The 45,551-nt window shown below is 64.9% G+C and carries 41 protein-coding genes and 2 pseudogenes; 25 read left to right on the forward strand and 18 right to left on the reverse strand.

Annotated features, from left to right (window positions below; translation table 11 throughout):
• Positions 1-981, forward strand: a 981-nt coding sequence (locus AC1DKD_RS10205) for an MBL fold metallo-hydrolase (protein WP_477143240.1), incomplete at its 5' end; no start/stop codon positions are given.
• Between the two features lie 159 nt (positions 982-1,140).
• On the opposite strand, the gene AC1DKD_RS10210 is transcribed toward AC1DKD_RS10205, so the two are convergent.
• The 9 genes from AC1DKD_RS10210 to AC1DKD_RS10250 all read right to left on the reverse strand — a co-directional run bounded on the left by AC1DKD_RS10210 (position 1,141) and on the right by AC1DKD_RS10250 (position 14,713).
• Positions 1,141-2,379 (reverse strand): MFS transporter, encoded by a 1,239-nt coding sequence (locus AC1DKD_RS10210; protein ID WP_441632441.1) that lies wholly within the window; start codon positions 2,377-2,379, stop codon positions 1,141-1,143.
• A 104-nt stretch (positions 2,380-2,483) separates the two neighbouring features.
• Positions 2,484-3,275, reverse strand: coding sequence for a 2,3-dihydro-2,3-dihydroxybenzoate dehydrogenase (locus tag AC1DKD_RS10215; protein WP_441632443.1), 792 nt, complete (start codon positions 3,273-3,275; stop codon positions 2,484-2,486).
• Between the two features lie 55 nt (positions 3,276-3,330).
• Positions 3,331-7,206, reverse strand: a complete 3,876-nt coding sequence (locus tag AC1DKD_RS10220; RefSeq protein ID WP_477143241.1) for an amino acid adenylation domain-containing protein — start codon at positions 7,204-7,206, stop codon at positions 3,331-3,333.
• Between the two features lie 54 nt (positions 7,207-7,260).
• A complete protein-coding gene (locus AC1DKD_RS10225; protein WP_477143242.1) occupies positions 7,261-7,545 on the reverse strand; it encodes a DUF2218 domain-containing protein in 285 nt (94 codons plus the stop codon).
• Between the two features lie 53 nt (positions 7,546-7,598).
• Positions 7,599-8,540, reverse strand: a complete 942-nt coding sequence (locus AC1DKD_RS10230; protein WP_441632449.1) for an isochorismatase — start codon at positions 8,538-8,540, stop codon at positions 7,599-7,601.
• 6 nt (positions 8,541-8,546) lie between these two features.
• Complete coding sequence (locus tag AC1DKD_RS10235; protein WP_441632451.1) at positions 8,547-10,178, reverse strand: (2,3-dihydroxybenzoyl)adenylate synthase; 1,632 nt, start codon at positions 10,176-10,178, stop codon at positions 8,547-8,549.
• Positions 10,175-11,440 carry an isochorismate synthase gene (locus tag AC1DKD_RS10240; protein WP_441632453.1) on the reverse strand — a complete coding sequence of 422 codons (1,266 nt, stop codon included), beginning with the start codon at positions 11,438-11,440 and terminating at the stop codon, positions 10,175-10,177. The genes AC1DKD_RS10235 and AC1DKD_RS10240 overlap by 4 nt, the downstream gene beginning before the upstream one ends.
• A 137-nt stretch (positions 11,441-11,577) precedes the next feature.
• A complete protein-coding gene (locus AC1DKD_RS10245; protein WP_477143243.1) occupies positions 11,578-13,686 on the reverse strand; it encodes a TonB-dependent receptor domain-containing protein in 2,109 nt (702 codons plus the stop codon).
• A 100-nt stretch (positions 13,687-13,786) separates the two neighbouring features.
• Positions 13,787-14,713 carry a helix-turn-helix transcriptional regulator gene (locus AC1DKD_RS10250; RefSeq protein ID WP_477111956.1) on the reverse strand — a complete coding sequence of 309 codons (927 nt, stop codon included), beginning with the start codon at positions 14,711-14,713 and terminating at the stop codon, positions 13,787-13,789.
• Here AC1DKD_RS10250 and AC1DKD_RS10255 point away from each other — a divergent pair, their 5' ends adjacent.
• The 7 genes from AC1DKD_RS10255 to AC1DKD_RS10285 all read left to right on the forward strand — a co-directional run bounded on the left by AC1DKD_RS10255 (position 14,714) and on the right by AC1DKD_RS10285 (position 21,168).
• Complete coding sequence (locus AC1DKD_RS10255; protein ID WP_477143244.1) at positions 14,714-15,106, forward strand: hypothetical protein; 393 nt, start codon at positions 14,714-14,716, stop codon at positions 15,104-15,106. It begins immediately after the preceding gene.
• A gap of 37 nt (positions 15,107-15,143) precedes the next feature.
• Positions 15,144-16,052, forward strand: coding sequence for an alpha/beta hydrolase (locus AC1DKD_RS10260; RefSeq protein WP_477143245.1), 909 nt, complete (start codon positions 15,144-15,146; stop codon positions 16,050-16,052).
• Positions 16,053-16,296: 244 nt separating this feature from the next.
• Positions 16,297-16,956, forward strand: a complete 660-nt coding sequence (locus AC1DKD_RS10265; RefSeq protein WP_441632462.1) for a 4'-phosphopantetheinyl transferase family protein — start codon at positions 16,297-16,299, stop codon at positions 16,954-16,956.
• A gap of 213 nt (positions 16,957-17,169) precedes the next feature.
• On the forward strand, positions 17,170-18,213 hold the full coding sequence (locus AC1DKD_RS10270) for a sigma-54 interaction domain-containing protein (protein ID WP_441632464.1): 1,044 nt from the start codon (positions 17,170-17,172) through the stop codon (positions 18,211-18,213).
• A 173-nt stretch (positions 18,214-18,386) separates the two neighbouring features.
• Positions 18,387-19,748, forward strand: coding sequence for an acyclic terpene utilization AtuA family protein (locus tag AC1DKD_RS10275; protein ID WP_477143246.1), 1,362 nt, complete (start codon positions 18,387-18,389; stop codon positions 19,746-19,748).
• Between the two features lie 14 nt (positions 19,749-19,762).
• Positions 19,763-20,101, forward strand: coding sequence for a DUF4387 domain-containing protein (locus tag AC1DKD_RS10280; protein WP_441632468.1), 339 nt, complete (start codon positions 19,763-19,765; stop codon positions 20,099-20,101).
• A 152-nt stretch (positions 20,102-20,253) separates the two neighbouring features.
• Complete coding sequence (locus AC1DKD_RS10285) at positions 20,254-21,168, forward strand: tripartite tricarboxylate transporter substrate binding protein (protein ID WP_441632470.1); 915 nt, start codon at positions 20,254-20,256, stop codon at positions 21,166-21,168.
• Between the two features lie 16 nt (positions 21,169-21,184).
• Here AC1DKD_RS10285 and AC1DKD_RS10290 read toward each other — a convergent pair whose 3' ends face one another.
• Positions 21,185-21,586 (reverse strand): hypothetical protein, encoded by a 402-nt coding sequence (locus tag AC1DKD_RS10290; RefSeq protein ID WP_477104206.1) that lies wholly within the window; start codon positions 21,584-21,586, stop codon positions 21,185-21,187.
• Between the two features lie 174 nt (positions 21,587-21,760).
• On the opposite strand from AC1DKD_RS10290, the gene AC1DKD_RS10295 reads away from it, so the two are divergent.
• Positions 21,761-22,675 carry a sensor histidine kinase gene (locus tag AC1DKD_RS10295; protein WP_477143247.1) on the forward strand — a complete coding sequence of 305 codons (915 nt, stop codon included), beginning with the start codon at positions 21,761-21,763 and terminating at the stop codon, positions 22,673-22,675.
• Positions 22,676-22,688: 13 nt separating this feature from the next.
• Positions 22,689-23,450: a LytR/AlgR family response regulator transcription factor gene (locus AC1DKD_RS10300; RefSeq protein WP_441632476.1), complete on the forward strand. Its 762-nt coding sequence runs from the start codon at positions 22,689-22,691 to the stop codon at positions 23,448-23,450.
• Positions 23,451-23,477: 27 nt separating this feature from the next.
• Here AC1DKD_RS10300 and AC1DKD_RS10305 read toward each other — a convergent pair whose 3' ends face one another.
• Complete coding sequence (locus tag AC1DKD_RS10305; protein ID WP_441632478.1) at positions 23,478-23,816, reverse strand: 2TM domain-containing protein; 339 nt, start codon at positions 23,814-23,816, stop codon at positions 23,478-23,480.
• Positions 23,817-24,152: 336 nt separating this feature from the next.
• Here AC1DKD_RS10305 and AC1DKD_RS10310 point away from each other — a divergent pair, with 336 nt between their 5' ends.
• The gene (locus tag AC1DKD_RS10310; protein WP_477143248.1) at positions 24,153-24,659 is read left to right on the forward strand and encodes a DUF1993 domain-containing protein; all 507 of its coding nucleotides are present in this window, start codon (positions 24,153-24,155) and stop codon (positions 24,657-24,659) included.
• Positions 24,660-24,761: 102 nt separating this feature from the next.
• On the opposite strand, the gene AC1DKD_RS10315 is transcribed toward AC1DKD_RS10310, so the two are convergent.
• Positions 24,762-25,964, reverse strand: a complete 1,203-nt coding sequence (locus AC1DKD_RS10315; RefSeq protein WP_441632482.1) for an MFS transporter — start codon at positions 25,962-25,964, stop codon at positions 24,762-24,764.
• Positions 25,965-26,070: 106 nt separating this feature from the next.
• Here AC1DKD_RS10315 and AC1DKD_RS10320 point away from each other — a divergent pair, with 106 nt between their 5' ends.
• The 6 genes from AC1DKD_RS10320 to AC1DKD_RS10345 all read left to right on the forward strand — a co-directional run bounded on the left by AC1DKD_RS10320 (position 26,071) and on the right by AC1DKD_RS10345 (position 31,968).
• Positions 26,071-26,976 carry a LysR substrate-binding domain-containing protein gene (locus tag AC1DKD_RS10320; protein ID WP_477143249.1) on the forward strand — a complete coding sequence of 302 codons (906 nt, stop codon included), beginning with the start codon at positions 26,071-26,073 and terminating at the stop codon, positions 26,974-26,976.
• Positions 26,977-27,299: 323 nt separating this feature from the next.
• Positions 27,300-27,947, forward strand: coding sequence for a 7-carboxy-7-deazaguanine synthase (queE, locus tag AC1DKD_RS10325; RefSeq protein ID WP_276290641.1), 648 nt, complete (start codon positions 27,300-27,302; stop codon positions 27,945-27,947).
• A 46-nt stretch (positions 27,948-27,993) separates the two neighbouring features.
• Positions 27,994-28,470, forward strand: a complete 477-nt coding sequence (queD, locus tag AC1DKD_RS10330) for a 6-carboxytetrahydropterin synthase QueD (protein ID WP_045238451.1) — start codon at positions 27,994-27,996, stop codon at positions 28,468-28,470.
• A 29-nt stretch (positions 28,471-28,499) separates the two neighbouring features.
• Entirely contained in the window at positions 28,500-29,168 is a 669-nt protein-coding gene (gene tadA / locus AC1DKD_RS10335; protein ID WP_441632499.1) for a tRNA adenosine(34) deaminase TadA, read from the forward strand.
• Positions 29,165-30,139, forward strand: coding sequence for a muramoyltetrapeptide carboxypeptidase (gene ldcA / locus AC1DKD_RS10340; RefSeq protein ID WP_477104212.1), 975 nt, complete (start codon positions 29,165-29,167; stop codon positions 30,137-30,139). The genes tadA and ldcA overlap by 4 nt, the downstream gene beginning before the upstream one ends.
• 218 nt (positions 30,140-30,357) lie before the next feature.
• Complete coding sequence (locus AC1DKD_RS10345; protein ID WP_477143250.1) at positions 30,358-31,968, forward strand: ABC-F family ATPase; 1,611 nt, start codon at positions 30,358-30,360, stop codon at positions 31,966-31,968.
• Positions 31,969-32,076: 108 nt separating this feature from the next.
• On the opposite strand, the gene AC1DKD_RS10350 is transcribed toward AC1DKD_RS10345, so the two are convergent.
• A complete protein-coding gene (locus AC1DKD_RS10350) occupies positions 32,077-32,709 on the reverse strand; it encodes a hypothetical protein (protein ID WP_441632490.1) in 633 nt (210 codons plus the stop codon).
• Positions 32,710-32,907: 198 nt separating this feature from the next.
• Here AC1DKD_RS10350 and AC1DKD_RS10355 point away from each other — a divergent pair, with 198 nt between their 5' ends.
• The 4 genes and pseudogenes from AC1DKD_RS10355 to AC1DKD_RS10370 all read left to right on the forward strand — a co-directional run bounded on the left by AC1DKD_RS10355 (position 32,908) and on the right by AC1DKD_RS10370 (position 38,696).
• The gene (locus AC1DKD_RS10355) at positions 32,908-34,341 is read left to right on the forward strand and encodes an aldehyde dehydrogenase family protein (protein WP_441632491.1); all 1,434 of its coding nucleotides are present in this window, start codon (positions 32,908-32,910) and stop codon (positions 34,339-34,341) included.
• A gap of 247 nt (positions 34,342-34,588) precedes the next feature.
• Positions 34,589-37,054: a penicillin acylase family protein gene (locus AC1DKD_RS10360; RefSeq protein ID WP_441632493.1), complete on the forward strand. Its 2,466-nt coding sequence runs from the start codon at positions 34,589-34,591 to the stop codon at positions 37,052-37,054.
• Positions 37,055-37,225: 171 nt separating this feature from the next.
• Positions 37,226-37,945 carry a glutamine amidotransferase gene (locus AC1DKD_RS10365; RefSeq protein ID WP_441632495.1) on the forward strand — a complete coding sequence of 240 codons (720 nt, stop codon included), beginning with the start codon at positions 37,226-37,228 and terminating at the stop codon, positions 37,943-37,945.
• Positions 37,946-37,989: 44 nt separating this feature from the next.
• Positions 37,990-38,696, forward strand: a pseudogene (locus AC1DKD_RS10370) (MOSC domain-containing protein).
• A 36-nt stretch (positions 38,697-38,732) separates the two neighbouring features.
• Here AC1DKD_RS10370 and AC1DKD_RS10375 read toward each other — a convergent pair.
• Positions 38,733-38,918: a DUF1289 domain-containing protein gene (locus AC1DKD_RS10375; RefSeq protein ID WP_045238471.1), complete on the reverse strand. Its 186-nt coding sequence runs from the start codon at positions 38,916-38,918 to the stop codon at positions 38,733-38,735.
• A gap of 286 nt (positions 38,919-39,204) precedes the next feature.
• Between AC1DKD_RS10375 and AC1DKD_RS10380 the strand changes: the two genes are divergently transcribed.
• The 3 genes from AC1DKD_RS10380 to AC1DKD_RS10390 are packed head-to-tail and all read left to right on the forward strand — an operon-like array spanning position 39,205 to position 40,346.
• Entirely contained in the window at positions 39,205-39,681 is a 477-nt protein-coding gene (locus AC1DKD_RS10380) for a PaaI family thioesterase (protein WP_441632501.1), read from the forward strand.
• A 48-nt stretch (positions 39,682-39,729) separates the two neighbouring features.
• Positions 39,730-40,116: a PaaI family thioesterase gene (locus AC1DKD_RS10385; RefSeq protein WP_441632503.1), complete on the forward strand. Its 387-nt coding sequence runs from the start codon at positions 39,730-39,732 to the stop codon at positions 40,114-40,116.
• A 41-nt stretch (positions 40,117-40,157) separates the two neighbouring features.
• A complete protein-coding gene (locus AC1DKD_RS10390) occupies positions 40,158-40,346 on the forward strand; it encodes a hotdog family protein (protein ID WP_477143251.1) in 189 nt (62 codons plus the stop codon).
• A 245-nt stretch (positions 40,347-40,591) separates the two neighbouring features.
• On the opposite strand, the pseudogene AC1DKD_RS10395 reads toward AC1DKD_RS10390, so the two are convergent.
• The 4 genes and pseudogenes from AC1DKD_RS10395 to AC1DKD_RS10410 all read right to left on the reverse strand — a co-directional run bounded on the left by AC1DKD_RS10395 (position 40,592) and on the right by AC1DKD_RS10410 (position 43,276).
• A pseudogene (locus AC1DKD_RS10395) lies at positions 40,592-41,451 on the reverse strand (asparaginase).
• Between the two features lie 104 nt (positions 41,452-41,555).
• Positions 41,556-41,831, reverse strand: a complete 276-nt coding sequence (locus AC1DKD_RS10400; RefSeq protein ID WP_441637421.1) for an ElaB/YgaM/YqjD family protein — start codon at positions 41,829-41,831, stop codon at positions 41,556-41,558.
• Positions 41,832-41,955: 124 nt separating this feature from the next.
• Entirely contained in the window at positions 41,956-42,132 is a 177-nt protein-coding gene (locus AC1DKD_RS10405; RefSeq protein WP_441637423.1) for a hypothetical protein, read from the reverse strand.
• 241 nt (positions 42,133-42,373) lie between these two features.
• Positions 42,374-43,276: a MurR/RpiR family transcriptional regulator gene (locus tag AC1DKD_RS10410; RefSeq protein WP_477112181.1), complete on the reverse strand. Its 903-nt coding sequence runs from the start codon at positions 43,274-43,276 to the stop codon at positions 42,374-42,376.
• A 307-nt stretch (positions 43,277-43,583) separates the two neighbouring features.
• Here AC1DKD_RS10410 and pdxR point away from each other — a divergent pair, with 307 nt between their 5' ends.
• Positions 43,584-45,086 carry a MocR-like pyridoxine biosynthesis transcription factor PdxR gene (gene pdxR / locus AC1DKD_RS10415; RefSeq protein WP_441637426.1) on the forward strand — a complete coding sequence of 501 codons (1,503 nt, stop codon included), beginning with the start codon at positions 43,584-43,586 and terminating at the stop codon, positions 45,084-45,086.
• Positions 45,087-45,551: the final 465 nt, after the last annotated feature.

A 45,551-nucleotide genomic window follows, 5' to 3' on the forward strand; every position in this document is an offset into this window, starting at 1 on the left:
GCATATCGGAAAACGCGAATAACCCTGCCGGCATACAGCCCGGAAATAGAAGCAAACCAATGCGTAGTGGTTTTGGCATGGCAGAAACCGAATCAATTATGTCCAATCTCGCCATTCTCAACGGGTTTCCGCGTCGAGACAATAAGGTTTCTTCCCGGAGGCTTCGTCATGAAAATTCACCACCTTCGCAACGCGACCATCATTGTGGAGTTCGGGCCGAATCGAATCCTGATCGACCCGATGTTTGCCCCTAAAAATGCGCTTCCGCCTTTGCGGGTATTCGGCGCAAGGCAACGTAACCCATTGGTCGATTTACCCGAATCGGCTGCGACAGCGCTTGAGTCGGTCACCCATTGCCTGATAACGCATTGCCAGAAAGGTCATTTCGATCATCTGGACCGCGCGGCAAAAAGTTGGCTGTGCGATCGGCAGCTTCCGATCATCTGCACACCGCACGATGGGCGCCATCTGGCCGAACGCGGATTGAATGTCCAGCCGTTGCCGGAAGCGCACGGGCAGCCCAACCCCTTCATGGGCGGTCGGATTCGCACGGTTCGCTGCACGCACGGCCGTGGCTTGGTCGGCAAGCTGATGGAGCATGGGGTCGGCTATCTGATCGAGGTGCCGGATGAGCCCAGCCTCTACCTGAGCGGCGATACGGTACTCACGCCAACGGTCCGGGAGTTCGTTGCGCACCATCGCCCGCAAGTCTGCGTCGTACCCGCCGGAGGTGCGCGATTCGATATGGGTAGCGACATCATCATGGGCATCGACGAGGTCGTCGAATTCACCCGCCTGGCGCCTGGCACGGTGGTTGCGAATCATCTGGAAGCGCTCAGCCACTGTCCGGTGACGCGGTCCGCGCTAGCGCTCGCCGCAAGGCAGGCAGGTGTCGAAGCGCGGTTGCGCATTCCAAGAGACGGCGAGGTGTTGCATATGGCGGCCCCGGTCGGGGCGCGAAAGCAGTGCTCTCTGCCATAGGCACGGCGCGTGCAGCTCACGGGCCGTGCAACCCGGAGYAGCCAACTGATCCCCGCGCAGGTGGAACTCAAGGCTGCGCAGGCGGCCTTCCAGCTGGTGGCTCTTCGGTACCGTGAAGGTGGCACGAGTTACCGGGAAATGAACCAGGATGCCACACCGTCATGCTGCGACATGTCCCCTTGTGCCTCGCCAGGTCGCGCCGAACAGCACCAGCAACAGGATGCTGATCAATGCAAAGGTTGCGGGCGGCAGCAGGTCATAGAGCGCCGTGCCGAGCAGCGGCGCCACCACCATGCTTAGCCCTTGCGCGGCGGACATCGCGCCGGCGCTAGCGCCTTGCTCGGAAGCGGAGACAGCATTGCTGGCAAGCGCGGCAACTGCCGGGAACGCCGCGCCCATGCCCAGGGCGGCCACGGAATAGCTCAGGCACACGGCCATCGGCTGCGTTGGTCCGACCAGCAAGACGGATGCAAAGCCCGCGGCACCTGCCAATGCACCCCATCGCAGCCATTGCCGGGGCGCGACATGCGGCAGCCTGCTAACGATCGTTTGCATCAGGATCAAGCCGAGCCCGGCGCTGCCCAGGGCATAGCCTACAACGGCGGCCGCTTGGTGGGCCGCTACGTCCAAGCGGTCGATGACATAAAAGCCTAGCGAGCTGTTGGCCATCATGACGACGCTGAACAGCGTAAAGGAACTCAGCCACGGCAGGCGRATGCGGATGTCGGTGATCTTCAGGCGTTGCGGGGCGCGCGGAGCTTGTGGTTTGCGCGTGTCATGCAGACGCCCCAGCCATGGTAGTCCGACGAGCGGCAGCAGCGCAAAGACGAGCAGCGCGACGGATAGGTCGTATTGACCAAGCCAACCCGCCACGGGCGGAGCGAATACCATGCCAATGGCGCCAGCCGCGCCAAATCGTGCCAGGGCGGCAGCCCGTGACTGGGCCTCGGTGTGGTCGGCAATCCAGGCGGTGGCCGCCACGGGCAGGCCGGCAAAGAAGCCACCCATCGCCGCGCGCGTGAGCAGTAGCGCTGCGATATTCAAGCCCATGGCAGGGACGTGATGCGTACCACCTTGCAGCGCCCACCAGACGTAGCACGCCAACAGTACGTAGGAGACGGTGAAGCCGACGATCGCCATGCGGAGCACTGGCACACGGCCCCGGGCATCCACGGCTCGCCCCCAGACGCGGGCGGTTACGATCCAAACCAGCCCGACCATTCCGATGATGGCGCCGACATGCCAGGCCTGCAGATGCATCAGGCGGGCCATCGGCCCCGCCACGGCGATAAAGGCGTAGCTGCCTCCCATGGTCGTGAGATTGGCGATCAATAGCGGCATCAGCTCGGCGACGGGTAGCGTGACTGCAGACGTTGTCTGGATGGACTTGGTGGACATGGCGGTCCTGAAGGCAGAGGTACTGGTGGGTGGGCGATAGCAAGCGAAGGCAGTCGGTACGTTTTTGATTGAGTGACCGGGGCGCTGACGAAATTCGGCTGGATTCACACGCCCAGCGTGGCGCCGCCGTCTACGCACAAGCTGTGCAGCGTGACGTGCCGAGACGCGTTCGACAGCAGGAACAGCACGGCTGATGCGATGTCTTCGGGATCTGCAATGCGGCCCAACGGGATGCCCGTGCGATATGCGGGCAACGAACCCGCAATGACGCCTTTCTTGGTTCTCCTATTCGTCCATAGTTGGCGCTGCATCCGGGTGTCGGTCGAACCGGGGGCGACGATGTTGCAGCGGATGCCGTGCTCGGCGAGCTCCAGGCCGAGGCATTTGGTGAATTGATGCGCAGCCGCCTTGGATGCCGCATAGGCCGCCATCTGCATGCGTGGCACGAACGCCGCGTTCGAGCCAACCGTGACGATGCTGCCTCCTCGGCGCGGCATCATCCGTTGCGCCACTGCACGCGACAAGTGGAACACGCCGTGCATGTTGACGGCAAAGCTGCGGTCCCAGTCTTCGTCGCGCAGGGCATCGACGCTCGCGACGCGCAAAATGCCCGCGACGTTGGCCAGCATGCCGATCGGGCCGATCTGCGTGTCGATGCGATCCACTACGGCGCGCACGGCGGCGCCATCGGCGATATCTACCGTTACAGGATGAATCCGGTACCCGGCTGCCGCACCGTCGGTCGCCAGTTGTTCCAGCCCTTCCGCCTGGATGTCGAGCGCGGCGACGGCCACGCCGCGCGCGCAGAGCGCGCGAACCACGGCCGCGCCTATGCCTTGGGCCGCGCCGCTCACCACGGCAATGGATTCCGGAAAATCGGTAATGGTGCTGTCCATGCGATAAGACTCCTGTAAAAGAAGGGGATGCGGCGGCTGTTGCCGGCCGGCCCGGCTATGCCAGTCGCGCAGCCAGCGTTGCGCCGATGACAGCAATGGGCGCTGGGTCGGACATGCTGTCGTGCGAGCAGTCGAGCATGCTGCATTGCAAGCGGCCTGGCCGCAGATGCGGCCTCCAGCTATCGAGGCCAGGTAAGTGGCCGGGCTTGCGCGAGGCCCGGAAGAGCAGCAGTTCGCCGTCATACGACGGCGTCTGGCTCGCGCGGAACAACTGCATCTGGCGCAGCGTTTGCCGCGCGAACGCGTCGAGCCCGGACCGGCCCAGCGCGGCGAACGGGCTATTCGTGCGCAACAGCCGCTGACGCAGCGCTTCGTCCGCCAGTCCGGCCGTATCGAAATCGCCGTTGACGGTCAGCAGTATCTGCAACGCGTCGCGCAGGATGGGCTGCGGGTGCGCCACCCAGGCCGAGACAGGATAGCTGTCCATTAGCGCCAGCAAGCCAATCGCGTGGCCCTGCAGCGCTAGCCTTGCGGCGACGGCATGGGCCAGCGCGCCGCCCAGAGACCATCCCAGCAGGTGGTACGGCCCGTCAGACTGCAACGCACGCACGCGCTGCACGTAGCCCTCGACTAACGCGTCGAAGTCTTGCGCCGCCAGCGTTTGCTCCACCGACATCTGCAGGCCGTGCACGGTCATATCGGGCAGATGGCGTGCCAAACGCAGATAGCTCCAGGCGAGCCCGTCGGCCGGGTGCAGGCAGAAGAGCGCCGGGGCGCCGGACGAGCCAGTCTGGATGGGAAGCAACGGCGCAAAGGCATCGTGCAAGGCCTGTGGCCGGTAGGCCAGCGGCGCCGCCAGCGCATGGGCAAGCGCCTGCACCGTGCCGTGGCGGAAGAGCATGGACACAGGCACGTCCCGGCCCAATTCCAGCGCGAGCTGACTGGCCGTCTGCATCGCCTGCAAGGATTTTCCGCCTAGATCGAAGAAGTTCGATGTCGTCGTCAACGGCACGTCGCCCAGCACCTGGCGCCAGATCCGCATCACCTGCCGCTCGAGCGCACCTGCACCGTCCACATTGAGATCCGCGGCCGCGATCCGGCTCGCGGCATGTGCCAGCAGGGCCTTGCGATCCGTCTTGCCGTTGGGGCTGCGCGGCAATTGCTCGAGCACATGCCAGGCATCCGGAACAGCGGGCGCGGGCAATGACTGAGCCAGCATCGCCCGCAGCGCCTGCACGTCCCCCGTGCCCGCCACGAACGCGGCCAACGCGCAGATGCCAGGCCCGCGCTGCACCGGAACCACGGCCGCTTCGCGCACAGCGGGTGCGCCGAGCAGCAGGTTTTCGATTTCCAGCGGATCGATGCGCAGCCCGCTGATCTTGATCTGATGATCGATGCGTCCGAGAAAGCGCAGCTGCCCGCCTTGCAGTTGTGCCAGATCGCCGGTGCGATAGGCGCGCTGGCCGGAATCGGGCAAGCGGACAAAGCGCGCGGCCGTGAGCTGTGGGTCGTGCAGATAATGCAGCGCCAGTGCGTCGCCGCTCAACACTAGCTCGCCCGCGACGCCTGCCGCGACGGGATACAGGCGATCGTCCACGATGCGCGCTTCGATGCCGGGACGAGGCAAACCGATAGRCACGGCGTCGCCGGCCTCCCATGCGGCTCTCGGACCGCACAGCCGCGCGGTGGTCGCGATGATGGTGCTTTCGGTCGGGCCGTAGGTGTTCAGCAACACCTGTCCGGGCAACAGCTCTCGCCAGCGTGCTACCCGCTCGGGGAGGGCGGCTTCGCCGCCAATGATGGTCAGGCGCAGGCGATCAAGCTTGCGTGCGGTGTCCGGATCCAGGGCATGTGCGAGCACATGCCAGTAAGCGGTGGGCAGGTCGAGCACGGTGATGCCGAGGCGCTTCACCGACGTGGCGAACACCGTCGCCGAATCGAGCATCGCATCGTCGCGCACGACGAGCGTAGCGCCGTGGCAAAGCGTGATGAAGATCTCTTCCAGACTGGTATCGAAATGCAGCGGAGCGAACTGCAACACCCGGTCCGCCGGCTCGATGCCGTACGCCGCACGAGTGCTGGCCACAAAATGCGCGAGCGCCCCACGCCCGACCAGCACGCCGTTGGGCTCGCCGGTGGAGCCCGCCGTGTACAGCAGATACGCCGGGTGTTGCGGCTGCGGCGAACAGCAACGCGCGGGGCCCTCGATCATGGCGCCGGGCTGATCCAGATCCAGCACGGGCAGCGATCCGGCCAGCCCTCGCCACGGCATGCGCGTCAGCACCAAGTCGGGAGCCGCGTCGGTCAAGATGCTCGCGGTGCGCCGCGCGGGCCCCTCGGGATCCAACGGCACGAATACCGCCCCCACCCACAGGACGGCCAGCGTCGCGACGATGGCAGCCGGCGAGCGCGATGCCAGTACCGCGATCCGGCTGTGCTCGTTCATGCCGCGCCGCGCCAACGCGGCAGCCAAGGCCTCGACCTGTTTCAGGAGGCTTTGATAGTCCAGGCGAGCGCCGTTCGACTCGATGGCGATGTGGTCGGGGTAGCGCGCCGCCATCCGCCGCAGCAACGCGATCACGTCGAGTGCCGGTTCGTCCAGCGGCTTGCTCCGGCAGATCGACAGCGACGGCATATCGCCCAGCAACGGCGCCAGGGGCGCAGCGGGCGCATGGCCGGCCAGCGCGAAGAGCCACTTGGACAGACTGCCGGCCAGCGCCGTCAGCCGCGTCACGTCATAGGCGTTGGGATTGGCTTCCAGTGTCAAGTGCCATGCGCCGTTGCGTACGGCCAGCGTCAAGTTCAAGTCCTTGACGGGCCCGCCGCTCGCGGGGCGCGTTTCGCTGGACAGATGAGCGAAAGCCACCTGCCGATCGAATGGCATCAGGTTGACGGCCTGGTTGAACAGAAACTTGTTGCTCTCCAGCAGTCCCAGGTCGCCCCGTATCCAGCCGTAGCGATAGTACAGATGGGGCTTGATCGCGCGCAGCCTGCCGACAGTTTCGGCCACCAACGCCTGCAGTGACGCATCGGCGCGCACATGCGCGCTCAGCGGCACGATGTTCATCGCCATGCATGGCACACTGAGCGCAGGCGTGCCTAGCCGGTTCAGTACCGGCAGACCGAACGTCAGCTGCCGCTGGCCTGCCTGCTTGCCGAGCCACAAGCCGATGGCCGTGAGTATCCATGCGGCCCAATCCGCCCGAGCGGCTTCGGCGGCGGCGCGCAAGACCCTGACGTGCGCCGGATCCAGCAACAACGTATGGCGGATCGCCGTGTTGCCGAAGTCTTGCTCTGGTGCCAATCGTGCGGCAGAGGGCACCTCACGCAGGTGTTCACGCCAAAATGCCCGGTCGATGTCGAACTTGCCTGTTTGCCTGTAATGGGCTTCCGCGGCCACGACGTTGTCCAGCTTCCAATCGGGCAACGGCGGCAGGGGCGCGTGCGCCACGCGGGCGTTGTAGCGGGCGGCCACGGCCTGCTGGATCAGGCTGTAGCCGAAACCGTCGAGCGCAATGTGATGCACCTGCAAATACCACCAATGACATTGCGCCGAGAGCCTGAACAGCGCCGTGCGATACAAGGCGTCCGACGTCACGTCGCAACAGATGGACAGGGAGGTCTGCATCCAGTCCTGTGCAGCCCGCACCGGATCGGCCTGCGCGCCGAAATCCACCAGCGGCACTTGCGTGCAGGCCGGCTGGCGGCGTTGCCACAGGATGTCGTCATCCCACTCGAAACGCATGTGCAGCGCATCGCAGTGGTCAAGGACCTCTTGCACGCTGGCCATGAACGCAGCCATGTCCAGGGCGCCGCCGAGTTCGATCGTTTCCGCCGTTAGATACCCAGGATCGTGGGTATCGACTTGTTGTGCTACCCAGATGCCGTATTGCGCGGAGGTAGTGTGCATGCGTTGAGTTGTTTGCGGCATGAGGTGGCGTCCCACGGGAGGAATGCATAGACGGAGAAGAGAGCGGGCAGGGGATCAAGCCCGCTGCCAGTCGATCACGAGTTCCTTGTTGCGTGCCATGAGCGCCAGATGTTCGTCCATGACGTACTGAATTTTCTCCAGCTTTTCCGCTGACTCGGCTTCGCAACGCATGCGCAGTACGTCATCCGTGCGCGTGATCTGGCATCTGCCATATGGAAAATCGATGGCTGCAGTCTCCGCGTCAAACACGACTCTCACCTTGACGGCATAGTGCTTGCACATCTTGAACAGGATTCTGTCTGCTTGCGCCAAGGCGACTGCGGCGGTACTGACAAGCATGGCATTCTCGTTCGCTCGTGAGATCGGGCGTTGCATGCGCAGGAACGCCCCATTCATGCGCGCGTGTTGGCGGCGCCCTGCAGCAATCGCCACCATGCGGCGAGCGTCGGCTCTTGCGCCAATTGCACGAAGCTGACGTCCGCGCCGGCCTGGCGCAGTTCCTCGACCCAGGCCATGATGCGCACCGAGTCCAGTCCCCAGTCCATCAGGTTGTGGTGCGACTGCAAATCCGTTTCCACTATCTGCAGGCTGCGCGCGACCTGCGCCGTCAGCGCGGAGAGCGACCGCGGCCTGACGAAGCCGCGCGCGGCAATTCCGGCGGCCAGTTCTTCCGTGCACACGACCTTGCCGCAGCGCTGCGCCACGTAATCGAGCGCCATGCTGTGCGCCTCCCGGGAAAAATCGGCCAGTGCATCGGCCACGAAGAATGGCTGGATGTCTCTCATGAACGCCTCGCACGCTGTCATCAGGCAGCCGATGTGCGCGTAGATGCCGCAAATGGCAAGCTGGTCCCTTTGTTGCTGGCGCAGCATGGTTTCGAGTTCTGAGCGCTGAAACGCGCTGTAGCGCCATTTGTCGAGAATATGATCGCCAGGCGAGGGGGACAGGCTCGCGCAAATGGCGCCGCGCGTTGGCTGCGCCGTCAATCCGGGGCCCCACATGTCCGTCAGCAGGCCTCGTTCGGTCGCTGTCTGCCGAGGTAGTTGCGCGGTGTAATACACCGGCATGCCGGTAGCGTGCGCGATATCGATCAGGCGCCGCGTATGTGCCAGCAGATCAGGAATGGGAGCTGCCCGACGGTCATAGAAATCCAGGAAATAGTCCTGCATGTCGTGCACCAGCAAAGCCCCGCGACTGACATCGAAACACCATGCCACCCGATTGGCAGGCAAGTCCGCGGGCATGGTGTAAGAGGTGATCTTTTGGATTGCCATATCAACGATACGAATATTCAGTGGATGTGATGGATGACGCGGGGCGGGCTGTTCATTCACCGTGATTTATCCGGCGGCCGCCTCGGCGGCTGCCAGCCGATTCGCGATGTCCCTGCGCAATGCCAGCTTGTTGGTCTTGCCGACGGCCGTCTTCGGGAGTACGTCGACGAACTCGACGCGGTCAGGAATCTTGTAGGCGGCAATGCCTTGCGTGCGCAGAAAGCGCAAAAGGCCTACCGCGTGCAGCGCCGGATTGCCGCGGATCACATAGGCGCAGATTTTCTCGCCCAGATAGGCGTCGGGCATCGGCACTAGCGCCGCATCGACGACCTCGGGATGCGCCATCAGCAAGTGCTCCACTTCTTCAGCCGAGACCTTCTCGCCGCCGCGATTGATCTGATCCTTCGCACGGCCTTCCACCACCAGATTGCCCGCTTCCGTCATGCGCACACGGTCGCCGGTGCGGTAGAAGCCATCCGGCGTGAAAGCGCGCGCGTTATGCGCATCGGCCTTGTAATAGCCGCGAATGGTGTAGGGGCCGCGGGTCAGCAGATGGCCCACCTCGCCCGGCGCGACGGGCTGATCCTCGTCATCCACGATGCGGATCTCATCGTCCGGCGAGAGCGGGCGGCCTTGCGAGCGCACCACCACGTCGACAGGGTCGTCGAGCCGCGTATAGTTGACGAGTCCCTCAGCCATCCCGAACACCTGCTGCAGTTTCGCGCCCAAACCGATCTCCAGCCGCTGCGCCAGCCTGTCGCCGAACCGGGCGCCCCCGACCTGCACCACCTGCAAACTGGCCAACGCATCCCGCCGCTCCCGGGCGGCGGAAAGCCAGACCTGTACGAGCGGCGGCACCAGCGCGGTGATGGTCACCCGTTCCCGCGCAATCAACGGAAAGGCCGCATCAGGGTTGCCGCTGTCGCTCAACACGACGGTCCCGCCCGCATGCAGCGTGCCCAGCGTGCCGGGCGAACTCATTGCGTAGTTGTGCGCGACGGGCAAAACGCACAGGTAGACGCTGTCCTCGGTCAGGCCGCAGATGCGCGCGCTTTCGCGAATGCTGTAGAGATAGTCGTCATGCGTGCGGGGGATCAGCTTCGGCGTGCCGGTGCTGCCGCCGGACAACTGCAGAAGCGCGACGTCGCTGGCGGCGGGAGCCGCGGGCAATTCGGCCACGCCTGCAGGCAAGCTGTCCAGCGCGATGTGACCTCCCGCATCGCCGGCTATCAGTACATGCTTGAGCGTCGGCGCTTCCGCTTGCACGCTCTTCGCCAATTCGCGGTAGTCGAATCCGGCATGACGGTCCACCGCGATATAGGCCACCGCTTCGGCATGCCGGCAAAAATGGCCGATCTCCTGCTTGCGGTGGGCCGGCAGTGCGAAGACCGGCAGCGCACCGATTCTGAACAGCGCGAAGACAACGATGAAGAATGCGGCGCAATTCGGCAACTGCAGCACAACGCGATCGCGCGGGAGAATCCCCAGTTCGACGAAGCCGCTGGCCAGACGCTGTGCCTCATCCGCGAGCTGGCGGTATGTCCATCGCGTTTCGCCCTGCACCAACGCGATACGCCTGCCATATTGCTCGGCCAGTCGAGCCAACCACTGTGGAAAGGACTGACCCTGCCAATATCCCTTCCCGCGATAGTCGTTGGCGACCGCATCCGGCCAGGGCGTGCAATGGGCCTGTATCATGCCGCCACCTCCGGCGCCGCACCGCTCGCGGCATCATGAGCCACGCCCATTGCGTCGAGCATCGTGCGGAACTTGGCCGTCGTTTCCGCCAGCTCCCCATCCGGCTGCGAATCCCTCACCACGCCCGCTCCGGCAAACAGGCGCAAGGTATTGGCGGCGATTTCCGCGCAGCGGATGGCGACAATCCACTCGCCGTCGCCGCGCGCGTCCACCCAGCCCAGCATGCCGGTGTAAAAGCCGCGATCGAACGGTTCGGTCTGCAGAATCAGTTCCCTCGCGACACTGCGCGGATAGCCGCACACCGCGGGTGTGGGATGCAAGGCCARTGCCAGCGTCAATGCATCGGCCCGCGTCGTGCCACTGATTTCAGTCGACAGATGCCACATCGTCTCTGTGTGCATCAGCGCGGGCCGTCTGGGCACATTCAGCATCTTGCACAGCGGAGCCAGGCTCTCTTTCACGGCATCGACAACCACGCGGTGCTCTTCCAGATCTTTTGCGGACTCCATCAGCGCTTCAGCGCGGCGACGGTCCTCAAGCGGGTTGCTGCTGCGGGGGGCCGATCCAGCCAGCGGATTGGCCCGCACTACGCCCTGGTAGCGGCTGACCAGCAATTCGGGGCTGGCTCCGAGCAGCGTGCGTCCTTCGCCCACCTCCACCGAGAAGGTGTAGCCGCGGGGATTGCGCGCCGCGAGACGGGTGAGCAGCGCGCGCGCATCTACCGGGTGCCTGCCGGCCAATTCCAGCACTCGCGCCAGCACGACCTTGTCCAGATAGCCGGCGTGAATGTTCGCTATGGCCTGCGCTACCCCGGCCGCATAATTTTCACCAGAGGGAACTGCACGCGTCGCGTAGCGTTCGGCGGCAGGCAGCGGCGGTGGCGAAACGGTCAGGGGCCCGGCACGCAGCAACGCGCGGACGACACCAAGCGCCGCGCGCTGGCCAACGTCGAACGGGATCGCGCCGGCCGCCACCGCGTTCGGATGCCCCTTGGCGCTGGCTTGGTTCAGCGCAAGCTGTACACGCTGGCCTAGCGGGTCGTCGGAATGAGGCACTTCGTCGATGACATCCTGCGCCAGCAACGTATGACTGGGGCTGGAGAGAAAGAGCCGTGAATCTGCTCGGTACAGGTCCAGGAGGAGATGTGCCGTGAGTGAAGATTCCGCACGAGGAATAGCATTCATTCTTTTTGCCCCCAACTTAGGTTGACGTGAAAGGATTCGCATACCGGTCCCACGTTTCTTCTCACCTGCAACGGTCATGCGTCATTGCTTGCTTTTCATTGCACTGGCCATGGCCGAGCAGTAACGAACGAGTCAATCGGCATGTGAACAATCCGAATGGATAGCATCACTAATAAATACATGGGACGTCGGGTCGTGAGTGCGATTGAAGATCTTTACATCTGAGCTGTCAGGCTCAGCGCGAAGCGGCGGCCTTGGTCCACCATCCAGTTGCCGCTCAAGCCGTTGGCGCGACTACGGTCGTCCACGGGCACCATCTTGTTGGTCAGGTTCAGCACGGCAAAATTGATCGCGAGATTCTTGGATATGCGATACATGCCGCCCAGATCGAACGTGGTGGTGGAGGGTCTTTCGCGTACGCCCTGGGCGCCATTCCGGAATGCTGCCCATTGCTCGCTGCCGATGTAGTTGATGTCGGTGTAGAGATTCAACTGGGGCAGGGGTGTCCAATCCACCTGCATATTGAGCTTGTGTTTTGGTGTCTTATCCAATGGGTAACCGTTCAGCGAGCTGCCATTGAATGCTCTTTCCGATTTGCCCTCGCGTCGCGATTGGGTCATCGTGTACGACCCGGAGATCTTCCATTGCGTGGCCAGATGTGTGCCGACGCCAAGTTCGAGGCCGTACAGTTTGACCTTGTCGATGTTGTTGTACGCATAGATATTGCGGCCAGGGGAGTTGGGGTCGGCGACCCCCGTGTCGTAGCTGGATACCTTGTTTTTGAGCAGGTTGTTGAATAGGGTGAGGCTGACTTGACTCTTGCCCTGGTCGTAACGCACGCCCAGTTCCTGCGTGAGGCTGGTTTCGGGCTTGAGGTTCGCGTTCCCGCACAAGGTACCGGGGACGGCGCCCGCCACGCCGCCGGTTGTCATGCAATATCCAGCGGTGCTCTGACGCAGAGTAGGGGGTTTGAAGCCGGAGGACACGCCGCCGCGCATCGTCCATGTCGGGCTGAGTTTGTATACGCCGTAAACGCGCGGGCTGACATGGCTGCCATACCGATCGTCATGGTCGAGCCRCACGCCTGTGGTCAGCGTGAATCTGCTGTTGACGAAATAGTCGTTCTCGCCGAACAGGGCCCAGGCATCGCGCTTGATGCTGTCCGAATTCGGGGCATGGCCCTTCGGCACCGCATCCTGCCTTCCCACGCCGGACAGCTGGGCCCAGATATGCTGACCACCCGCGGTCAGGATATTGCGCTCTCCCGCCCATGGCACCTCCAGTTTCCCTTCGAGCACCGTGTCGGTAATCGCCGGCTTGATCGGAGTCCGGTCCGATGCCGTCCACTGGTCCTGCGTGCCACGCTCTCCATAGAGGGACAAGGTGGAGTTGCCGAAGTCCCATCGTCCACTGTGCGTGACGCCCCAGTACTCGCGCGCATGGCGAGTCTCGACGATGGTCGTTGGCACATTGCGTGGGGTCGGGACCGCGATACTCTGTCCGGGCGTGCTGAGATAGGTCAGTTGCTCTCGTCCCGCATTCAGGCTGAAATCCTGATTGCGCGCCGGCTTGACCGCCAGCTTGACGTCAAAGCTGAGGTCGCGTTGACCGTTTGCGCCGCTGGTGCCATTGAGCGGGTAATAGATATTGTCTTCGCCGCGATGCAACGCCTTGCCCGACACCTGCAAGCCGACCACATCTTTCTTGATCGGGCCGCCGACCCAGAAATCGACGCTTTGGGTGTCGCCCTGGTTTTTCTCCTGCTGCAGCACGCCGCCGACGGTGACCGTGCCGCCCCATTTCTCGGGAACCTTGCGCGTGATGACGTTGATCACGCCGCCCATCGCATCCGCGCCGTACAACGACGACATCGGGCCCCGCACCACCTCGATGCGCTCGATCGCGCTCAACGGAGGTAGCAGATTGGCTTGAACGCCAGCCGTGCTTCGATTCATCGTCTCCCTGGTGTTCTGACGTTTGCCGTCCACCAGCATCAGCGTGTATTCGCCCGGCATTCCGCGGATCGAGATGTCTTGGTCGTTAGGGCCGGCGCCGACCACGCTGACACCTTCCACGGAACGCATGATGTCGGCCAGCGAGTTGTATGGTCTGGCCTCGATATCCTTGCGAGTGATCACGGAAATGCTGGCCGGGGCCTCCTTGATGGCCTGCTCGCGCTGACTGGCAGTCACAACCACGGTCCCCAGCGTTGCCTCGCCATCTGGTGGCTGCCCCGGTTGTATCTGCGCCAAGGCACCGGATGCCCCCAGGACACCGGCAGCCACTGCGGACTTGAGGGCAAAACAGGGTAAGGAATGTGACATGATTTCAACTTAGTTAATGAGAGGCATTCGCGTTTCATTATCTAGGTTGAAAGCATGCGAAGTGTTTGCGCAAGAAACGAACTTGTTTGCGCGACTGTCTTCAGCGCTGGCCGCTGCGTCGGGCAAGCTTCGGTGTCACCCCGAAACGCCGTTTGTAGGCAGTTGCGAAATTTGCAGGGCTGGTATAGCCGGCTAGTGCCGCCGCTTGCTTGATGCTGAGGGCATCGTGCTCCAGCGCCAGCCGGGCTCGCTGAAGCGAGCTCTCGCGCAAAAAATCGAATATGGTCGTGCCGTAGGCGCTCCGGAATTGCCGCTGCATGGTGTTGGCGTTCATGCCCATTTGGCGCGCCATATCCTCGAGCGAAAGCTGGTTGGCTGCCGCACCGCTAAGGAATGCCCGCAGCTCCGCCATGCGGCAATACCCTCTTGCGCTAAGGCCCGTCGCACTTGGCTGCGCGAAATTGTGGATGATGCTCTGGCTGCCCCGGGGTGGCGCCAATGCCTCCGCCAGCAGGTCCAGCATGCGGCTTTCCAGGTAAATGGCCTGCAAGATCGGTTCATAGGCAGGCGGTCGGACGATCTGCTCGGCCAGGGCTATCGCGCGTGGCGTAGGCTGCCAGGGCTGCGTTAGCAGGTGAGAGGACAGCAGAGAACGCAAGCGCGCCGGCATCTCCGCGCAACTGGCCTCCTGGAGGTGCTGCAGCCATTGGTCGGAGATGACGAAGCTAAGTCGTCGCGCATAGTTTCCTTTGCTGATTCGACGGCTGAAGGCTTCGGGCTCGATGGCATTCATCAGGAATGACTGAGCGCAGCCCGGTCGCCCATGGGAAAGCTCGCGTGCGCTGCGTGGGCAGGCAGTCGTCAGTACCACGCGCCGGTTGCCATACGACAGGTCCAGCTTTCCCTCGAGCAGCAGCACCAGGTGCAGGCCGGGGGCGCAGCGTCCGAAGACGGTGCCATTGAATTCGTCCGTCGCGTCATCGGCGTGCACTTGCAGGCCCGGTCGCACTTCACGGATCTTGGCCATGTGTTCAGCCAATCCTGGCTTGCTGGGATCAAGAAGAYGGTCTTCGAGCGCATCCATGCTGCCTGCCCCTCTGAGCTTGGCGGTGCCGACCGCTTATCCGGCGGGGCGGCGCAAACCATTTCGTTGCTTCGCCAAACAAACGGCGCTACAACGCACATCCCTTTCAGGATAAAATTAAATGAGAATCATTATCATCACCGGATCGACGTGAGAAAGACAAGTAAATTTTTGTTGCGGCTCTGCGCGCAGGTGCTGTGTTGCACGGTGAGCGCAGCGCAGGCACAGGAGACCGTTATCGAGCTGGCGGGCTGCAGCGCCCGCATTCCCGCCAACACCGCGCGCATCCAGCCGGTCGCGCTGCAGGGCGAATGCTGGACGAGCCTCGGGCCTTGACATGCCGGTATCCGCATCCATCACACGCCGCACGCTGTTGTTGGCGAGCCTGGGGGGCGCGCTCTCCGGCTGCGTCACGTCCATGAGATCCGGCTTGCCGAGCCTTGCCGCTTCGGCGCCCGTTCAGGTCCCTGCGAGCCGGCAGATCGACGTGACGATCGCCGGGCAACGCCGGCGCATTTTCGTCGCATTGCCGCCCGAGCCCGCGCCGCAGCAGGGATATCCCGTCTTGTACGCGCTGGACGGTAACGCGTTGTTTCCCCTGATCGCGCAGTTGGCGCGCAACCGCGCGGCGCGCCCCGATGGAGCGCGGGCCAGTACGCCGGTAGTGGTCGGGCTGGGATATGCCACGGATGCCCCTTACGACATGCAGAGGCGCACCGACGACTACACTTTGGCCGCGATACCGGGCTCAACACCCGAAGCGAGCCGCAACGGTGCAGATCGCTTCCTGGCCTTTCTCGAGCATGACGTGCAGCCGTGGCTGGCGCGGCAGCTACCCATCGATCCACAGCGGCAGATCCTGTTCGGCCATTCCTATGGCGGATTGCTGACCTTGTACGCCTTGTTCACCCGCAGCCGCATGTTTCAGAACTACATCGCGGCCAGCCCCTCGATCTGGTGGGGCGATCGCGCCATCCTGCGATTCCGGGACCAGTTCGTGCGGCAGGCGTCGCTGCTTCAGCCGCCCATCGGCTTGCTGATCACGGCAGGCAGCCTTGAAGAAGGCGTGCCGAACGCGGATCCGGAACGCGCGCGCCGCCAGCAGGCGCGCAAGCAGGTCGGCTCTGCCCGCGCTCTCACGCAGAGCCTGCAGGGCGTGCAGGGATTGCGGGCCGAGTTCCGTCTGCTGGAGGGCGAGGACCACGGCAGCCTGGTTCTCCCCAGCGCTGCCTTGGCCGTCAGCATAGCCTGCGCCCCGCCGTCAACCGGAGCTCCGGCATGAGCACCTCAAACTGCAGCAAGGCTTTCACACGCTGTTCGGCAACAGTGTCCAGGCTATTCGAACGTCAACCATTTCAGCGCCGCCTTTCGCAAGGAGTTCGGCGTACTTCCCAGCGAATTCCGACGACGTGTCAATAAGCCCGGTGCCGCTCGTTTACCGCCTGAGGCTGCTCGGGGTCCTTGTGGAATGCGCCTGCTGGTCGGGCTTGCATGATGACGCGGCGCGCGATGCCGAGGATTGGCTCTTGCTGGACAGCGACGAACGTATGCGCTGGGTGGCGTTTCCCCGTGAGAGAGAGCGGCGGCGCTTTCTGCGCAGCCACGCAGGCTTGCGGCGGCGGCTTGGCTTGTGGCTTGGGGCGGCGCCGCAGTCGCTGCACTTCGAGATTGCGGCTGGCGGCAAGCCCTGGCTACCGGCTTGGCCGGACGTTGACTTCAGCCTGAGCCATAGCGCCGAGTGGTCGGCCTTGGCACTCGTCCGGTCGAGCACGGTACGCGTGGGCAATGACATCGAGGCCGTTCGGCAACTTGACGCCCCCCCGGCATTGGTGCGCCACGCCCTGCGCCGCGAATCAACGGCACTGGCCGCACTGCCGCCCGCCTGCCAGGCCCAAGGCGTGCTGCGGGCTTGGACGGGCAAGGAGGCGGTGCTCAAGGCCCTCGGCACTGGGCTCGCGGGGCCAATGGACGCCTTCTGCTTGAAACTGGACGCGTGCGGGCGGCCTCTCGGCCTCGATTGGGATCCGTCTTGCGAGCATTCGGGCGAACCGTTCGTGAGGCAGCGCGCTTTGCCGCAGGATGCCGCCCGCCATGGAGGTGCGGGGAATCGGATCACCGTGCGGGGGCTACCGGAACCCCCAGGGCTGGCCGCATGGAGTGTCGCGGCCGTCTCCGGTAGGTGGTGAACCCGGACAACGTCCAGGTCCCATGGCAACGCCCAYGCCATCATTCCCGGCTGGACCAGCGCTTGCCGCCGCGGTGTTTGTCCCCGTGGCGCATGCACCCATCCGCTCGATCCCCGTCACCGCGCCGGAATAGGTTAATCTTCCGCGCAGATGACCGACCTCAACTTGCCGGCGCCGGGACGTCCTCCGCCCCGGCGCCGGCTCTCGTATCCCATGATGAACGAACCTTCTCGCCCGCAGCTCGTTGGGGACCATCCCTCCATCGTCGCTCTGCGTGAACTGGTCGCCCGCGTTGGGCGCAGCCAGGCTAGCACCGTGCTGATCTATGGCGAGACCGGGACGGGGAAGAGCCTGGTGGCGCGCATGCTCCACGCGCAGTCCAATCGGGCTGGGCGCGAGTTCATCGATATCAATTGCGCTGCGATTCCCGCCCAGTTGCTCGAATCCGAGTTGTTTGGCCATGAGCGCGGTTCGTTTACCGGCGCGGTCAGCAGGAAGGAGGGACTGATCGAGGCGGCGAATGGCGGCACGGTCTTCCTGGACGAAGTCCGCGAGCTGGATCCTGTCATGCAGTCCAAGATCCTGACCCTGCTGGACACGCGGCGATTCCGGCGGGTCGGCGCGGTGCGTCCCATCAGCGTGGATGCCCGCTTTATCGCAGCGACCAACAAGATCCTGTTGAGCGAGGTCAAGGCCGGCAAGTTTCGCGAGGATCTGTATTACCGGCTGCAGGTGATCGCCATCAATATCCCGCCGCTGCGCGAGCGTGGCGACGACATTTTCCTGCTCGCGAGCAACGCGCTGGCGAAGTACAACGCGCAGTACGGCAGCCACTTCCGGCGGCTGGATCCGGAGGTGGAGCGCATTTTCCGCGCGTACCAGTGGCCGGGGAACGTGCGTGAACTTGAAAACCTGCTGGAACGCATCTGCGTGCTGGAGGAAGGCGATTGCATCCGGCCGTATCACTTGCCGGCGCGCATCCTGCGGGACGTGGCGCGCCCCGCGGGCGCAATGGACGATGCCGTGGCGCAGCCGGCTGCAATGGACGGGCATGCTGCGTCCGAGCGGGGGCAGGACTATTACGAGGCCACGGCACGCTTCCAACGCGCGCTGATTGAGCAGACGTTGGTGTCGTGCCACCAGGGCCTCAGTGCGGCGGCCGAGAACCTGGGGTTGAGCCGGCACGCTTTGCGGCACCAGATGATGAAGCTGGGCCTGCTGGCCCCGACTGCCGGAAGTGACGAAGAGGGGGCGTGAATTTCACGCAACTGCGCGCCTTCTTTCGCGTGAAAATCACGCGAAAGGCTGGATGTCTAATGCTAAGTTACTGAAATATAAAGATATCTACATGATTCGCCCTGTGGCATGCAATCTGCTCTAGATGAATCGTCAAGCCCGGCTTGGGGAAGACACCATCTGGAGAACACTGCATGCAGTCCCTGAAGATCATTTGCCCTAATGGCCATCTCGGCTTCGCGCCGTTGCGCACCGAGAGCTTTGGGTTGGGGGTGGAGGCGGGCCCTGACTACATCGCGGCCGATTCGGGAAGCGATGACGTGGGCCCGGTGCCGCTGGGGTCGGACACTTCGACGAGTCCCGAAGCGTGGCAACGGCACGATCTGGAGCAAATGTTGCTGGCGTCGCGCCGTCTCGGCGTGCCGATGATCATCGGCTCGGCCGGCGATACGGGATCGAACAGCCGCGTGGACCTGTACGTGCGGATCATCGGCGAACTGGCCGCCAAGCATGGCCTGAGGAAGTTCCGGGTCGGCTACTTCTATTCCGAGGTGGACAAGGCCTTTCTTCGCGAGTCAATGCGCGCCGGAAGGGCGGTGAGCGGGCTCGACGGCTTTGCAGACCTGACCGAAAGCGAGCTCGATGCGACCGACCGTATTGTCGCCATGGCCGGTGTTCATCCCTATGTAGAGCTGCTGCGCCAGGGCGCCGACGTGATCATCGGCGGGCGCAGCTCGGATGCCGCGGTCTTTGCCGCGCCGGCGCTACACCACGGCTTTTCCGCCGATCATTCCTATTACCTGGGCAAGGTGCTCGAGTGCGCGTCGTTCTGTGCCGAGCCCTATGGCGGCAAGGAGACCGTGATGGGCGTCATCTCGCACGACGACGTCCAGGTCACGGCGATGCACCCCGAGCAGCGCTGCACCGTCGCCTCGGTATCCGGCCATGCGATGTACGAGCGCTCCAATCCGTACGAGGAGTTCGTCGCCGGGGGCAAGCTGGACATGACGCATTGTCGCTACGAGCAGATGGGCAATCGCACCACGCGCATCACGGGCTCGCGCTTTATCGAGGCGGAAACGGTCCGGGTCAAGCTGGAAGGAGCGGGGAAGGTGGGCGAGCGCTTCGTCGGCCTGTGCGGCATCCGCGATCCCTACACCATTGCCAACGTGGACCGGGTGATTGCGTGGGCGCGCGAGCAGGTGCGCGTGCGTTTTGGCGACAGCGGCTATCAACTGCACTACAACGTGTACGGCCGCGATGGCGTGATGGGCGAGCYGGAGCCGCTGCGCGACCGCCCGGGGCACGAGCTCTGCGTGCTGGTGCAAGGGGTCGCCCCGACCCGCGAGATGGCCGAGGAGGTGACGATGATCGGCTTGCGCCAGATGTTCTATGCGCGGCTGCCTGACGTCAAAGGCACGGCCGGTTCGGTGTCATTCCCGCTGGATGAAGTCCTGCACGCCAGCGCGGCCTACCGTTGGACACTGAACCACACGGTGGAGGTGCAAGACCCCATGGCGCTGTTCCCCACCCACCTCATTGAAGTTGGCGTCTGAGCCTGGAGCCGCATATGACAACGACGACTACGAAGACAACGCAAAAACTGCATCAACTCGCCAAGATCATCCGCAGCAAGAACGCGGGGGTCAACAAGATCACTTTCGACATCATCTTTCGCGAGGCGCACGAGTACGAACACGTCAAGCGCTCGCGCGTGCTGAGCCGGGAAAGCATGGCCGCGCTATACGCGATTCCGGTCGAACGGATCTCGGATTTCGTCGAATACGATCCCGCGTACGCGATCAAGTTCACGATCTATCGCGCCCGGCCCAGCGGCAGCGCCGGCGATGGCGACATCTTTGGCGCCCAGCAGTACGCGCCGCTGCTGGACCTTGATATCCCTGCCTAGGCAGGACATCGCCGGATTCCACGGGACCCGGGTGGACACCCGGGTCCCGGTTCCTGACAYCCATGCTGCTCTACCCACTGAGATAGGAGCGCCGAATGCGAAAGACGTTAGCCCACATTGCCCTGTTGCTTGCCGCGATGTCCGCGGTAACCATGGTGGCGGCCCAGACCGATGCCAAGGTGCCGCCTTTGATGAGAATTGTCGTGCCGTTTTCGGCGGGCGCGAGCAACGACGTGATCGCGCGTGCGATCGCGCCGGGGCTGGCAAAGCGCCTGGGGACCACGGTCATCGTGGAAAACAAGCCTGGTGCGGCAGGCGTCGTTGGTGCCGATTCGGTTGCCAAGGCGCCACGGGACGGGTCCGTGCTGCTACTGACGTCATCGACCTTCCTGACCGCTGCCGCCACCCAGCCTCGCTCGCCCTACGATCCGCTTGCCGCGTTCGCGCCGGTGTCCATGGTCGCCGAGGGGCCGTTGTTGCTGGCGGTCTCGTCCTCGACCCAGATCACGTCGCCGGCCGAGCTGATTGCGGCAGCGCGCGCCAAGCCAGGCGCGCTGACCTACGGCTCGGCGGGGATCGGTTCGCTGGCGCAGCTGGCGACGGAGTTGTTGTGCGACATCTCGAAAGTCCAGATGATGCACGTCCCGTACAAAGGGGCTTCCAACGCGATGATCGACCTGGCCGCGGGGCAGATCGACGTCATGATGTCCAATTACAGCTCGCTCGTGACGCAGCTGAAGTCCGGCAAGGTGCGGGCGCTGGCAGTGACCTCGCAGCGGCCGAACCCGGCGTTTCCCGAATTGCCATCACTGGCGACATCGGTGCCAGGCTATGGGATCGAGATCTGGGTCGGTGTCCTCGCACCTGCCGGCACGCCCGCGCCGCTGGTCCAGAGGCTGAACCGCGAGATCAATGAGATTGCTGCGTCGCAGGATGTGCGTGTCGTGCTTGAACCGGACGGCTCGGCGCCCAAGGCAATGAGTCCGTCCGAATTCGGCGCGCGCATGAGGCAGGATCTTGCGCAGTGGAAGCACATCGCCGGTGACCGGAAGATCGTGGCGGAATGAAAGGTGGGGAGAAGCCTTAGGCGCCGTCCAGCAAGTCGTGCGCGTTCAGGATCGCGTACGCTATATCCGGGTTTGTCTCAAGGCAACGCCGTATCGCCGCGGGAATGGCTTGCTTGGTCTTGCGGCACAACCCGGTTTGCTCCTCCACCTGGATGCTGATGCCGCGCACCGTGCGCACTTCGTGGATGCTGGGCGTGATCGTCAGCACGATGCCCAGTTGCGCGTACATGCGCCGCTCCATGTCCTTCAGGTCGGCAAGGCTCGACAGGCTTTCAAGGCGGGTGATCAGCCTTTTTTCTTCTTCCCTGGTCAGCCTCAGGATCCGGATGTCTGCCTGCGGGTCGCCCAGCAGGGTTTCGCGGCCGCACGTGCAGGCGCCTGGCGGACACTCCTTGCGAATCGGAAATGGGACGTTCATATCGTCGTCGGGGCGATGCGCATCATCCAGAGAGGGTAGCTGACTATCATAAATCAGGAGCCCACTGATCATCCGTCACTGGCGCCGCATTTCCGTCGGTCCGGCGCAAAGCGCCGCGGAACGCATATCTGCGGTGGTAAGCTCAAACTCTGTGCGAGCCCGATTCCTACACCTTTGCAGCCGACCTCAACCCAGTTGTGGCGTACCGTCGCCGACCAGCGCGCCTATGACGATGCCAAGCGGCGCGTCCGGTCGTTGCGTGGTTTCTATGCCCACGCCATCCTCTATGTGGCGATCAATACGATCCTGGTTGTCATCAATCTGATGACGGTTCCGCATCGGCTGTGGGTTTTGGGTCCCTTGTTTGGCTGGGGCACTGGCGTGGCCGTGCACGGCCTGTTGGTCTGGACCCGTGTCGGCCTGCTGGGCCGCCAGTGGGAGGAACGCAAGATCGCCGAACTGCTGGCGCGCGACCGGGTCCGTGTGCTGTCGACCGAGAAACAGCTGGTCGAGGCGCAGATGCGATTGCTGCAGGCCCAGATCGAGCCGCATTTCCTCTTCAATACGCTGGCGAACGTGGTGAGCCTGATCGAATCGTCTCCGCCCCGTGCCACGCTGATGCTCGAGCATTTCATCGCCTACCTGCGGGCATCGCTGACGGCGAGCCGTTCGACGCAGGGAACCGTGGCCCAGGAGGCTGCGCTGCTTCACGATTACCTGGAGGTGATCAAGATCCGCATGGGTGAGCGCCTGAACTACACCATCGACATCGACCCCGGACTGGCCAAGGCGCCGCTGGCGCCGATGCTGTTGCAGCCGGTGGTCGAGAACGCCATCAAGCATGGCCTGGAGCCCAAGATCGAGGGCGGCCGGCTGGTGGTGCGGCTGCAGCGCCGCAACGATCGCATGCAGGCTTGCGTCGAAGACAACGGCTTGGGCTTCAAACCGTCCGATGGCTCGGGGGTTGGGTTGTCCAACCTGCGCGAGCGGCTGGCCGTCCTGTACGACGGCGATGCGCACGTGCGGATCGAAGAGCGCYCCCCGGGCACGGCCGTCCTGATCGACCTGCCCCTGCCTCCCATGACCTGAACGGAGATTCGTCATGACCCCGACCGCCGTGATCGCCGACGACGAAGAGCACCTGCGCGCGCACCTGCGTGCCAAGCTGGCCCGCCTGTGGCCCGAAATGCAGGTGCTGGCGGAAGTCTCCAATGGCTTGCAGGCGGCGGAAGCCATTTCCCGGCTGTCGCCCAGCGTCGCTTTCCTGGACATCAAGATGCCCGGCCTGTCCGGGCTGGATGTGGCGCAGGGGCTGGAAACCGACACCAGGGTGGTGTTCGTCACGGCTTACGATGAGTATGCGCTGGAGGCCTTCGAGCGGGAGGCGGTCGACTACCTGGTCAAACCGGTGACCGACGAGCGCCTTGCCCGCTCCGTCGAGCGTTTGCGCAAGGCCTTCAACGAGGCCGCGCCTGCGCCCGAGCTGGCCCGGCTGCTGAGCCAGCTGACGCGCCGGCTCGGCGGCGCCGAGGCGAGCGAGCCGCTGCGCTGGGTGCGTGCGAGCCGGGGGGATACGACCAGCCACGTACCGGTCCAGGAGGTGCTGTACTTCCAGAGCGACGATAAGTACACGGTGGTCAATACGCGCGACGGCGAGCACCTGATCCGCACCCCGCTGGCGGAGTTGGCCTGCAGCCTCGATCCCGAGTGGTTCTGGCAGATCCATCGGTCGACCATCGTCAACATGAACCATGTGGCGGGCACGCGGCGGGACGGCACCGGCCGCTTGTTTGTCCGGCTCCATGGCAGCCAGGCGGAATTGCCGGTGTCCCGGGCCTACATGCACCGGTTCAGGCAGATGTAGGCCGGGGCAGGGTGGATGGCCGCCGCTTCAGTCCCGGCCCATGAACTCGCGGATCTTGCGCTCCTCCCAGTCACGCCCGCGGCCGCTGATCCGGATCCAGACCACCAGGCCGTGCAGGCCCAGCGCCAGGCCCCAGGCCAGCGTCGTCCCCATCGGCCACGGCCAACTGTCCAGGTGATGGCGAGTCCAGTTCGGCGCAGGCAGGAAGAGGTACCGCAGCCACAAGAATGCATTGACGGCCAGGTACACCATCAGATGGATGTACCACCCGCGTAGCATCCTGACCAGGCGGGAAGCGCGCCTATAGGCCAGCGCTTCGGGGCCGGGAGGATCGCCGGAGGGGAATGGGTTCGGATCGGTTCTCATCGTTTGCGGTCTCACTGGAGCCTGGTATGGCCGTAGTGTTGTGCATCGGGCGGCAGCCGGGCCACCGCGGCGCGCCGGATCAACACGAAAACGTCGCCAGTGGTGGAAGGCGTTCGCCAGCCGCTGGACGCTTTTTGGGTTGTTCACGAGCCTGAATGGCAGACGGCTGACGCGTAACGCCGAGTTCCTCGGTCAGCAGTAGCATGCCACGCGCCAGCAGCCGGCCGGCGAAAAACTGCCGGAGGGTTTATCCTCGCCGTGTCGCTCACCCGGGCAGGGGCGCAATTCGCGCACCGGCAGGATGGCGCGTTCGGCAATCCCACCAAGGACTCCCCCATGTCACTTTCGATGTATGACGTATCGATCCCCGCCTTTATGCGGGCATTCGGCAGCCTGTCGGCCATCCTGGACAAGGGCGCCGCCTTTGCGCAGGCGCAGGGTATGGATCCTGCCGATTTGATCCAGACCCGGTTGGTGGCGGATATGGACCCGCTGTCGGCGCAGGTGCAGCGCGCCAGCGATAGCGCAAAGGGTTGCGCGGCGCGGCTGGCGGGAATCGAAATGCCGTCCTTCGCCGACACCGAGACCACTTTCCCGGAACTGCAGGAGCGCATTGYCAGGACGGTGGCGTTCCTGAAGACCATCGAGCCCGCCCAGCTTGAAGGCAGCGAGACGCGCACCATCGAACTCAAGCTGCGGCCCAATCCGGTGACGTTCGACGGCAAAACCTATTTGCTGGGCTTTGTGCTGCCAAACTTCTATTTCCACGTGACCACCGCTTACGACATCCTGCGCCATAAGGGCGTGCCGATTGGCAAGCGCGATTATCTCGGTCTGTCCTGACCGAAGGGCGCCCGTCCTGGCGCCATGCCGAGGGGAAAGGCGGCGAGGCCGCCTTGGCATCATGCCATGGGCGGCCTCGTCCGCAGGGGTGGCGCGCCGGGCTCAGGCCCCGCTGGCCGCCAGTTCGCGTTCGGCGGCGGGCTGCTGGTCAAGCCGGTCCAGGCGGCCGCTCCAGGCGGTCAGGCCCAGTGCCACCAGCACCACCAGCGCGCCAATCCACGGCGTATGCATCAGTCCCATGTGGGTCACGATCAGTCCGCCGGCCCACGCCGCGCCGGCAATGCCCAGGTTGAATGCGGCGATATTCAGGCCCGATGCCACATCCACCGCATCCGGCGCATAGCGCTCCGCCTGCTTGACCACATAGACCTGCAGGCCCGGCACATTGCCGAAGGCAACTGCGCCCCATGCCAGCACGGTAGCTACCACCAGCCAGCGGTGCGCTGCGGTGAAAGTCAGGGCGAACAGTACGAGCGCCAGCAGCAGGAACACGATCTTGAGCGCGGGAATGGGACCGTGGCGGTCTGCCAGGCGTCCGCCCCAGATATTGCCCGCGGCGACCGACACGCCGTAGACCAGCATGACCAGCCCGACCGCGCCGGCGCTGAAGCCCGACACATCCTGCAAGATGGGGGCGAGGAAGGTGAAGGGGATGAACGAACCGCCATAGCCGACCGCGGTCTTGGCGTAGACCAGCAGCAGGCGGGGCTCCGCCAGCACCTTGGCCTGTTGCAGCAGGGAGGCCGGGGCGCTGTGGCGGATATTGGCCGGCACGAACATCAGGCTGCCGACAAAGGCCACCAGGCCGAGCGCCGACACCGCGAGGAAGGTCTCGCGCCAGCCGAAATGCTGGCCGATAAAGGTGCCCAGCGGCACGCCTGTGACGAGGGCAACCGTCAGCCCGGTGAACATGATGGCGATCGCGCTCGCGGCCTTTTCCTTCGGCACCAGGCTGGTAGCGATGGTGGAACCGATCGAGAAGAAGACGCCGTGGGCCAGGCCGGTCAGTATCCGCGCCAGGATTAGCGATTCGTAGCCGGGTGCCTTCCATGCCAGCAGGTTGCCCAGCGTGAACAGCGCCATCAGCGACAGCAGCAGCGCCTTGCGCGGCAGGCGGCCGGTGAGGGCGGTCAGCACGGGGGCGCCAATGGCCACGCCGAGCGCATAGAGGCTGACCAGCAGCCCGGCCGAGGGCAGCGTGATCCTGAGGTCGGCGGCGATGGTGGGAATCAGGCCGACGATGACGAATTCGGTGGTACCGATGGCAAACGCGCTGATGGTCAGCGCGAACAGGGCAATGGGCATGGTTAGCTCCAGGAGCGTCCGGGAATTGGGATGGGCGCAGTTTGCCGCTGTCTTTGTTGCGGAATAAGTGGGTGATCTGGATAAGATATTTGATTAGTATTCAAGAATGAAGATCACTCTCGAAGAACTGCAGGCCTTTGCCACTGTGGTGGATAGCGGCTCCATTACGGCCGCGGCCGAGCAACTGGGGCAGACCGTGTCGGGGATCAGCCGCGCGCTGAGCCGCCTGGAGGAGAAGGTGGGCACGACGTTGCTGCACCGGACCACCCGGCGGCTGGCCTTGAGCGAGGAGGGCGAGGCGCTGCTGGCGCATGGCCGCGCCATCCTTGCCTCGGTCGAACTGGCGGAGGAGCAGATGGCCGTGCGCCGCCAGCAGCCGGTGGGGCGGCTGCGGGTCAATGCGGCATCGCCCTTCATGCTGCATGTGGTCGTGCCGCTGGTCGGGGAATTCCGCCGCGCCTATCCCGGGATCGAGCTGRAACTCAATACCAACGACCAGATCATCGACCTGCTGGAGCACCGCACCGACGTGGCGATCCGTATTGGCCCGCTGCGCGATTCCACGCTGCATGCCCGGTCCCTGGCCAGCAGCCGGGTGCGCGTGCTGGCCAGTCCGGCCTATCTGAAGGCAAGGGGTCGCCCGGAAACGGTGGCGGACCTTGCCGGCCACAGCCTGCTGGGCTTCAACCAGCCGGATTCGCTCAACCGCTGGCCCCTGCGCGGCGCCATGGGCGAGGAGGTGCAGATTGCGCCGCATCTGGCGGCGTCCAGCGGCGAGACCCTGCGCCAGCTGGCGCTGGCCGGCGAGGGGCTGGTCTGTTTGTCCGATTTCATGACCGAGGCCGACCGGCGCCGCGGCGATCTGGTCCAGGTGCTGATGGGGAGCACCATCGACGAACGGCAGTCCATCAATGCGGTCTACTACCTCAACACCCAGCTTTCGGCGCGCATTGCCAGTTTCCTGGACTTTGTCGGCGAGCGGTTGCGTACGGCCGGCTGGGCGAAAGTCTAGGCGGGTATGTGGCCCGGAGCAGACTTGTCTCCGGAGCAGGGGAAGGAGGTAGAAGAGGGGGCGGCTGGAGCCGATCCCGTACCTGTGCGAAAATAGCGAGTTAGCCGCAGCTTGCCCGCCATTCGCCGCGCGTCGCTCCCCTGGAACACTCCTCCCGGCCTCCGCCATGCGCGACCCGGGACTTGCCTGCGCCATGCGCAGTTTGCCGGCCCCCGGCCTGAGCGCTCCGCCGACGTGTTTCGCCGACGCGCCTCGCCGTCGGGCCGCATCGTGACTGCATCACCCACAATTACCTACAGCTACCTAAAGCTTTACCAGCCAGCATGACTTACGCCGTCAAGGAAATCTTCTACACACTGCAGGGCGAAGGCGCCAACGCGGGCCGTGCCGCAGTGTTCTGCCGCTTCTCCGGATGCAATCTCTGGAGCGGCCGGGAGGAAGACCGTGCCAGCGCGGTCTGCCAGTTCTGCGATACCGACTTCGTCGGCACCGACGGCACCGAGGGCGGCAAGTACCGCACCGCCGATGCGCTCGCCGACATGGTCGCGGCCCAGTGGCCGCAGTCCGTGGAGAGCAGCGCCGCCGGACGGCCGCTGGTGGTCTGCACCGGCGGCGAGCCGCTGCTGCAGCTTGACGCGCCCCTGATCGACGCCCTGCATGCGCGCGGCTTCGAGATCGCCATCGAGACCAATGGCACGCTGCCGGTGCCGGACGGCGTCGACTGGGTTTGCGTGAGCCCCAAGATGGGCGCCGAACTGGTGGTCAAGCGCGGCGACGAGCTCAAGGTGGTGATTCCCCAGGATGGCCAGGATTTCGCCGCATACGAGCGCCTTGATTTCCGCTATTTCCTGGTGCAGGCCATGGACGGCCCGCTGGCACGGCAGAATACCGCCCTCGCGGTGGACTTCTGCCAGCGCCGCCCGCTCTGGCGCCTCTCGCTGCAAACCCACAAGCTGTTAGGCATCCGGTAAATCGCACCGGCACGCTTCGGCATCCCCTCGGCACCCATCGGCCCTCATGAACAAGCAAGTTTCCATTACCCGCCGGCTGGAGTTCGACTCCGGCCACCGTATCCCCAACCATGGCGGCCAGTGCCGCAACATCCATGGCCATCGCTATCGCCTTGACCTGACGCTGTCGGGCGAGGTGCTGCATCGCGCCGGTGCCTCGGACGAGGGCATGATCCTGGATTTCAGCGATATCAAGGCGCTGGCCACGGAGCACCTGGTCTCCAAGTGGGACCACGCCTTCCTGATCTATCGCGGCGACACGGCGCTGCTGAATTTCCTGCAGACCATGGACGGGCACAAGACGGTCGTGCTCGATGCGATTCCCACCGTGGAGAACCTGGCCCAGATCGCCTTCGACATGCTCGCGCCGGTGTTCAAGGATTGCTTTGGCCACCAGTTGCAGCTCACGCGCCTGGTGCTGTTCGAGACCCCGAACTGCTGGGCCGAGGTCAGCGCCGCCTTCACCCTGCCCGCGCAGGACTGAGGCGGCCGACCCAGCGCATGCCAGCCGAGATGAACGCGCCGATCCTTCCGCCGCAGGCGGCCGACGCCAGTGCCGATCCCGCCCTGGAGCGCGACCGCCGCTACATGCAGGCCGCGCTCGACGAGGCACGCCTGGCCGAAGCCGCCGGCGAAGTGCCGGTGGGCGCGGTGGTGGTGTGGAACGACACCATCATCGCCCGCGGCCATAACCTGCCGATCCGCTCGGTCGATCCCTCCGCCCACGCGGAAATGCAGGCACTGCGCGCCGCCGCGCAGGTGATCGGCAACTACCGCATGCCGGAGTGCGAGTTGTACGTGACGCTGGAACCGTGCGTGATGTGCAGCGGCGCCATCCTGCATGCGCGGATCCGCCACGTGGTGTTTGGCGCCACCGATCCCAAGACGGGCGCCGCCGGCAGCGTGCTCAACCTGTTCGAGCAGGCCCAGCTCAATCACCAGACCACGATCGCCGGCGGTGTGCTGGCCGACGACTGCTCGCGCATGCTGAAGGATTTCTTCGGCGGCAGGCGCCGGGCGCAGAAGGCTGCCCAGAAAGCGGCGTTGGCAGCGGCGCAGGCAGCGGCTGGCGACGCTTCCGGGAGCGATGCCCGGCCCGTCGCGCCGGGTTGCGCGCATTGCAGCCGCGAAGTCACCACTCGTTCCACTGAAACCGACCCAAGCCAAAACCCCGAAGCATGAGCCAGCCCACGACCACGCCCACGCCACCCACTGAAGTCCGCCTGATCGCTTCGTCGGGCTATCCGCACGATGTCGCCATCGCCGCGCGCGGCTGCGCCTGGCTCAAGGGACATGGCTTCCATGTCGGCAATCCGGACGTGCTGGCGCGCCGCTACCTGCGCTTCGGCGGCAGCGATGCCGAGCGCCTGGCGGACCTGCATGCCATCGGCACCGGCATGGCGCACGAGCTGACGCTGGCGGTGCGGGGCGGCTACGGCATTGCGCGGTTGCTGGAGCGCGTGGACTTCGCCCGCATCGCCGAACAGGCGCGCGCCAGCCAGACGCCAATCGTCGGGCATAGCGATTTCACGGCCTTCCAGCTGGCTTACCTGGCGGCCACGGGCGGGGTCACTTTCGCCGGCCCCATGCTGCTGGCGGATTTCGGTGTGGACGTGGTCGATCCGTTCATGTGGGAGCATTTCGACGGCGTGCTGCGCAATCCGGCGTATGCCGTCGACGTGGCCGCGCCGCAGGCCGGCGGCCAGCCCTTTACCGGCACGTTGTCGGGCACGCTGTGGGGCGGCAACATGGCGATGCTGTGCAGCTTGCTGGGCACGCCCTTCATGCCGGCCGTGGAGGGCGGCATCCTGTTCCTCGAGGACGTCAACGAGCCGCCATACCGGATCGAGCGCATGCTGCTGCAGCTGGACCAGGCCGGCGTGCTTGGCGCGCAGCGCGCGATCGTGCTGGGCGACTTCTCCAACTACCGCGTGACCGATTACGACAATGGCTACGACCTGCCCGCGGTGGTGGCTTACCTGCAGGAGCGGCTGGACGTGCCGGTGCTCACCGGCCTGCCGTTCGGCCACTGCCCGCGCAAGCTGACCCTGCCGGTGGGCGGGCAGGCGCAGTTGAGCGCACGTGCGGACGGCTTTTCGCTGTCGCTGTCGGGGTATCCGGTGTTGAAAGCAGCGGTATCCACCCACATCTGAGGCCTATCGCTTCGTTCCTTTGCCCGCGAGTGGTAAAATCGCGGGTTGTTTCCCGATTTCCCCGCCAGGGCCCCCGCGCCAACGCACCGCCAGGTCGCCACGCCGGGCCTTTAGCCGCCCACGCTGCCAAGCGATCAGCATTTTGCCCGGTCCTTGGCAAGCGGCAGCCCGAGGCAAGCGCGAGTCCCGCGCCTCATCATCCATACAAGGTTCCAGACGTGCTTTCTACCGCAAACATCACCATGCAGTTCGGCCCCAAGCCGTTGTTCGAGAATATCTCGGTCAAGTTCGGCGAGGGCAACCGCTACGGCTTGATCGGCGCGAACGGCTGCGGCAAGTCGACCTTCATGAAGATCCTCGGCGGGGATCTCGAACAGTCCGCCGGCACCGTCATGCTGGAGCCGGGCGTGCGCCTGGGCAAGCTGCGCCAGGACCAGTTCGCCTATGAAGACATGCGTGTGCTGGACGTGGTCATGATGGGCCACACCGAGATGTGGGCCGCCGCCGCCGAGCGCGACGCCATCTACGCGAACCCCGAAGCGACCGACGAAGACTACATGAAGGCCGCCGAGCTGGAAGCCAAGTATGCCGAGTACGACGGCTACACGGCCGAGGCGCGTGCCGGCGAACTGCTGCTGGGCGTGGGCATCCCCACCGACCAGCACCAGGGCACCATGAGCAACGTGGCGCCGGGCTGGAAACTGCGTGTGCTGCTGGCGCAGGCACTGTTCTCGAACCCGGACGTGCTGCTGCTCGACGAGCCGACCAACAACCTGGACATCAATACGATCCGCTGGCTGGAACAAGTGCTCAACGAGCGCAATTCCACCATGATCATCATTTCCCACGATCGCCACTTCCTGAACTCTGTGTGCACGCACATGGCCGACATGGACTACGGCACGCTCAAGGTCTACCCGGGCAACTACGACGACTACATGGAAGCCTCCATGCAGGCGCGCGAACGCCAGCTGGCGGCCAACACCCGTGCCAAGGAGCGTATCGGCGAACTGCAGGACTTCGTGCGCCGCTTCTCGGCCAACAAGTCCAAGGCACGCCAGGCCACCTCGCGCSYGAAGCAGATCGACAAGATCAAGGTSGARGACATCAAGCCGTCRTCGCGCCAGAACCCGTTCRTCCGCTTCGAGTTCGAGAAGAAGCTGCAYAACCTGGCGGTSGARGYGGARGGCATCACCAAGACCTACGACCGCAAGGTCATCAACAACCTGTCGATGGCGATCCAGGCCGGCGAGCGCGTGGCCATCATCGGCGAGAACGGCGCCGGCAAGACCACCTTGCTGCGCAGCCTGCTGGGCAGCACCATCAAGGGCGGCGTGGAAGTCGATCGCGGCACCATCAAGTGGGCCGAGAACGCCAATGTCGGCTATATGCCGCAGGACACCTTCGAGGAATTCCCGGTCGACCGCGACCTGATCGACTGGATGAGCCAGTGGACCCAGGCCGGCGACGACGACCAGTCGCTGCGCGGCACCATGGGCCGCCTGCTGTTCTCCGCCGACGACATCAAGAAATCCGTCAAGGTGCTGTCCGGCGGCGAGAAGGGCCGCATGATCTGGGGCAAGCTGATGCTGGGTCGCCACAATGTGCTGGCGCTCGACGAGCCGACCAATCACATGGACATGGAATCGATCGAGTCACTGCAGATCGCGCTGGACAAGTTCACCGGCACGCTGGTCTTCGTCTCGCACGACCGCGTGTTCGTCAGCGGCCTGGCCACGCGCGTGATCGAAGTGCGCAACGATGGCACGCTGACCGATTACCTGGGTACGTATGACGAGTACCTGGAGTCGCAGGGTATCGACGGCTAAGCCAGCCGGAAGGGCGCCGGGCAACCGGACTGCCCCGCAGGAAACGAGAAGGGCCGCCATGTGCGGCCCTTCTCGTTTTTCCCCCTTCATGCAATCCAGGACGGCGGCTCAGGCAGCCGCATGCCCGTCGTCGCGCACCATCCTGTCGAGCTGGTCGATGATGGCGCCGGCCGTGATTTCGCCTTTGGCCTTGTGCAGGGCCGTGTAAAGCGGGTCGCGCAGTGCTGCAAGTTCGGCGAATCCGGCGGCCTTTTCCACCTTGACCTGCAGCAGGTAGCCGCGCAGGCCGAGATGATGGCCGATGACATCCGTATAGAAGTGATAGAGCTGCTGGTAAGTGCCGCCAGCCTGTTGGTCGGCGGATTGGGACGCGTGCTGAGTCGCATCGGCTTCGTCCGGTGGCTGCATGCTGGCGCTCCGCATGGCGTACATGGAAAAGACGCTGTCGGCCTTGCGGTCCGGATCGTCAGCGCTGGCCGCCGCCGCGACCGGGTTTGCTGGGGTAGTGCCGGATACGGCAAGCTGCGGGGCGGGTTCCGCGTGGATCAGCCCGGCATCCAGCAACGCTTCGATGGCCTCTGGTCCCACCCCCATGCCACCGGTCTGGGCCAGCAGCTCGCTGCGCCGGCGCTCGCCGTTGACGATCAGCAGCAAGGCGCGCAATTTATGGTCCAGCTTGCGCGAGCGTGTGCGTATTTCGTCCTGGCCTTGCTCGGTTTTACGGAAAACCGGATCAGTCATGTCTCCCTCCCTTTGTTCTTGGCTGTGCAGTTTGCTGCACTACGCACCAGGCGGCTCGCCGGCCGATTATCGCCACGTTGTTAGAGGAGCACTGGCGCGCTGCAAAAAAAAAGAGTCGCCAAACCGCACTACAATGTGGTGCACCAGAAAAGTAACAAAATTTGCACCCGCCTATTCACCCAACTGAAAACTGTGGCCATGCAACAACGAGACAAACTCTTTATCAACGGTAAGTGGGTTGCCCCGCACGGTACCGGCCTGATCAACGTTATCCATTCCACGACCGAGGCCGTCATGGGCCGTATTCCGGAAGGCCATGCGCGCGACGCCGAGGACGCCATCCAGGCGGCGCGGGCCGCCTTCGACAGCTGGTCGGCCACGCCGCCCGGCGTGCGCGCCGGCTATATCCGCAAGATCGCGGAGGGCCTGAAGGAGCGCAGCGAGGAACTGGCCCAACTGATTGCGGGCGAAGTCGGCATGCCGATCAAGCTGGCGCGCGCCATCCAGGTGGGCGGCCCGGTCTACAACTGGGCGCAGGCCGCCAAGCTCCTCGACACCTTCGCCTTCGAGGAAGAGGTCGGCAACTCGCTGGTGGTGCGCGAGCCGGTGGGCGTGGTGGCGGCCATTACGCCGTGGAACTACCCGCTCAACCAGATCACGCTGAAGGTGGCGCCGGCGCTAGCCGCGGGCTGTACCGTGGTGCTCAAGCCGTCTGAAGTGGCGCCGCTCAACGCCTTCGTGCTGGCCGAGGTGATCGAGGCCGCCGGGCTGCCGCCGGGCGTGTTCAACCTGGTCACCGGCTATGGCCCGGTGGTGGGCGAGGTCCTGGCCAGCCACCCCGAAGTGGATATGGTGTCGTTCACGGGTTCCACGCGGGCCGGCAAGCGCGTGTCGGAGCTGGGCGCGCAGAGCGTCAAGCGCGTGGCGCTGGAGCTGGGCGGCAAGTCCGCTTCGGTGATCCTGGACGACGCGGACCTGCCTGCCGCGGTCAAGGGCACCATCGGCGCCTGTTTCCTCAATTCCGGCCAGACCTGCTCGGCGCACACCCGCATGCTGGTGCCGCGCGCACGGTACGACGAGGTCAAGGCCATCGCCAGGAAGGTGGTCGAGGGCTATACGGTGGGCGACCCGCTGCAGGAAACCAGCCGGCTTGGCCCGCTGATCTCCGCCGCGCAGAAGGATCGCGTGACCGGCTATATCCAGCGCGGCATCAACGAGGGCGCCGAACTGGTGGCGGGCGGTCCCGAGGCGCCGGAAGGCCTGGACAAGGGCTTCTTCGTCAAGCCGACGGTGCTGGGCAATGTCGATCCCAAGGCGACGGTAGCGCAGGAAGAGATCTTCGGCCCGGTGCTTTCGATCATCTGCTATGACACCGAGGAAGATGCCGTGCGCATCGCCAATGACAGCATTTACGGGCTGGGTGGCGGCGTGTGGTCGGGCGACGAGGCCCGCGCCATCCGCGTGGCGCGCCGCATCCGCACCGGCCAGGTCGATATCAACGGCGGCCCGTTCAATATGCAGGCGCCGTTTGGCGGCTACAAGCAGTCCGGCAACGGGCGCGAGGCGGGCAAGTACGGCCTGGAAGAGTTCCTCGAGTACAAATCCCTGCAACTGAAGAAGCCGGCCGCCTGAGACCGGCAGCCGGCGGGGCGGGTGCGCTGAACCATGCGCACTCGCCCCGCAGCAGGAACGATGCCCGGCTGGTCCGGGCATTTTTTTGGCCGCCAAGCCCGCTCGCCCCAGCGCTGCGGCTTCGGCGATAATGCCGGAGTTCCGCCTGCCTGCCATGCGCCTGCGAGCGTGCCGGCGGGCCAAGGGACACGGGAAAAGAACATAAATAACGACGCGGGTGCGGCGTGCCACGCGGGGAGAGGGAGCGATGCGTTGGTTGAAACGRCTGGCCTGGCTGGTATTGATGCCGGCGGTGCTGGTAGTGGTGGGCACGCTGGGTGCCTATGTCTGGTACCGGCAGGCATCGCAGCCGCTGACCGCCGGCACGCTGAAGCTGCCCGGCCTGCGCGAGAGCGTGTCGATCGTCAGGGACCGCCACGCCGTGCCGCACATCAAGGCGGCCAATGCGCAGGATGCCTACTTTGCGCTCGGCTTCGTCCATGCGCAGGACCGCTTGTGGCAGATGCAGATGAACAAGCGCATTGCGGCGGGCCGCCTGGCCGAGATCCTGGGGCCGCCCGCGCTCGATACCGACCGCTTCCTGCGCACCCTGGGCGTGCGGCGCAACGCCGAAGCCATCCTTGCCCAGTCCTCCGACGAGACGCGCGCCGCGTTGCAGGCCTATGCCGACGGCGTGAATGCCTATATCGATGGCCGCAAGGGGCCGTTGCCACCTGAATTCCTGATCCTGCGCACGCAGCCCGAACACTGGGAGCCGGTCGATTCGCTGGCCTGGCAGACCATGATGGCGTGGGACCTGGGCGGCAACTGGACCCAGGAGACGCTGCGCATGCGGCTGGCGCAGGTGCTGCCGGTCTCGCGCATCAGTGAACTGCTGGCGCCTTATCCCGGCGAGCGGCCGCTTCGCACCATGGACTACGGCAACCTCTACCGTCACCTGGCGCCGCTGGCTACCGCCATGGCGCGCGTCGAGCAGCAGGCGCCGCCCGGCTACGTGGAGGGGATGGGTTCGAATAACTGGGTGGTGTCGGGCGCCCATACGCGCTCGGGCAAGCCGCTGCTGGCCAATGATCCGCACCTGGGGCTGCAGGCGCCGGCGCTTTGGTACTTCGCGCACTTGCAGGCGCCCGGGCTGGACGTCACGGGCGCCACGCTGCCGGGCACGCCGGTGGTGGCGCTTGGGCATAACCAGCGCATCGCCTGGGGCTTCACCAATACCGCCCCCGATGTGCAGGACCTGTTCATCGAGCGCCTGCAGCCGGGCAGCACTCAGCGCTACCAGATCCCGGACGGCTGGGCGGATTTCATCACGCGCACCGAGACGATCCACGTCAGGGGCGCGCCGGACGTGACCCTGAGCGTGCGCGAGACGCGCCATGGCCCCGTGATTTCCGACGTGGCCGAGCCCGTGGCGACCGCCGCGGCGCCGCTTGGGGCGCAGTACGTCGTGGCCTTCCAGTGGACCGCGCTGCGCGCCGACGACCGGACCTTGCAGGCCGGGCTGGCGTTGAACCGCGCTACCGACTGGGCCAGCTTCCTGAAGTCGCTGCGCGATTTTCATTCGCCCCAGCAAAATATCGTCTACGCCGATGTGGACGGCAACATCGGCTTTATCGCGCCCGGCCGCGTGCCGCTGCGTCGCGCCGACAACGACCTGAAGGGTTTGGCGCCGGCCCCTGGCTGGGATGCGCGCTACGACTGGACCGGGTTTATTCCATTCGACCAGTTGCCGCGCAGCTTCAATCCGCCCGAGGGCGTGATCGCCACCGCCAACCAGAAGATCGTCGAGGACGATTACCCGTATTTCCTGACCAGCGAATGGACCGTGCCATATCGCTACCAGCGCATCCGCACGCTGATCGATGCCACCCAGCGGCATACCATGGACAGCTTTGCCGCGATCCAGAAAGACACGCTCTCGCTGGCCGTGCGCGATGCCTTGCCGCTGCTGCTATCGGCCTCATTCGCCAGCAATCCGGCGCTGCCGCCTCGCGAGCGCGCGCTGATCGAGTCGCTGCGCAAATGGGACGGCGATATGCAGGCCGGCCTTGCCGAGCCGCTGGTGGCCACGGCCTGGCTGCGCGAGCTGTCGCGCGGGTTGTTCGAGGACAAGGTGGGCGATACGCTGTTCAGCCGGCTGTGGGAGCAGCGCAACGTACAGCAGCCCATGCTCAACGTGTTGCGCAATCCCAGGGGGCTGGGAGCGTTCTGGTGCGACGATGGCAAGACACCCGGCCAGGAGGACTGCGACGATGCCATTGGCACGGCCTGGCGCCATGCCATCGCCGACCTGGACCAGCGCTATGGCGACAAACCTGAGCGCTGGCGCTGGGGCAAGGCCCACACGGCTCGCTCCGAGCACAAGCCATTCGGCAAGCAGCCTTACCTGGCGGGTTTGTTCAACGTCAAGGTGCCGACTGGCGGTGACACTTACACCGTCAACGTGGGGCGCCACAACCTGCGCGACGAGGCGGCGCCGTTCGAGAGCGTGCATGCGGCAAGCTTGCGCGCCATCTATGACTTGTCCGACCTGTCCGAATCCCGCTTCATGGACTCGACCGGACAGTCGGGCAACATCATGTCCACGCACTACCGCGACTGGACCGACAAGTGGGCAGCCGTGCAATACATCACCATGGCGGCAGGCCGCCGCGCGCCGGGCAACGAAGCCTTCGATACCCTGGTGCTGCAACCTGCGGGCGCAGGGCGCTGAGACTGGCTTGCCTCCGGTGCCGGGGCACGGGTGCCGGACGGAAGCATCATGCCGTGATGCTTTGCGCGGAAACCGGATCCACGCGGGGCGTGCTGCACATGGCGCATGCAGCGCCGGTCGTATGCCGCTAATATCGGTGCTTTGCGTCGATCCAACGGGATGCCCGCCGCCATGTCCACTACCACCAGAGCCCTGACCACCCATGTGATCCAGCACGTTGCGTTCGAAGACGCCGGCGTGCTGGGCGACGCCTTGCGCGAGCGCGGGCATACCCTGCGCGTGCTGCGCGCGGGCATCGACGACCTGAGCGTCATCAGGGAGCAGCCAGCCGATCTGCTGGTGGTGCTGGGCGGCCCCATCGGCGTGTACGAGAACGAGGCCTATCCCTGGCTGGACGGGCAGATCGACATCATCCGGGCCCGGCTGGATGCCGGCGCGCCGATGATCGGCGTCTGCCTGGGCGCGCAGTTGATTGCGCGCGCGGCCGGTGCGCGCGTCTATCCGGGCACGCGCGAGATCGGCTGGGCGCCGGTCCAGCCCACGCCGGCGGGCCGGGATTCGCCACTGGCCGAGCTGGAGGCCGCCGACTGGCATGTGCTGCACTGGCACGGCGATACTTTTGACCTGCCCGCGGGCGCCCGGTTGCTGGCCTCGACTCCGGCGGTAGTGCACCAGGCCTATGCCATCGGCCAGCATGTGCTGGCCCTGCAGTTCCATCCCGAGGTGAGGCCCGGCGAGCTGGAAGGCTGGCTGGTTGGGCACACCGTGGAACTCGGCAAGGCCGGCATCGATCCGCGCGTGATCCGGGCGCGCACGGCAGAGATCGGCGACCGGGTGGCTGCGGCGGGCCGGCGCATGTTTGACCGGTGGCTGGATGAGGCGGGCTTGTGACGCCCGTCTCGGACCAGCAGGGCAATGCGCAAGCGGCGGCCAGCATGCCCCTGCTGACAACGCGAGTCGACTGCGTACTGCTGGGCGCGGTGCGCCCCTTCGGGCCGAAAGGCGTGCCCAGCGGCATGGACAAGCAGCCGGTCGGGTCTGCTGTGCGCGTCACGGCACTGGGCCTGGCCGGGGACGAGCAGGGCGACCCCAGGCACCATGGCGGTCCGGAAAAGGCCGTTCACCATTACGCCTTCGACCACTACCCGGCCTGGCGCCAGGAACTGGCCGCGCATTCCACGCAGGCCGCCGAGGTGCTGGCGCGGCCCGGCGCGTTTGGCGAGAACGTGAGTAGTGCCGGACTGACCGAAGCCGATGTCTGCATTGGCGATCGTTTCCGCCTTGGACGGGCGCTGGTCGAAGTCTCCCAGGCTCGCCAGCCCTGCTGGAAGCTGAATCACCGTTTCGGGCATGCGGGCATGGCGCGCGCGGTCCAGCAAAGCCTGCGCACCGGCTGGTACTACAGGGTGCTGGAAGAGGGTGAGTTGATCCCTGGCGACAACCTTGTGCTGGTGGAACGGCCTTGTCCCGACTGGAGCCTGCGCAGATTGCTGCATGTGCTGTATGTGGATCGGCTGGATACCGGCGCACTGGCCGCGATGGCGGCATTGCCGGCACTGGCCGAGAGCTGGCGCAAGCTCGCGCGCCAGCGCCTGGAGCGCGCGAAGTGGAAGATATGGAGGGTCGCCTGGCGGGCGGTTGAATGCGGGCCGGCGCCGTGCCGGCCGAGTGCGGGAGATCAGCCCTGGCGGAAGCGCTTTGCCGTTGCTTCGCGCGTGATGCGTTCCCACACCGCCTGTTTTTCCGTGTCGTCCAGGAAGACCCAGTTGCTGACCTCCATGGCGGTGCGGCCGCAGCCCTGGCAGATCTCATCGAACAAGGTCGAGCAGATGCCGATGCAAGGGCTGTCCGGCCGGTCGAACAGTCCTTCGTCGCCGCGCGGGGAACTGGACTGTGACTCCGGCTGCCCACTGGATTGCGGGGCGAGCTGGCTGGCGTCTTGCGGGTTTGAAGGCATGCGGCGGAAAGGCGGGCGGGATGGGCGGACATTATAAACGGCTGGCCGCGCCGGCACCGGCGAAGGGATGGTTCGCAGGGCGCGGCGCCGTTGCGGCCGCTTGCCCATTGCCGATTACCGTCAAGGTAATTGAGCGTCGCCGCCGCCGCGCCTAGGCTGTACGTGTCCCGACCCGCTTCAGCAGGAGCCCATGATGCTGTCCCTGATTCCCGCCTTGTCCAGCGCAGCAAGCGCCGCCGCCACGCCTTGCGTCGATCCGCGCATCCGCCACTACGTCGAGCAGGTGCTGATGGGCTCGCCGGTGGCGCGTGCCGTTGGCATCGTGCTGGATGTGTTGACATCCGACCACGTTGAATTGCTCTTGCCCTTCAAGGCCGGCAACGTGACGGTGGGCGAGATCGTGCATGGCGGCGTGATCGCGACCCTGATCGATGTGGCGGGTGCCGCCGCGGCAGCTTCCGGTGTCGATGCCGACAGCATGCGCGGCGGCGCGACCAGTTCGCTGAATATCCAGTATCTCGAAGCGGCCGGCGGGGCTGACCTGCGCGCCGTCGCGACCGTGGTGAGGCGAGGGCGCCGCCAGGTGGTGACCGAGGTCGCTGTCTACGCGGAAAGGGCGGACCAGGCCGAACTGGTAGCCAAGGCCCTGATGAGCAGCGCCTTGTTCTGATCTGAACGGCTGCGCAGGCTGGCAGCGATCAGCCAGCTTGCCCGCTGCCTGCATCCCGCGGCTCCGCATCTAGTTGCCGCGCCAGTTCTTCCGCGGCCCGCCGGATCGGCTGGCCGCTGCGCGCCACCTTGGCGAGAATCAGCGCGCCCTGCCAGCCGCAGAGCCAACGCGCGGGGCTTTGCCCACGGCGGGCTGATCACTGCCCTGGCCGACAACGCCATGGGCCTGTCGTGCGGGATGCAGTTCGCCGAGCCGCGCAGTCTTGTCACCGTGAATCTTTCGATCGATTTCCTCAGCGTGGCCAGGATCGGGCAGTGGCTGCTGTTCGAGACATCCTTTACCAAGGTTGGCGGCACCCTGTGCTTTGCGCAAGCCTTCGTCACGGCCGATGGCGTGGCTTGTGCCCGGGCCAACGCGACCTTCCGCGCGATGTAGCAGTCGTTGCCGGCGCCGCCGGCATTTTTAAACCCAACTGCATGGCGCCTGCCGTGGGGCAGGCCTTCGTGGCGCGCGCTACCGTGGCCAGGGCGGGCAAGCGGCAGGTGTTCGCGCGGGCGGATGTGTTCGCGGAGCAGGACGGAGAGCTTCGCCTGGTGGCTTCGGGCGAGGTGATCCTGGTGCCTGTGGATTCGCCTGCCGCCAAGGTGCCATCACAAGCGGTTTAGCCCATTAGTGCAATTAACGGCCAAATTTTTGCCACCCACGAAAAACCGGCGCCGTCCCGCAGGCGTGTGATAGTTCAAGCGTGAAGGACTTCGGCGCAGCCAACCGCCTGCAAGGCAGGGGGCAAGGCCAGAATGGAAGAATGGAAAATGGCAGTCCGGTCGCTGCGCGACCGGACTGCCATTCAGGAGGCGCGGTCATGCCGCGCGGGACCTTCAGCAAGCCGTGGAAGCCGTGCTCAATACGCTCAATACTTCCACAAGATCTTCTGCAGTTCCTTGCTGTCGTTGGTCTTTGTCAGCGCCAGCGCCATCAGGATGCGCGCCTTTTGCGGCAATTGGTCGTCGGTCACCAGCCAGTCGTACTTGTCGTCCGGCTGCTCGGCGTTGCGGATCACCGCGCCGCTGCCGGTGCGCGAGGCGCGCACGATCTGCACGCCCTTGGCGCGTGCCGCCTTGAGCGGCTCGACCATGTAGTCGCCCACGCTGCCGTTGCCGGTGGCGGCATAGAGTTCAGCACCACCAGCGTGCCCTTGCCCTTGGATTCGGGGCTGGAGGCCACGAGCACGGCGTCGTACAGGTTGAGCGCGCCGTCCGCGCCCAGGGCAGTGCCAGGGCGCATCGATCCCACCACCACCACCGGCTTGTCGCTCTTCAGCGTCAGGTTGAGGAAGTAGGCGGTTTCCTCAATGGTATCGGTGCCGTGGGTGATCACGATGCCGTCCACGTCGGGCTGCTTGAGCAGTTCCGAAACGCGCTTGCCCAGCTTCAGCAGGCGCTCGTTATTGAAGCTCTCCGAGCCGATCTGGAAGACCTGCTCGCCCTTGACGTTGGCGACCTTCGAGATTTCCGGGACCGAGGCGATGATCTTGTCCACCGGCACCACGGCCGACTGGTAGGCCGCGGTATTGGTGGCGGCAGCGCCGGCGCCGGCAATGGTGCCGCCGGTGCCGATGATGACGATATTGGCCTTGCGGGCTTCGCTGGGGGCGCTCGCCTGCGGCGGCGCGGCGGCGGGCGGGGCAAGCTGCGCATGGGCGGCGCCGGTGGTCAGGCTGGCGGCGAGCAGCAGGGCGCCGATGGTGGTGAGACGGACGGAATGCTTCATGATTCTTCTGGCTCTCTATGGCAGCAGGCAATGCTCGTTGGCCGGACTGCCGGTGAAATCCGCAGTCCGGCCCGAGGGTTTCGTTGGCGCGTGGCGCCGGGGATTTATTTTCTATCGATCAGCCAGCCGATCAACAAGCCGACGGCGGCTGCGACACCGATCGATGTCCAGGGACGTTCATGCACATAATCGTCCGCCAGGCGCGCCGTGTGGCGGCTTTTTTCGACCACGACGTATTGCACGTCCGCCATCTTCTTCTTTGCCTTCTTCAGGCGCGCCTGCACCTTGCCAGGCACTTCCTCCGCCGGCCCGCTCGCGGCGTTGGTGGTGGGTACCAGCAGGCTATCCACTTCGCGCAGGGCGTTCCCGGTATTCGACATGATTTTCTCCTCGTTGAATTGCTTGAATGCTTGGCTCATTCTGGTCAAACGGTTAATCAACTACTGAACGACTGAACTGCGGGAATACTGAATTGCGGCATGAATGAACGACTGGCCGGGATACTCAGTTGTATCCCAGCACGGCGACCGCCTTCAGCTCCTCTTCGTCTGCACTGGTGCCGCAGTCGAAAGGGTCGAACGGGGGACTCGGGAGCGCGGAGGCCTGGGGGGCCGGCATGGGTTGCGACTCTTTGATGATCAGCGGGTAGCTGCGAAGCACATGGTTGGCGATGACTGGCATGGCAAGTCGTTTGTTTCCGGATTGGCGTTCAGATCATGTCGCGAGTTCGCACAAGACGCGCGTTGGTCATGGGGGCGACGTGGTCTCCATTCTGTTTGAAGCTGCGCTTGTTCTCCCTGTGGCAGTGCCGGGGAGGGGCAGGTTCAATGCCTGCCTAGCATAAGGAAGATCCGGCGCGCGAATAAGAGCCAATCCGGAATAGTTGATGGAACCGCCTTCTTGCGTCCTGCCAGGTGGCCGGTCAGGCTGTCGCGCGGCCGGATGAGGATGCATCGAGCCCGTTACCGACGCTGTCTGGCCTGGCGGATTTCCTGATGGCCTCGATGGATTCGAACCGCTGCCTTGTTTCTTCGGGAAAGCGGGCAATGAGCGCGGCGATCAGCGTCTCGGTTTGCGCCAGCGCAGGTACCTTGGTATCGAACGGCGAGTCCGTCCGGACAAAGCTGGTGAGCGTGGCCGCGGAGAAGCCAGCGATCGGCGACTTCCATTCATCGGTGAAGAGGATGATCTTCGCGCCGAGACGTTGCGCGGCGGCGGCAAAGTCGATGACGGTTTTCTGGTATCGGCGATAGTCGTAGACGACGAGGACATCGTCGGGGCCGATGTCGACCAGCACCTCGTTCGCCCGCTCCAAAGCCGGCTCGATATGGCGGACCTTGGGCCGYACATGCGTCAGGAGAGACGTGAAGCGCGCCGCGAGGAATGCACTGGATCGCCCGCCGGTGCAGAACACGGATGATCGCGGCTCGCCAAGCAGATCGACGGCGGTATCGAAGTCTTCCGGCGAAGCGCAGTGCGCCACCCGGCTGACGGACATCGCCAGGCTTGCCAGCAGGGGCTTCTGGAAGTCTTCCCCCGGCCCACCGTGCGTGCTGGCTCCCAGCCGCGAAAGCGGTGAATTCATCGCCTCATCCACCTCCGCCAGCAGCGCCCGCTGGAACGCCGGGTAGCCATCGAACCCGAGCTTCACGACCAGCCGGTACACCGTCGGGTCGCTGACCCCCGCTTGCGCCGCAAGGTTGGAGATGGAGGTCAGCGCGGCGCTCGGATAGCTGGCGAGCAGCGTTTCCGCCACCTTCAGCTCGGACGCGGTAAAGCCGGAAGCCCGGTCTGCCAGCGTGTCTCTGATGGATAACTTGGCCACGCTCTCTCCGGGAGTGGATCATAAAAGGAATGCCAGCCTGAAAGTAATGAGCATTACAGTTCGTGGCATAAAACGGAGAATAGCACTCGCGACATTCCGGACCGATTGCGCGTAAACCCTTGGTTTCGCCAGGGAGATGTGCCGTGTATTGTCTGTCAATGTCATGTTTGTCTCACCGTGGCCCATGTCTATGTATTAGACGTTACAGCGTGCCGTGAGCCGCCGGTACCGCTGGCACGCGACGCCGAATGCGAAGGACAGCCTGTGCCGGGGCATCCTGGTAAGCAGCGTAGAGGGAGCAAGGACCTTGAAAGAGACGCCACTAATCGACTGGCTTCTCGGGCGCAGTCACTGGAGTCAACCCGATCGATCGGGGCTTCCCCTGAACCGGCAGTTGTTCGATGACATCCGCGGCGCGATCCTGGCCGGACAGTTGTCCGCCGGTACACGCTTGCCACCGACACGCGAGGTTGCCAAGGGGCTGAACATTGCCCGCAACACTGTCCTGTATGCGTATGAGCGCCTCACCGATGAGGGCTATACGCTCACGCACGGCGGTAGCGGAACGTATGTTGGCGATGCCCCTCCCGATCCTGTCCTGCGTGATTGCGGGTCCGGCGTAAGCCAGGCGGAGGAGGTCGCAGCAGTGCGCGAGGCGTCTCGCTTATCGGCGCGAGGCCGTGAGTTGCTTGACGGCGCCGGCGCGTCGGACCGGCAGGTGGGCTCGTTTGTGCTCGGCATTCCGGACGTCAGGCAATTCCCGCGCGCGATATGGCAGCGGATCATCACCCAGGTCTGGAAAACGGCTTCCCAGGAGCAACTGGGCTACGGCACCCGGCATGGCTGCCCGCCGCTCAAACGTGCGCTTGCGGAGTACCTGGCCCTGGCGCGCGGCGTCGACTGCCTGCCCGAACAGATCGTCGTGACGCAGGGCAGTCACCAGGCGATCGATCTCTGTGCCCGCCTGCTTGGCGACCCCGGCGACGTGGTGTGGGTCGAAGACCCCGGTTACTGGGGCGCGCGCAGCGTGTTCCGCGCGGCGGGGCTGAAGGTGGAGGCGGTGCCGGTGGACGCGCAGGGCATGCAGCCCCCCGTTGCGCCCGAGACCGGACCCAGGCTCATCTTCGTGACGCCGTCACACCAATACCCCAGCGGCGTGGTGATGAGCCTCGCGCGGCGCCGCCTGCTGACGGAGTTGGCGCATCGGCACAGCGCCTGGATCATCGAAGACGACTATGACAGCGAATTCCGCTACCACGGTGCCCCTTTGCCGTCGCTGCAGGGCCTGGACCCGCATCGCAATACGGTCTACATCGGCAGCTTCTCCAAGGTGCTGTACCCCGGCCTGCGGCTCGGCTTCCTGATCCTGCCGCCGGCGCTTGTGGATGCCTTCGCCGTAGCGCATTCCGAGTTGTATCGCGGCGGGCAATTGCAGATACAGAACGCCCTGGCGAACTTCATTTCGGACGGACACTACGCAGCCCATATCCGACGTATGCGGAAGATCTATGGCGAGCGCCAGGTCCTTCTGACGCAGGAATTGCAGCGCCAGCTAGGCGGCGAGATCGACATCGTCGGCACCGATACCGGGCTGCACCTGACCGTCCTGCTGCGCCGTGCCAGCGATCATCAGGTATCCCGCGCCGCGCTGGCCCACGGGATCGTGGCGCGCTCGCTGTCTTCCTACTTTGCCAATCCGCTGCGCGCGCAGAACGGCCTGGTGCTGGGTTACGGCGGGGTCAGTGAAGAGGAGATCGCGCCCGCGGTGGCCAGGCTCGCGTGCGCGATTGAATCGGTGGGGGATGGTTGACGCGTATCGCCTGTGATCCTGGGCTCCTCGTCGACCTCAACCGGATCATCGGTGGACGTTCGACGAACGTGGGCCCGGGAACCAGGGTTGACCTTGTCGGCGAAACGCACGCGCAAGCGTGCATTCTTGGATGAGATGAGTCAGATTGTTTCCTGGGGCGGACTTGGTCGCACTGATTGAAGCTCAGGGTGATGGCTTCGGTCGTCCAATGTGTGCGACCGGTCCGCAGATCCCCGTTCAGAATTTCAGGCCAGACCGGTAAATGACTTCTGGTTTTGAGTAATGCAATGCCCCCCCCCCGGCTATGATCGCCCTGCCAGTGGAGCGCCACTGGTGGCCGCTCTTGGCGAATTCCATCGGGGTCGCAGGCTTGGCCTGCACYAGGCCGGATATAAGTCTGCAACCAACCCTGATCGAGCATCGCGTGACATTTACCTAGCAAACCGGGGCGCGTTCATATAAGTG

The organism is Cupriavidus sp. 05T313 (assembly GCF_056396665.1).

Excerpts from the sequence above, each read along its gene's own strand:
- AC1DKD_RS10235 (WP_441632451.1), bottom strand. The coding sequence starts at position 10,178 with ATGATACAGGCCCATTGCACGCCCTGGCCGGATGCGGTCGCCAACGAC.
- tadA (WP_441632499.1), top strand. The coding sequence starts at position 28,500 with ATGAACGCGCCGATCCTTCCGCCGCAGGCGGCCGACGCCAGTGCCGAT.
- AC1DKD_RS10270 (WP_441632464.1), top strand. The coding sequence starts at position 17,170 with ATGATGAACGAACCTTCTCGCCCGCAGCTCGTTGGGGACCATCCCTCC.
- AC1DKD_RS10380 (WP_441632501.1), top strand. The coding sequence starts at position 39,205 with ATGCTGTCCCTGATTCCCGCCTTGTCCAGCGCAGCAAGCGCCGCCGCC.
- AC1DKD_RS10285 (WP_441632470.1), top strand. The coding sequence starts at position 20,254 with ATGGTGGCGGCCCAGACCGATGCCAAGGTGCCGCCTTTGATGAGAATT.
- ldcA (WP_477104212.1), top strand. The coding sequence starts at position 29,165 with ATGAGCCAGCCCACGACCACGCCCACGCCACCCACTGAAGTCCGCCTG.
- AC1DKD_RS10305 (WP_441632478.1), bottom strand. The coding sequence starts at position 23,816 with ATGAGAACCGATCCGAACCCATTCCCCTCCGGCGATCCTCCCGGCCCC.
- AC1DKD_RS10250 (WP_477111956.1), bottom strand. The coding sequence starts at position 14,713 with ATGGCCAAGATCCGTGAAGTGCGACCGGGCCTGCAAGTGCACGCCGAT.
- AC1DKD_RS10350 (WP_441632490.1), bottom strand. The coding sequence starts at position 32,709 with ATGACTGATCCGGTTTTCCGTAAAACCGAGCAAGGCCAGGACGAAATA.
- AC1DKD_RS10365 (WP_441632495.1), top strand. The coding sequence starts at position 37,226 with ATGTCCACTACCACCAGAGCCCTGACCACCCATGTGATCCAGCACGTT.
- AC1DKD_RS10300 (WP_441632476.1), top strand. The coding sequence starts at position 22,689 with ATGACCCCGACCGCCGTGATCGCCGACGACGAAGAGCACCTGCGCGCG.
- AC1DKD_RS10290 (WP_477104206.1), bottom strand. The coding sequence starts at position 21,586 with ATGAACGTCCCATTTCCGATTCGCAAGGAGTGTCCGCCAGGCGCCTGC.
- AC1DKD_RS10405 (WP_441637423.1), bottom strand. The coding sequence starts at position 42,132 with ATGCCAGTCATCGCCAACCATGTGCTTCGCAGCTACCCGCTGATCATC.
- AC1DKD_RS10225 (WP_477143242.1), bottom strand. The coding sequence starts at position 7,545 with ATGCTTGTCAGTACCGCCGCAGTCGCCTTGGCGCAAGCAGACAGAATC.
- AC1DKD_RS10315 (WP_441632482.1), bottom strand. The coding sequence starts at position 25,964 with ATGCCCATTGCCCTGTTCGCGCTGACCATCAGCGCGTTTGCCATCGGT.
- AC1DKD_RS10355 (WP_441632491.1), top strand. The coding sequence starts at position 32,908 with ATGCAACAACGAGACAAACTCTTTATCAACGGTAAGTGGGTTGCCCCG.
- AC1DKD_RS10390 (WP_477143251.1), top strand. The coding sequence starts at position 40,158 with ATGGCGCCTGCCGTGGGGCAGGCCTTCGTGGCGCGCGCTACCGTGGCC.
- queD (WP_045238451.1), top strand. The coding sequence starts at position 27,994 with ATGAACAAGCAAGTTTCCATTACCCGCCGGCTGGAGTTCGACTCCGGC.
- queE (WP_276290641.1), top strand. The coding sequence starts at position 27,300 with ATGACTTACGCCGTCAAGGAAATCTTCTACACACTGCAGGGCGAAGGC.
- AC1DKD_RS10215 (WP_441632443.1), bottom strand. The coding sequence starts at position 3,275 with ATGGACAGCACCATTACCGATTTTCCGGAATCCATTGCCGTGGTGAGC.
- AC1DKD_RS10280 (WP_441632468.1), top strand. The coding sequence starts at position 19,763 with ATGACAACGACGACTACGAAGACAACGCAAAAACTGCATCAACTCGCC.
- AC1DKD_RS10400 (WP_441637421.1), bottom strand. The coding sequence starts at position 41,831 with ATGTCGAATACCGGGAACGCCCTGCGCGAAGTGGATAGCCTGCTGGTA.